Origin of the sequence: Streptococcus sp. 2_1_36FAA (assembly GCF_000161955.2) — a bacterium.
Classification (GTDB): domain Bacteria; phylum Bacillota; class Bacilli; order Lactobacillales; family Streptococcaceae; genus Streptococcus; species Streptococcus gordonii.
Genome location: NZ_KI391975.1, coordinates 283,769 through 339,959 on the forward strand (window position 1 = coordinate 283,769; position 56,191 = coordinate 339,959).

Annotated in this window: 62 protein-coding genes, 1 tRNA gene and 1 pseudogene (2 of these 64 cut by a window edge); 36 read left to right on the forward strand and 28 right to left on the reverse strand. The window is 38.0% G+C overall.

Features of this window, described 5'->3' with window-relative positions:
- The 3 genes from HMPREF0847_RS06690 to HMPREF0847_RS06700 all read left to right on the forward strand — a co-directional run.
- Window positions 1–680 carry the 3' portion of an ABC transporter permease gene (locus HMPREF0847_RS06690; RefSeq protein WP_008809687.1) on the forward strand. 106 nt of this gene lie to the left of the window's left edge, so only the last 680 of its 786 coding nucleotides appear in the window; the start codon falls outside the window, past its left edge; its stop codon occupies window positions 678–680.
- Window positions 681–730: 50 nt separating this feature from the next.
- Entirely contained in the window at window positions 731–1,189 is a 459-nt protein-coding gene (locus tag HMPREF0847_RS06695) for a GNAT family N-acetyltransferase (protein ID WP_002902392.1), read from the forward strand.
- Window positions 1,190–1,240: 51 nt separating this feature from the next.
- A tRNA-Thr gene (locus HMPREF0847_RS06700) sits at window positions 1,241–1,313 on the forward strand.
- Window positions 1,314–1,396: 83 nt separating this feature from the next.
- Here HMPREF0847_RS06700 and HMPREF0847_RS06705 read toward each other — a convergent pair.
- The 20 genes from HMPREF0847_RS06705 to HMPREF0847_RS06800 form a co-directional block, all read right to left on the reverse strand.
- Window positions 1,397–2,527 carry a site-specific integrase gene (locus HMPREF0847_RS06705; RefSeq protein ID WP_008809686.1) on the reverse strand — a complete coding sequence of 377 codons (1,131 nt, stop codon included), beginning with the start codon at window positions 2,525–2,527 and terminating at the stop codon, window positions 1,397–1,399.
- A 1-nt stretch (window position 2,528) separates the two neighbouring features.
- Window positions 2,529–2,714 carry a DUF3173 domain-containing protein gene (locus HMPREF0847_RS06710; RefSeq protein ID WP_002908784.1) on the reverse strand — a complete coding sequence of 62 codons (186 nt, stop codon included), beginning with the start codon at window positions 2,712–2,714 and terminating at the stop codon, window positions 2,529–2,531.
- 15 nt (window positions 2,715–2,729) lie between these two features.
- Entirely contained in the window at window positions 2,730–3,785 is a 1,056-nt protein-coding gene (locus HMPREF0847_RS06715; RefSeq protein ID WP_020992745.1) for a phage tail tip lysozyme, read from the reverse strand.
- Between the two features lie 8 nt (window positions 3,786–3,793).
- Window positions 3,794–4,018, reverse strand: a complete 225-nt coding sequence (locus tag HMPREF0847_RS06720) for a hypothetical protein (protein ID WP_008809684.1) — start codon at window positions 4,016–4,018, stop codon at window positions 3,794–3,796.
- Between the two features lie 2 nt (window positions 4,019–4,020).
- On the reverse strand, window positions 4,021–5,916 hold the full coding sequence (locus HMPREF0847_RS06725) for a hypothetical protein (RefSeq protein WP_008809683.1): 1,896 nt from the start codon (window positions 5,914–5,916) through the stop codon (window positions 4,021–4,023).
- Between the two features lie 12 nt (window positions 5,917–5,928).
- Complete coding sequence (locus HMPREF0847_RS06730; RefSeq protein WP_008809682.1) at window positions 5,929–8,451, reverse strand: ATP-binding protein; 2,523 nt, start codon at window positions 8,449–8,451, stop codon at window positions 5,929–5,931.
- An 11-nt stretch (window positions 8,452–8,462) separates the two neighbouring features.
- Window positions 8,463–8,879, reverse strand: a complete 417-nt coding sequence (locus HMPREF0847_RS06735; protein WP_008809681.1) for a conjugal transfer protein — start codon at window positions 8,877–8,879, stop codon at window positions 8,463–8,465.
- Window position 8,880: 1 nt separating this feature from the next.
- Window positions 8,881–9,108 (reverse strand): hypothetical protein, encoded by a 228-nt coding sequence (locus HMPREF0847_RS06740; protein WP_008809680.1) that lies wholly within the window; start codon window positions 9,106–9,108, stop codon window positions 8,881–8,883.
- Window positions 9,109–9,125: 17 nt separating this feature from the next.
- Window positions 9,126–10,118: a conjugal transfer protein gene (locus tag HMPREF0847_RS06745; protein WP_008809679.1), complete on the reverse strand. Its 993-nt coding sequence runs from the start codon at window positions 10,116–10,118 to the stop codon at window positions 9,126–9,128.
- Between the two features lie 9 nt (window positions 10,119–10,127).
- Window positions 10,128–10,679: a hypothetical protein gene (locus tag HMPREF0847_RS06750; protein ID WP_008809678.1), complete on the reverse strand. Its 552-nt coding sequence runs from the start codon at window positions 10,677–10,679 to the stop codon at window positions 10,128–10,130.
- 6 nt (window positions 10,680–10,685) lie between these two features.
- Window positions 10,686–11,138 (reverse strand): LPD11 domain-containing protein, encoded by a 453-nt coding sequence (locus tag HMPREF0847_RS06755; RefSeq protein WP_008809677.1) that lies wholly within the window; start codon window positions 11,136–11,138, stop codon window positions 10,686–10,688.
- 9 nt (window positions 11,139–11,147) lie between these two features.
- Window positions 11,148–11,534 (reverse strand): hypothetical protein, encoded by a 387-nt coding sequence (locus HMPREF0847_RS06760; RefSeq protein WP_008809676.1) that lies wholly within the window; start codon window positions 11,532–11,534, stop codon window positions 11,148–11,150.
- Window positions 11,512–12,744, reverse strand: coding sequence for a replication initiation factor domain-containing protein (locus HMPREF0847_RS06765; RefSeq protein ID WP_008809675.1), 1,233 nt, complete (start codon window positions 12,742–12,744; stop codon window positions 11,512–11,514). The genes HMPREF0847_RS06760 and HMPREF0847_RS06765 overlap by 23 nt, the downstream gene beginning before the upstream one ends.
- Before the next feature lie 211 nt (window positions 12,745–12,955).
- Window positions 12,956–14,596 (reverse strand): FtsK/SpoIIIE domain-containing protein, encoded by a 1,641-nt coding sequence (locus HMPREF0847_RS06770; protein ID WP_008809674.1) that lies wholly within the window; start codon window positions 14,594–14,596, stop codon window positions 12,956–12,958.
- Window positions 14,597–14,602: 6 nt separating this feature from the next.
- A complete protein-coding gene (locus tag HMPREF0847_RS06775) occupies window positions 14,603–15,013 on the reverse strand; it encodes a DUF961 family protein (RefSeq protein ID WP_008809673.1) in 411 nt (136 codons plus the stop codon).
- 35 nt (window positions 15,014–15,048) lie between these two features.
- Window positions 15,049–15,363: a hypothetical protein gene (locus tag HMPREF0847_RS06780; protein WP_008809672.1), complete on the reverse strand. Its 315-nt coding sequence runs from the start codon at window positions 15,361–15,363 to the stop codon at window positions 15,049–15,051.
- 121 nt (window positions 15,364–15,484) lie between these two features.
- Entirely contained in the window at window positions 15,485–15,712 is a 228-nt protein-coding gene (locus tag HMPREF0847_RS06785) for a hypothetical protein (protein WP_008809671.1), read from the reverse strand.
- A gap of 4 nt (window positions 15,713–15,716) precedes the next feature.
- The gene (locus HMPREF0847_RS06790; RefSeq protein WP_020992746.1) at window positions 15,717–15,947 is read right to left on the reverse strand and encodes a hypothetical protein; all 231 of its coding nucleotides are present in this window, start codon (window positions 15,945–15,947) and stop codon (window positions 15,717–15,719) included.
- Between the two features lie 84 nt (window positions 15,948–16,031).
- Window positions 16,032–16,310, reverse strand: coding sequence for a type II toxin-antitoxin system YafQ family toxin (locus HMPREF0847_RS06795; protein WP_008809670.1), 279 nt, complete (start codon window positions 16,308–16,310; stop codon window positions 16,032–16,034).
- Window positions 16,311–16,583: a type II toxin-antitoxin system RelB/DinJ family antitoxin gene (locus tag HMPREF0847_RS06800; protein ID WP_020992747.1), complete on the reverse strand. Its 273-nt coding sequence runs from the start codon at window positions 16,581–16,583 to the stop codon at window positions 16,311–16,313.
- Between the two features lie 158 nt (window positions 16,584–16,741).
- On the opposite strand from HMPREF0847_RS06800, the gene HMPREF0847_RS06805 reads away from it, so the two are divergent.
- The 3 genes from HMPREF0847_RS06805 (at window position 16,742) to HMPREF0847_RS06815 (ending at window position 19,468) form a co-directional block, all read left to right on the forward strand.
- Entirely contained in the window at window positions 16,742–17,476 is a 735-nt protein-coding gene (locus HMPREF0847_RS06805; RefSeq protein ID WP_008809668.1) for a hypothetical protein, read from the forward strand.
- Window positions 17,477–18,247: 771 nt separating this feature from the next.
- A complete protein-coding gene (locus HMPREF0847_RS06810) occupies window positions 18,248–18,610 on the forward strand; it encodes a helix-turn-helix domain-containing protein (RefSeq protein WP_008809667.1) in 363 nt (120 codons plus the stop codon).
- A 6-nt stretch (window positions 18,611–18,616) separates the two neighbouring features.
- Window positions 18,617–19,468, forward strand: a complete 852-nt coding sequence (locus HMPREF0847_RS06815) for an ImmA/IrrE family metallo-endopeptidase (RefSeq protein ID WP_008809666.1) — start codon at window positions 18,617–18,619, stop codon at window positions 19,466–19,468.
- Between the two features lie 26 nt (window positions 19,469–19,494).
- Here the strand turns inward: HMPREF0847_RS06815 and HMPREF0847_RS06820 are convergent, their stop codons facing one another.
- Entirely contained in the window at window positions 19,495–19,842 is a 348-nt protein-coding gene (locus tag HMPREF0847_RS06820) for a hypothetical protein (RefSeq protein WP_008809665.1), read from the reverse strand.
- A 430-nt stretch (window positions 19,843–20,272) separates the two neighbouring features.
- On the opposite strand from HMPREF0847_RS06820, the gene HMPREF0847_RS06825 reads away from it, so the two are divergent.
- The 3 genes from HMPREF0847_RS06825 to HMPREF0847_RS06835 are packed head-to-tail and all read left to right on the forward strand — an operon-like array spanning window position 20,273 to window position 22,449.
- Entirely contained in the window at window positions 20,273–20,905 is a 633-nt protein-coding gene (locus tag HMPREF0847_RS06825) for a GyrI-like domain-containing protein (protein ID WP_008809664.1), read from the forward strand.
- 10 nt (window positions 20,906–20,915) lie between these two features.
- Entirely contained in the window at window positions 20,916–21,440 is a 525-nt protein-coding gene (locus tag HMPREF0847_RS06830) for a PadR family transcriptional regulator (RefSeq protein WP_008809663.1), read from the forward strand.
- 31 nt (window positions 21,441–21,471) lie between these two features.
- Window positions 21,472–22,449, forward strand: coding sequence for a BtrH N-terminal domain-containing protein (locus tag HMPREF0847_RS06835; protein WP_008809662.1), 978 nt, complete (start codon window positions 21,472–21,474; stop codon window positions 22,447–22,449).
- 202 nt (window positions 22,450–22,651) lie between these two features.
- Here HMPREF0847_RS06835 and HMPREF0847_RS06840 read toward each other — a convergent pair whose 3' ends face one another.
- Complete coding sequence (locus HMPREF0847_RS06840) at window positions 22,652–24,034, reverse strand: aminotransferase-like domain-containing protein (RefSeq protein WP_008809661.1); 1,383 nt, start codon at window positions 24,032–24,034, stop codon at window positions 22,652–22,654.
- Window positions 24,035–24,122: 88 nt separating this feature from the next.
- On the opposite strand from HMPREF0847_RS06840, the gene HMPREF0847_RS06845 reads away from it, so the two are divergent.
- The 4 genes and pseudogenes from HMPREF0847_RS06845 to HMPREF0847_RS06860 all read left to right on the forward strand — a co-directional run.
- Window positions 24,123–25,481, forward strand: coding sequence for an MATE family efflux transporter (locus tag HMPREF0847_RS06845; protein WP_262349496.1), 1,359 nt, complete (start codon window positions 24,123–24,125; stop codon window positions 25,479–25,481).
- Window positions 25,482–25,483: 2 nt separating this feature from the next.
- Window positions 25,484–26,452 carry an alcohol dehydrogenase catalytic domain-containing protein gene (locus HMPREF0847_RS06850; RefSeq protein WP_008809659.1) on the forward strand — a complete coding sequence of 323 codons (969 nt, stop codon included), beginning with the start codon at window positions 25,484–25,486 and terminating at the stop codon, window positions 26,450–26,452.
- Between the two features lie 318 nt (window positions 26,453–26,770).
- A complete protein-coding gene (locus HMPREF0847_RS06855; RefSeq protein WP_008809658.1) occupies window positions 26,771–27,664 on the forward strand; it encodes an alpha/beta hydrolase in 894 nt (297 codons plus the stop codon).
- Window positions 27,665–27,748: 84 nt separating this feature from the next.
- A pseudogene (locus tag HMPREF0847_RS06860) lies at window positions 27,749–28,107 on the forward strand (transposase); the annotation flags it as partial.
- Here HMPREF0847_RS06860 and HMPREF0847_RS06865 read toward each other — a convergent pair.
- Both HMPREF0847_RS06865 and HMPREF0847_RS06870 read right to left on the reverse strand, forming a co-directional pair.
- Window positions 28,086–29,405: a sensor histidine kinase gene (locus HMPREF0847_RS06865; protein WP_008809656.1), complete on the reverse strand. Its 1,320-nt coding sequence runs from the start codon at window positions 29,403–29,405 to the stop codon at window positions 28,086–28,088. The pseudogene HMPREF0847_RS06860 and the gene HMPREF0847_RS06865 overlap by 22 nt on opposite strands.
- Window positions 29,406–30,095 (reverse strand): response regulator transcription factor, encoded by a 690-nt coding sequence (locus tag HMPREF0847_RS06870; protein ID WP_003703141.1) that lies wholly within the window; start codon window positions 30,093–30,095, stop codon window positions 29,406–29,408. It lies immediately after the preceding gene.
- A gap of 171 nt (window positions 30,096–30,266) precedes the next feature.
- Between HMPREF0847_RS06870 and HMPREF0847_RS06875 the strand changes: the two genes are divergently transcribed.
- From HMPREF0847_RS06875 to HMPREF0847_RS06885, 3 genes are read left to right on the forward strand one after another with little or no spacing between them, the layout of a single operon-like run.
- On the forward strand, window positions 30,267–31,175 hold the full coding sequence (locus HMPREF0847_RS06875) for an ABC transporter ATP-binding protein (protein WP_008809655.1): 909 nt from the start codon (window positions 30,267–30,269) through the stop codon (window positions 31,173–31,175).
- Window positions 31,175–31,915 (forward strand): ABC transporter permease, encoded by a 741-nt coding sequence (locus HMPREF0847_RS06880; protein ID WP_008809654.1) that lies wholly within the window; start codon window positions 31,175–31,177, stop codon window positions 31,913–31,915. The genes HMPREF0847_RS06875 and HMPREF0847_RS06880 overlap by 1 nt, the downstream gene beginning before the upstream one ends.
- Window positions 31,912–32,640: an ABC transporter permease gene (locus HMPREF0847_RS06885; RefSeq protein WP_008809653.1), complete on the forward strand. Its 729-nt coding sequence runs from the start codon at window positions 31,912–31,914 to the stop codon at window positions 32,638–32,640. The genes HMPREF0847_RS06880 and HMPREF0847_RS06885 overlap by 4 nt, the downstream gene beginning before the upstream one ends.
- A 325-nt stretch (window positions 32,641–32,965) precedes the next feature.
- On the opposite strand, the gene HMPREF0847_RS06890 is transcribed toward HMPREF0847_RS06885, so the two are convergent.
- Window positions 32,966–34,168, reverse strand: a complete 1,203-nt coding sequence (locus HMPREF0847_RS06890; RefSeq protein ID WP_037622484.1) for an IS110 family transposase — start codon at window positions 34,166–34,168, stop codon at window positions 32,966–32,968.
- A 756-nt stretch (window positions 34,169–34,924) separates the two neighbouring features.
- A complete protein-coding gene (locus tag HMPREF0847_RS06895) occupies window positions 34,925–35,188 on the reverse strand; it encodes a SemiSWEET family transporter (protein ID WP_002902394.1) in 264 nt (87 codons plus the stop codon).
- Window positions 35,189–35,461: 273 nt separating this feature from the next.
- Between HMPREF0847_RS06895 and HMPREF0847_RS06900 the strand changes: the two genes are divergently transcribed.
- The 11 genes from HMPREF0847_RS06900 to HMPREF0847_RS06950 all read left to right on the forward strand — a co-directional run bounded on the left by HMPREF0847_RS06900 (window position 35,462) and on the right by HMPREF0847_RS06950 (window position 44,247).
- Window positions 35,462–35,908, forward strand: coding sequence for a LytTR family DNA-binding domain-containing protein (locus HMPREF0847_RS06900; RefSeq protein WP_008809650.1), 447 nt, complete (start codon window positions 35,462–35,464; stop codon window positions 35,906–35,908).
- A gap of 5 nt (window positions 35,909–35,913) precedes the next feature.
- The gene (locus tag HMPREF0847_RS06905) at window positions 35,914–36,582 is read left to right on the forward strand and encodes a hypothetical protein (protein ID WP_008809649.1); all 669 of its coding nucleotides are present in this window, start codon (window positions 35,914–35,916) and stop codon (window positions 36,580–36,582) included.
- 125 nt (window positions 36,583–36,707) lie between these two features.
- Window positions 36,708–36,896 carry a 50S ribosomal protein L28 gene (gene rpmB / locus HMPREF0847_RS06910; protein ID WP_001140948.1) on the forward strand — a complete coding sequence of 63 codons (189 nt, stop codon included), beginning with the start codon at window positions 36,708–36,710 and terminating at the stop codon, window positions 36,894–36,896.
- Between the two features lie 174 nt (window positions 36,897–37,070).
- On the forward strand, window positions 37,071–37,436 hold the full coding sequence (locus tag HMPREF0847_RS06915; protein WP_008809648.1) for an Asp23/Gls24 family envelope stress response protein: 366 nt from the start codon (window positions 37,071–37,073) through the stop codon (window positions 37,434–37,436).
- A 2-nt stretch (window positions 37,437–37,438) separates the two neighbouring features.
- Entirely contained in the window at window positions 37,439–39,103 is a 1,665-nt protein-coding gene (locus HMPREF0847_RS06920; RefSeq protein WP_008809647.1) for a DAK2 domain-containing protein, read from the forward strand.
- A 248-nt stretch (window positions 39,104–39,351) separates the two neighbouring features.
- Window positions 39,352–40,227: an ABC transporter ATP-binding protein gene (locus HMPREF0847_RS06925; protein WP_008809646.1), complete on the forward strand. Its 876-nt coding sequence runs from the start codon at window positions 39,352–39,354 to the stop codon at window positions 40,225–40,227.
- Window positions 40,228–40,237: 10 nt separating this feature from the next.
- A complete protein-coding gene (locus HMPREF0847_RS06930; RefSeq protein WP_008809645.1) occupies window positions 40,238–40,972 on the forward strand; it encodes an ABC transporter permease in 735 nt (244 codons plus the stop codon).
- Between the two features lie 4 nt (window positions 40,973–40,976).
- Window positions 40,977–42,077 (forward strand): sensor histidine kinase, encoded by a 1,101-nt coding sequence (locus HMPREF0847_RS06935; protein ID WP_008809644.1) that lies wholly within the window; start codon window positions 40,977–40,979, stop codon window positions 42,075–42,077.
- A complete protein-coding gene (locus tag HMPREF0847_RS06940) occupies window positions 42,074–42,673 on the forward strand; it encodes a response regulator transcription factor (RefSeq protein WP_008809643.1) in 600 nt (199 codons plus the stop codon). The genes HMPREF0847_RS06935 and HMPREF0847_RS06940 overlap by 4 nt, the downstream gene beginning before the upstream one ends.
- 352 nt (window positions 42,674–43,025) lie before the next feature.
- Window positions 43,026–43,913, forward strand: coding sequence for an SPFH domain-containing protein (locus HMPREF0847_RS06945; RefSeq protein ID WP_008809642.1), 888 nt, complete (start codon window positions 43,026–43,028; stop codon window positions 43,911–43,913).
- A 115-nt stretch (window positions 43,914–44,028) separates the two neighbouring features.
- Entirely contained in the window at window positions 44,029–44,247 is a 219-nt protein-coding gene (locus tag HMPREF0847_RS06950) for a capsule biosynthesis transcriptional regulator (RefSeq protein ID WP_008809641.1), read from the forward strand.
- A 281-nt stretch (window positions 44,248–44,528) separates the two neighbouring features.
- Here the strand turns inward: HMPREF0847_RS06950 and HMPREF0847_RS06955 are convergent, their stop codons facing one another.
- Window positions 44,529–45,269 (reverse strand): amino acid ABC transporter ATP-binding protein, encoded by a 741-nt coding sequence (locus HMPREF0847_RS06955; protein WP_008809640.1) that lies wholly within the window; start codon window positions 45,267–45,269, stop codon window positions 44,529–44,531.
- Entirely contained in the window at window positions 45,266–46,831 is a 1,566-nt protein-coding gene (locus HMPREF0847_RS06960; RefSeq protein WP_008809639.1) for an ABC transporter substrate-binding protein/permease, read from the reverse strand. Before HMPREF0847_RS06960 ends, HMPREF0847_RS06955 begins: the two co-directional genes overlap by 4 nt.
- 212 nt (window positions 46,832–47,043) lie before the next feature.
- Here HMPREF0847_RS06960 and HMPREF0847_RS06965 point away from each other — a divergent pair, with 212 nt between their 5' ends.
- The 9 genes from HMPREF0847_RS06965 to sufB all read left to right on the forward strand — a co-directional run.
- Window positions 47,044–49,035 (forward strand): DUF2207 domain-containing protein, encoded by a 1,992-nt coding sequence (locus tag HMPREF0847_RS06965; RefSeq protein WP_020992752.1) that lies wholly within the window; start codon window positions 47,044–47,046, stop codon window positions 49,033–49,035.
- Window positions 49,036–49,123: 88 nt separating this feature from the next.
- Window positions 49,124–49,972: an undecaprenyl-diphosphate phosphatase gene (locus tag HMPREF0847_RS06970; RefSeq protein ID WP_008809637.1), complete on the forward strand. Its 849-nt coding sequence runs from the start codon at window positions 49,124–49,126 to the stop codon at window positions 49,970–49,972.
- A gap of 121 nt (window positions 49,973–50,093) precedes the next feature.
- Entirely contained in the window at window positions 50,094–50,822 is a 729-nt protein-coding gene (gene mecA, locus HMPREF0847_RS06975; protein WP_008809636.1) for an adaptor protein MecA, read from the forward strand.
- The gene (locus tag HMPREF0847_RS06980; protein ID WP_008809635.1) at window positions 50,816–51,982 is read left to right on the forward strand and encodes a glycosyltransferase family 4 protein; all 1,167 of its coding nucleotides are present in this window, start codon (window positions 50,816–50,818) and stop codon (window positions 51,980–51,982) included. The genes mecA and HMPREF0847_RS06980 overlap by 7 nt, the downstream gene beginning before the upstream one ends.
- Before the next feature lie 86 nt (window positions 51,983–52,068).
- Window positions 52,069–52,839 carry a Fe-S cluster assembly ATPase SufC gene (sufC, locus tag HMPREF0847_RS06985; RefSeq protein WP_008809634.1) on the forward strand — a complete coding sequence of 257 codons (771 nt, stop codon included), beginning with the start codon at window positions 52,069–52,071 and terminating at the stop codon, window positions 52,837–52,839.
- Between the two features lie 41 nt (window positions 52,840–52,880).
- Window positions 52,881–54,143, forward strand: a complete 1,263-nt coding sequence (gene sufD / locus HMPREF0847_RS06990; RefSeq protein ID WP_020992753.1) for a Fe-S cluster assembly protein SufD — start codon at window positions 52,881–52,883, stop codon at window positions 54,141–54,143.
- Window positions 54,144–54,182: 39 nt separating this feature from the next.
- The gene (locus HMPREF0847_RS06995) at window positions 54,183–55,415 is read left to right on the forward strand and encodes a cysteine desulfurase (protein ID WP_008809632.1); all 1,233 of its coding nucleotides are present in this window, start codon (window positions 54,183–54,185) and stop codon (window positions 55,413–55,415) included.
- Complete coding sequence (gene sufU, locus HMPREF0847_RS07000) at window positions 55,402–55,839, forward strand: Fe-S cluster assembly sulfur transfer protein SufU (RefSeq protein ID WP_008809631.1); 438 nt, start codon at window positions 55,402–55,404, stop codon at window positions 55,837–55,839. The genes HMPREF0847_RS06995 and sufU overlap by 14 nt, the downstream gene beginning before the upstream one ends.
- Window positions 55,840–55,856: 17 nt before the next feature.
- Window positions 55,857–56,191, forward strand: partial view of a Fe-S cluster assembly protein SufB gene (gene sufB / locus HMPREF0847_RS07005; protein ID WP_008809630.1) — the start only. Its footprint extends 1,078 nt past the window's final position; the window shows 335 of its 1,413 coding nt (coding positions 1–335); its start codon is at window positions 55,857–55,859; the stop codon falls past the right edge of the window.

Genomic DNA, 56,191 nt, shown 5'->3' on the forward strand with positions numbered 1-56,191 from the left:
CCCAAGGCTTGAATCTTTTGTTTCTCAATGTCATCTTTCAACACATTCCCTCGCTAGAAGGCTGGACTTTTCAAGAGATTGCCTTTATCTATGGATTTTCCTTGATTCCCAAGGGACTGGACCATCTCTTTTTTGACAATCTCTGGGCACTGGGGCAACGATTGGTGAGAAAGGGAGAGTTTGACAAGTATCTGACTCGTCCTATCAATCCTCTCTTTCACATCCTAGTCGAGACTTTTCAGATTGATGCCTTGGGTGAGCTCTTGGTCGGAGGTATTTTGCTAGCGACAACGGTATCTAGTATTGCTTGGACTCTTCCAAAATTCCTGATTTTTCTAGTCTGTATTCCTTTTGCGACCTTGATTTATACTTCCTTGAAAATCGCGACTGCCAGTATCGCTTTTTGGACCAAGCAGTCAGGTGCTATGATTTACATTTTCTATATGTTTAATGACTTTGCCAAGTACCCGATTTCTATTTACAATTCACTTCTTCGTTGGTTGATTAGCTTTATCGTGCCTTTTGCCTTTACAGCCTACTATCCTGCCAGCTATTTCTTGCAGAACAAGAATGGACTCTTTAATATCGGTGGTTTGATTTTGATTTCCCTTGTTTTCTTTTTCATTTCGCTCAAACTCTGGGATAGGGGATTGGATGCCTACGAAAGTGCGGGTTCGTAAGATGGAAAATATGTTTAGTCCTAAAGCTTAAAACATGAAAGGATTTAAAGATGGTAGCGATTGAAGAAGTGAAGGAAGAAAAACAAAAGATGATAGCAGTCAGTGAAGTTTTAAAGGATCTACCAGAATGGTTTGGAATACCTGAAAGTACACAAGCTTACATTGAAGGAGCTAGGGATTTACAAGTTTGGGTTGCTTATCAGGAGAGTAAATTGGCTGGCTTTGTAAGCTTATCTTATTCTAGTGAAGATTGTGCAGAGATTGACTGCTTAGCTGTTAAGAAATTCTATCATAGAGCGGGAATTGGTAGTCAACTTCTAGAAGTTTTAGAAAAATCTGCTCGTCAAAAAGCATCCTATCTGCAAGTAAAAACGGTAGCACCAGGTTATTATCCTACCTATGACAGAACTAACGCTTTTTATCAGGCTCAGGGCTTTAAAAAGTTAGAAATTTTTCCTGAACTTTGGGATAAAAGCAACCCTTGTTTGATTTGGGTTAAGAAATTGTGAAATTCTAACTTGACAAAAAAACTCAAGATGCTAAAATAAAGGGGAAAAGACGCCGATTTAGCTCAGTTGGTAGAGCAACGCACTCGTAACGCGTAGGTCACAGGTTCGATCCCTGCAATCGGCATCAAACTATACAAGAAAAAGCCTATTGTGACGGGCTTTTTTTGATGTTGAATCACTTTTTGTACCAAATTTTGTACCAAATAATTATAAAAGTTTTCGGATGGTTTCAAATTCATCGTTAATCTTCTCTTGTAATGTATGACCATATACTTCCACTAACATAGAAATATCTTTATGTCCTAATATTTTAGCAATCACACCTAAATCTATTTGATTATGCCATAGATAACTACCGTAAGTATGACGTGCCCCTTTGGTAGTAATGATAGGTGAGATATTTAGTCTCATTAAAACATTCTTTAATTCTTTATTAACAGTAGCATTATTTGGAATATCTTGGACATATCCATAATGTTGAAAAATAAAGTTGTTCTGATTAATGATTTCAAGTTCTTTATTCAATCCTATTTGCGATCTTTTTAGATTCACCAGCATATCTATTTCTTCGTCAGAAATAGGAATAGTTCGTATTGATGTTTTATTCTTTGGTGGAACAAATTTATGAGTAGACGTGTTGTACCGTCTGTATGTCTTGATTACTTTTTCTTCAAAATTTACATCTTCCCAAGTTAAAGCAATGAGTTCACCGAAGCGCATTCCAGTTTTGAAGAGTAAATAAATAACATAAGGTACAACAGATCTTCTATAATCCACCTTTTGTTTTAAATGTTTTAGGATATCGTTTAGGTCTTTTTCGCTATGAATATATTTTTCTTCAACAGGTTGAGACTCTTTTGACGAAAATAGTTCAGTAAAAAAAGTAAAATCATCAATAAAAACTTTATCAGCTTGAGCCGTTTTAATACATTCCTTAATACTTGTATGTAGCCTTGATAATGTATCCCTGGTTACTGTTTTACCATACTCGTTCATTATTCGCTGATATTTACTAGGCTTTATTTGAGATACAGGTGTATTTCCAAATAATTTTTTAATAACCTTCTTTCTAATGATGTACTTGTTTTTTGTGGTTTGACTTCGTTTACTAGGAATTATTTTTAGATTAAGCCACTCTTGATATAGTTGATGTAACGTCATTTTGCTATCAAGACTGTATCCACGATTCAACTTTCTTAACAATTTTTCTGCTTCTATTTGAGCTTTTTTCTTTGTTTCAAAACCACTTTTATAAGCAATTGTCTTACTTGTTTCATCCCTTATAGTATAGGTCCAAAGATTCTTTTTACCTCGTTTTAAATATCTAATACTTGCCATACTACAACTCCACTCCCAACACTTCTGAGACTGCACTTTTAGGCACAACCATCAAACGTTTTCGATCGTAAAAACTATAACCTTTGTTAACCATCAATTTCCTTGCTTGGTGGATAATCTGCATAGCTGTGTATTGCTTATACCCCATTTCAATCAAATCTTTTTGTGATATCGTATTATTTATCATTGTGAATTCTCCTTTCTAGTGTCCTATTATATAGGTAAATTGTTTTGCTGTTTGTGCGTCAAAGGTTCGGTAACTAATCACTCCAAGTCCTTTCACATTACATTCTGAGATCAGAATAGACCCGTCTGATTTGACCTGCTCCACAAAGGCAACATGACCATAAGTAGGGTCTGCGTTTGCTTGCCCGGGAGAGAAGGATAGGGCGCTATGTTCGGTTGGTGTATTTGTGGTTTGATAGCCTGCTTTATTTTTCCAGTCTCCACCATTTCCCATATAGGGGTCAAAGGTTACTCCAAGCTCCTTCCCTCTGTTATAGACAAACCATGTGCATTGTCCCCAAGGGTAAGTTGCAGAAGTATAAGCTGATGATTCTATTTTCTTTGTTAAGCTGTAGCCTGCTGGTATATCTGCCGAAGTGACCCCTCCGCCGTCTCGTGTTTGAGTGATGGTCTCACCTTTTAAGCTATCTTTGAAAATGTCATGCCATTTTTTCGCATTTTTCTTTAGTTCACTTGTTTTTGTTTGACCGTCTGATAAAGCAACACCTTCATAGTGTTCTGACCAGTAAAGAGCGGCTTGTTCTGGGTCAGTGGCTTTTTGCATTTCTGTTTTTACTTTACTATAAGCTCCATTTAGCTCGGCTGATAGTAAACCTAGTTCTACATCAGAATCTAGTTTCCTTTGTTTCGCTTGTGCCCAACGGTTGCCGTTGATGGTTGACGACCAGCCTGACCATTGAAAATAACCTGCGACCCCACCGCTTGTATTTACTGCTTCAGGGTCAAAGCCACTTTCTCGCTCCGCCACAGCTAAGCTTCCAGAAGCTCCTGCGATAGTAAATTGTTCTTGGGAGAGTTCATAATTGAGAATTTTAATCACATCAGAAGCCCGTGCTTCAGAAATATTGGCTTTTTGAGCCACCTCTTGAGCTGTTAGCGTTGTCTGTAACCCTGTTTGGTTATTAGTACCTCCTCCCCCAGTTCCTGCAATTGCCCCCATCACAATCACAACTAAAAGCAAGGGGAAAAGAAACATACTTAAACCGCTAAAAAGTAATAGTTTTTTCTTCATAGCTTCTCCTAAGTTTTGACATAAGCCGACAATAAGACTGTCCCAAATTTCCATTGCGCCGATAAGACAAGGGGATTTTCTTTTACCATTGTCAACAGCTTTTCTTTCTCTGTTTCCTTCACAGAAAATAAAAGAAGAAAGTCGACTGAGCGCTCTCTCCTTTCATAGGCTTGAATGATGGCATTGTCAATCAGTCGGTTTGCTCCTTTTTGGGAATAAATTCTTGCATTCATTTTTAATTGTTTCCTCTCAATCTGGCCAGTTCGTCCACAATTTGATTGCGGCGATTGATATTGGTTTTCAATTTATCATCTTTTGGCAAGGTCTTACGATAATTCCTGATAAAAGCATTTGAGCCTTGCGCTTGGTACAATGCTTCATCATCTTTGTAAGGTTCTAACTCTTTTTCCAGTTTATTGATTTTATGTTTTTGTCTCCAAGATAAGCGATTTTGACGGCGTTCCTCAAATTCTTCTTGGTTTGTATCCATCAGAGGAGGAGAATCAAGGTTAAAGAGGTTCTTCTTTCTTGGTTCTTCCGTAATCGCTGATTCTTGGAATGAAGTATCAGAAGTTCCGTTGTAGTCACTTATTTCTTCAAGAGGTTGACCATCTGGATTTGCTTCTTCTGTATTGCTAGGAGGAACGGGAGTTTCAGGAATATCTGATGTGGGTTGATTTTTTGAAAAGAAATCTTTTACATGCTTGCCAGAGTTCATGAATAGCCCTGCTCCAAATCCTGTGCCTGCAAGGATAAAGTTTCCTGATTTCTGAGCTCTTTCAAAAATATTGCTAGCTGATGTTGGAAGTTGCTGAATAGTTTCTTGTCCATTTGATACGGTTTGACGAATATTGGTATCCATATCATCAAATGTGATACGAGCTCTTGACCCAAGCAATAACTCAATCAGTTCTCCTTTGTATTTCCAAAGAAGCCAGTAAATTACTGCCTTGGCAAAAACAGAGACCATTAGCTTAAAGAGAGCACTGAAAGTAGATAGAGAAGAAAAGCTCCCAATGACTTTATCAAAGCCAGTACCAATCAAGCCTTCAATGATTTTTTCAAGGTATAAAATAGATAGCGTTAATAAGCCAGTAATAACAGGAAAGGCAAGTCCGCCGAACATGACTTTAAAAACACCAAAAAGAATATCCTGCATTTTGGGGAGAAAAGAGACCAAAAGAGCAATCGGAAAGAGTAAAATCATAATCAGTACAAGAGATTGTGCAATGACATTTAAGAGTTGAATTAAAACAATTGGAATGGCAATGACAATTGCTTCAATGATTTTAAAGAAAACATAGAAAATTTTTACAAAAAGGTAATCAGCAACTGCTGAAACCCAACGGTCATGTTCTTTATCATTATCAGCGTCATTCCCAAGTTTGTCTAAGTAGTCTTTTCTCTCCCCATTGGAAACGGCTTTAAACTTTTCTGATTTATCCGTAGTTCCTAATACTTTTGAATCCTCAAAGGTTTCTTCTTTTCCTGTTTGTCGGTCTTTGTATTTACCGTTTTCTTGCCCCGTATTGACAAAAAGGTAAGCCACGTAAGAAGTTTCTGCTATATAACTATCTGCCATGGAAGAACCGATTTTCAGTTGTTGCTTATCACCATAGGCTACAGAAATACTAGAAATTTTACTAATCGCTGTATTCGCAACATTATTGACGGTATTTAGAATATAAAGCCCACCAGAAGTTTCAGAAACTGTTCCAAACCAACCAAAACCAAGAACGATTACTAAAAGAACATGAAGCAAGCGTTGAGGGAAGTTTCCTTTAGAAAAAAGGAATTGATAAAACAGGTAAAAAGCAAGGCAAAGGAAGATGAGGAAAACAAGCGAATTTTGAGCAAAGCCAGAAGTAGCTCCTGTAAAACCTTGCCAAATGGATTGAGCCCCATTAAAAACGTATTGTTTGTAGGTATCATAGAGATTGATATTTTCTAAAATACGAATAAATACAGAGAAAAAACCAACTACTAAATTAAGAAGAAAGAAAAGGCAATTAACGAATAGTTCCGTAAGCATTGCCCATACTCCGCTCATATTAGGGAAGTTCGTTGGCTCAATATAAGACTTTAAAGAAAAAATATCTATGCCTTTTAGTTTTTCAAATGCTTCTTGCACATACTCACCTCCTTATGCTGCATATTTGTTTTCAAGATTAGAAGAAACAGTGGCTTTCATTGGTTTTAAGAGTGGGTCAATGCTTTCAAAAATGTTATAAACAGAAATCATATTGAGATTTCCGTACACATCTTTATAGAGACATTGCCCAGAAATCATATTTTTGAGCCACTCCAAGTTTTCTTCGTTGGCATTCAGCCCGACATGTTCTAAAATATCGGGTAGTTCATTATCTTCCCTGAAAGCAAAGAGCGTTCCAAAGCCAGTGGTATCGTCATCTCCTTCAGCGTCATGTACTGATTGGGTAATGAGGCAGAGGATATTGTTATAAAAACGTCCGACACGACGCATGGACTGGATAACTGCTCGTCCTTCAGCCGATTTCATCAATACCCATGCTTCATCGAAGAATTCTATTGTGTCTTCATTGCGGTTCAGTTCACCAAAACGACTACAGAAAGCACCCAAAGCAAACATGAGAGCTGTAGAATTGATTTCCTTGTCTTCTAAGGTCACTTCTTGTTGATTCTTCTTATTATCAGGTAAAGATAGGTCTGCGACTTCTAAAACCGTTACCCGTTTATCATAAGAGAGACCTTCCACATCACCATAAGAAAAAGCAAGCTCTAAAATAGAATTTTTCACTACGGAATGAAGATATTTCCCAACAGAACGAATTTCTTTTTCTTCATCTTCTAAGAGTAAGTCAATGACGTGTTTTAGCCCTACCGTCTCACCTTTTTGGCGTCTTTCTACAATCGTATCAATGGCTTCTTTAATCGCCGTCATTTGGTCCATAGTGACCTTGATATTCTTATTAGAAAAGATAAGATAGTTGAGCATATTTTTTGAGACAGAAACAGCGTCATCTTTATCTAGCATGACAATTGGGTCAAGTGCTCCGTGATTGGATTTGACCTTACTATCTAGGGTGACAAAATTCATCTCCTTGATATGCTGGGCAAGAAGTGGGAATTGTTCTTGAAATGCTGATTGATGGATAATTTCTTCAAAATGTTTACGAATAGAGCGTTTTGGGTCGACATACAAACATTTGACATCTTGAAGGGATGTAAGAATAAAAATCAATTCTGCAAGAAAGGATTTCCCTTCCCCAGTCGCTCCTGTAATGAGGATATGCGGATTCTTGGTCAATTTTCCTGCAATCCCCTCTTTGTTTCCGACTGTCGCATTAAAGAGCACCATATTTTTAGAAGATTCCTGCGCTTTTTCGATACTTTCCCAGCGACCTATCCAGTTATCCACTCGACCGATATGCCAGCCAACGTGATTTCCTGATGAAGTATTGGTAAAAGGCATGAGTTCCGCAAAGCCTCTTGGTGTGACATAGTGTGTCCAAGTTCGGGTTTTGTTTTCAAGCGGTTGACCATAGAGCAAAGATTGGAACAGATAAGGTGTATCATGGCTCGCTTCGCTGACTTCCACGTGCATATCTTCAAAATAGCTTAGAACAACTTGGCGTCTGCGTCGTAGTTGGGATAAACTGGAGGCTGTCACAATCAGATAGGCTCCATACTCAATGACTTCTTCTTTTCCGCCTACCTTTTTCATCAAATCTTTGAGAGACATAGCCCCGAGGATAATATCATCTTGTTGGGCAGTATCTGTACTTTCTGCCTCATTCATGATATTTCGATAGCGAATGTTGGAACGCCCCATCCGACCTTTGAGGGAGTTCTTTTCCATAAACTCGGCTTTAATTCGTAATTCTACAGGAAAATTAAAGCGTTGGGTAAATTCTCCAAGGTGGAAGCCATTAAAAATAATGGGTATTTTAGCGATAGGAAGAATGGTTAAGAAAGAAGAACCATAAGGACTATCTAATTTGATAAAGCCTCCAGCCATTGGTTTGATAACCGTATCTGTTACATTCAATAAGGAACGATTGGCGGTTACCTCCTGCTTCAAGTGTGGAATATAGCGTAGATATTGCATGCGCTGATAATAAAAGAGTTCTTCATTGGTCAAGCGTTGAGCACGCAAGGAAGAAAGAAGTTGATAAATGGCGTCTTCATTCACTAAATAGTCTTGATACCAATTTTCAGAAATATCATATTGAAAGCCCAGACCGTTGGCGACCATTTCAGAGACTTCAGAAAAGCGCTCTAAAGCCATTCCTTGAACCGTTGTATCCTCACTGTCTTTTAGGACATTTACGCCGACTAACCAATCAAACTGATAGGGAATTTCCATTTCCTGTGTCAGCTTGTCGGTAGAATAGTTTAACATTTCTTCTCCAAGTTTTCGGCTATCAGGAGAGAGGGCGTCCGAAAAGTCTTTCATCTTTTCTTCTAGTAAATAGTCTTTGGGGATGAGAGATATTTCAAAGGATTTGTTTTTAACGAGTTTCTTAATTAGTTGAGCGATGGTTAGTTTGTGATCTTGTTTCTTTGTCCGATTGGTAATCGTAATATGGGTATTGGGAATACGATAGAAACCCATGACGGATTTATCTGTTTTTAGGGCTAAGTTTTCATGTGTTTTGAGAATAGGATAAACTAGTTTGATAGTCATATAACCTCCTTTTATAAATCTGTTTTTTCAAAGACAATTTCTTCCTCCTCATAGGTCTTCACTCTGTCTTCATGGTAAATAGCCTTGCGATTTAAACGAAAATCAATCAGGTATCGGATATAGTCAATTAAGAAAATGTGCATTTTCTTGCCTTGTGGTTCGTATTCGGTGTAGAATCTAGCCAGTTTGTAAGGAATATACCAGTATAGATAAAGGGAGATAGAATGGGTTAATTTAACTAAGGGAAGAAGAAAGGAGCTAAAAACAGTCAACATTAAAATGAATACAAGAATAAAGACAATAAAAAAGGAAAGTTGCATAGGGGTTGCAAAATACCAAATGCGTTTCCCTTTTTGTGTTTTTATCTCTTGAATCCAGTAGGGGGCATTTATCCCCCTAGCGTAATCATAAAGTTTTTCATCTTCCATATCAGAGCCCCGTTTCAATACCAAAGAGACGGAGGAACGAACCAAGGACGCTAAGTAATTGTCGTCCTCCTCCTGTGAGAGAAGCAATCACGGCATAGAAGACTAACGTAGTAAAGAGTTTACCCCAAGAGCTGTTTCTCCATGCTATGATGATAAGAATAATAGCGCCAAAAGTAATAAACCAGAAGCCATCACCTTGTAGCCATGCTTGTAAATTTGATGAACTCATATATTAAAATCTCCTTTTTATTTTTTTGTTTCTGCATAATTAGCAGGAATGGTGTGGCTTAGTTTCTCAACATAATAAGACTTCCCTTTTTCGGATATAGTGAAAGTAAAGTTTTCAGCATGCGTTGTGCCTGCTACTTCAAAAGTAGCTTGAACATAGGCAATGATATGCTTATCTGTTGAGGTATAATAAGAAAAATCCAAGGTTTTAAAGGTTGTCTCTTTTACAACCGTTAGCTGGTGAGCCACTAAGTCTAAGTTGTCTTGGTCAGTAGTATAGTTAGTGAAGAAGACATGGAGAAACTTGTCTAGTTTTTTCTTTGTCTTATCTGAAACATTATCTGACTGATTGAGTTTGAGTTGATTATCCTTGTTTATCTTGTCTGCTTGGTCGTCCGCAAGGCTAGAAAACCAAGGCAAGCCCGTTACATAATATCCCTTATCTGTTTTGGCATAGGGGATATTAAAAGCGGTGATTACTTCTTGTTCTTCCGTCTTATCGCCATTTTTAACGGTTTGTTTATAATGCACTTCATAGGTCGCAACATTATCTTGAATCGTCAGCAAACGTGACCAATCAAGTTGACTAGGATTTTTGACTTGCCCCTGTGCTTGAATATCTGGCTCTGTACCATAAAAACTATTTAGCTTCTTGGCTTGTTCAGCTTGACCGTCCGAATCACTAGGAATAGTGAAATAACAAGCTACAAAGTCATTTAGATAATATTGCAAGCGATTGTCTATTTCAGAAGTAGTAGCTTTACTAGTGGAACTGGACTTATTAGATGAGATTGTTTTTTCAAGGTTTGTCACCTTACTGGATAAAGTCATGGCTCGAATACCTCCTAGCAAACCAACAAACAAAATAAAAGCCAATCCTGACAGAACGGCAAGGTTGACTGTTTTCTTATTGACCGTAGCTAGCTTAGGTTTTCCTTTCTTTTTAGGGCGTTTAGAAAACTGTCCGAGATAGCTTTTTAATTGATGATAAATAGATTTTAGTTTATCCATATTTCCTCCTTACTGATTTGCCAGCTCAATCAATTTATTTGCTTTAGCATATAATTGCTTGTGAAGTTTATTGATTTCACCGTTGACATAATAGTAACCTGAAAGCTCTTTGCGGACAGGTTCCACAAAGCCGGCAGTCAAGTTTTGGGCTTCTTCTGTTTTTAAAAGTCCATTTAATTCACCAGCTTTTGTCCATGCTTCCTTGTCTTTGTGGGCTTTCATTAGCTCTCCCAGCTCAACTAAAACTGCTTTGATTTTCTTTTCAAGTGTTGCTTGTGTTGCCATTTGTATTTCCTCCATAAATTGATTGTTATTTTCTTGGAATAATTGGTGGAATAGCAGAATTAAGTCTGATTTCATTTTACAATCAAAATCTACTACCTCACCTTTTAGATTAAAATAAGCATATTCATAGGTTCGCTTATCTCCCTCATCAGAAATATTTCTAGCAAAAGTGCTATAGAAGTAGTCTTTTTCTTTCATCAAGCTAACAAAGACTTTCCAAATTTCGTTGCGATTAGGAAGATAAGTAAATCCTTCATACATTTTTTTGATAAGCATAAGTCTTTAGAGATACTTTCTTTGTTTCATCTTTTTTTCGTATTCGAGAATTTCTTCCCAAGTCAGCCATTCAGGTTTTTCTCCTTGGGGAAACTTTTTCCATATTTTTTTCATTTCTGCGATTTGGGCTTCGACATTATCTGCCCACAGCCTATTTTCATCCCCATTCCCATTTCCTAAATAATAATTACAGTCTTCTTGTAGTCTGCCTAACATCATATAGTCAAAATGAAAGGGGTTCTGTCTATTTTGATAACTCCGAAGGAAGTCTTTTAGTTCGTAGAATGTCAAATACCCGTCCAGTCCATAACCAAAAGTATCTACTCCGTCTACAAAGACTTCTTTTTCAAACGTTTCATCTACTCCAATTTTAGATAGAGACATAGGATTGAAAGGCGGTGGGAATTGTGCTTTTTGTCCCGTTACGGTATTGGTAATGGTAATCGTTGCTTGTGTCATGGTTCCTCCTTATAAAACAAATTGTGCATAGCCTGTCTGTACGAGTATTTCTGCTACCCACCTGACATTTTCACTCATCTTTTTAAGTGGCTTGGTGGTCAATTCATCAAAAAAAGGCTGTCTAGCCTCTTGTCTAGTCGCCTTTTTAATTGCATTTTTACGGTGGTCTTCGTCTTGAAAGTTTCTATCTCGGAATAAGTCAATGTATTTCAATTCAGAATCTTTCTTTGGTTCTCTATACAAGAGCCCCCAAAAGTCTATCAAATCTTTTACCAAGTCAACATCATAGAAAGACAAGTGAAGTTCCTCATAATCGATTGGAAAAGACTTAGTTTCAATGGGACGATTGAATTTGTCAGGGATATTGATAGGCTTATATCTGTCCAATGATGACATTAAAATCTACTCCGTTTCGTTCGCAAATTTCTTCAGCTAGTTTGGTATGATTGTTACTCAAATAAGCTTCCGAAATGATTTCAGAAAGTTCATCTGTTTGATAAACCATATCTACTATTTTCAGCAGTTTTAAAGCACTGGAAACTTGCTTAGTGACCCAGTGCTTTGTCCTTGAATAGTCGATTTGACGGGGACGTGTGACAAATTTAAACCCTTCTTGTGTTCCTAGCAGGTTATCCCACTCGCTATCATAGTTACCCTGCCAATCTTTCACTTCAAAATAGTTATTTAAGATTCTAGCTCCGATTTTTGTTAAGTCCGTTTCCAGCGTGTACCATTCTTCCAAAATATCAAATGCTTTGGTATCATGAAGTTCAATTTCATAACGGTTTTTGAAATTATAAGCTTCATGGATATAGTCAACAGACACATCTTTTAGGAGCGCCTGTTCGTAGTCTTTTTGATAAAAGCGAATCATGAGACTAGATTGACGGCTGCCAAAGTTTAGGGTTAAGCCTTGATTGACAAAGCGATTTTCTACTTTTTTCAAGCCCTCAATAGCAGTAAAGGTACGAAGTTTTCGCATGATAATTTTATTGTCAAAAATACGTGCCTTTATATCAAACAAATCAAGGTTGCCAGTTTTTTTATAGAGTTCATCAAGAGCAATATCAAAGCGAGGAAAGGCTAGAAAATCTTCTAGGGTTCTATCTTTTCGTTCTTGTTCCGCAAAGAGAAAGACATCATGAAGGAAAGAAAACCAATCCCGCCCTTGTTGCAGGAGTAGTAATTCAAGCTCTCTACAACCCGTCCCTGTTAAATCAATGAGCGTTCCAGCTTCCGCTTTTTTCTCGGAATCGGAATAAAGAACACGGATAGAGCCATAGGTTACCATATTTGAATAACTGTAGAGACTTTTTTCTTCATGAAAGAAGTCAGCGGGCTTTAACTGCAAAACCTGTATAATGACCGCTTTAAAATCTAGAGTTTTAAACCGAATTTTGAGCCAGTCCACGGTACTTTCTAGTTTTGTTTCAGATTGACGATTTAAGAAGTGAAAAAGAGAGTTTTCAAATTCCTTTGTCATTTTTCGCTGTCCCTGCTCGATGTTGCGGTAATTGTAGTAGCTATATCCGATAGTATCCGCCATTTTCCGCTGGGTAAAACCTAACTCCAGCCTAATACGCTTTAAATCCGTATTGCTTATCAATCTGTTTAACCTCCTTTTGTGTTCATTCTAGCGGTGTCTAGGAACGGGCAAGCTAACAGTCTTTTTAGGGCTTGTGTTAGTTTTAACCCCCCTATTAGTATCGGGTGGTTAAGCCCTTTTGGGGCGTGCCTACGGCACACCCCAAAGCGCCAAACTTGTCAGCTCGGTCGGGCAGGTCGGACGGGCTACGCCCTGACCTTGACCTTCGTGCCTACGTTGGCTCGGTAGATGTAAAATGCTCTAAGACGACCTGTTTATAAGATAAGCCTGATTGTTCCTTTTCCGTTAGTAGTTCCTCCAATAGGCTAATATCCGCCCTATCTAGCATAATGCGATTCTCTGCCCTTGTAAATGTATAGTCCTGTTCTTCTATATATTTGACAAGATTTCGTAGCGTTGAAACGGATATTTCAGCGTCTTCCGCAAATGTATTGAGAGATAGTAGTTTATCCTCTGTTTCTTCCGTTTCAACTGTGTTAGGTAGATGATTAGCAGGTTGGTTGATTGCCAAAGGGTCTTCAAGAGGAGGCAACTTTTTAAACTCATCAAAGAAAGAAAAACCGTCATCAAGTGGTACAAGAGGAGAATAAAATTCTCTAGCGATTTCTCCGCCGTTGGCGATATAGCCACGACCAGAAATTTCTTCTCCGTCAATCTCATCTATTTTCTTGAAAAGTTTATTTGCATTAGCGTCCCCGAACATCATCTTATAGCCAACGTCTTCTAAGTGACCGACTGAAATTCGCTTCATGAATTGGTCACGCAAAGAGGTTTTTAGATATTCCCCGTCAGGTCTTTGCATAGCAGAAATCATATAAACCCCTGATTGACGACCTTTTAGAATTAACTCGGTTAGATACTCAATAAAGGCACTAGCAGAAGCATAGTCTCGCTCTAGTTTAGCAGCTAAAGCAGCTAGTTCATCAATGATGATAAAGCGAGGCTTCAAACCATAGGCAAAATATTTTTTCCCTGCTTGATAATCAGACTGACTTGTCATGTAATCAAAGCGCCTATCCATCTCCTGCTCCGCTTCTTTGAGGCAATTCAGCATATCTTCTTTCTCCCAGAAAACACGTCCTTTAAATACAGGGATATTTTTTAAGCCGACAAAATCCGAACGTTTGGGGTCAAGGATTTCAACATAACCAATTTGAGCTAAAATCCAGACTAAAACCATAATAAGAATGGTTTTACCTCCACCAGTCCCACCACCGATTAGCAAGTGTGGGTGTTTATCAAAATCCCAATAGACACCTTTCATAAGGCGGATTCCCTTATCTGTCATCTTCACATCAAAGATAGACAAGCGCCCTGAAAATTGGTCAATCGCAATGGTATAAGAGACGTAGCCGTTGGTAAATTGCTTATTCATAAAATCCCCGTCAAACATAATTTCTAGAGATTTTTCAAGGGATATAAAGCGTTCTTGAAATCGGCTTCCTTGAAGCTGAAAGGTCACGGTGACACTAAAGCGGTCACGTTTGAGATACACTTTAGGCAAGCTTGTTCGTTCAATAAATCCTTTTTCTGTTTTGATTTTCTTGACCAGCACTAAGTTATTTTCTATCAAAAAGTGGGAAATAATTCGCAAGCTATCTAATCGACTAAAAAAGAGTAACTTCTGGTAACAAATCGCTTGAAGAAGAAGCAGAAGGAGTATGACTATTAAAAGACTTACTCCTAAGCCAATTCCATAAGGAAGGGGAGATTGTTGAAGCTGAACCTGATGAGTGTAAATAAAAAAGCCAAAACCAATTAGGAATGGCAGTAAAAAAATAAAGAAGGTTGTTCTTCTAATCTTTTCATGATATTTTTTGACACGAACACCACGATAGGTGAACAGCTTCATGGCTTATCACCCTTCCTTTTTAGCTTCAGGTTTATTGGGCAGGGACACATCTTTGGCACGGATTTTTACCCCGCTTGATACGATACGATTACCGTTAATGATTTCTGTATTTGTCCAGAAACGAGCAGTTGGAGCAACTAGAACCACTTCATCATTGTAGTTCTTTTCAGCGGTCATTTGGGCTACCTTTGCTTCAGGCGGAACAGTCACTGTAATATCCCCATTCACGGCAGAAGAATAGAGCTTGACGTCCACTTCTTCCACAAGGTCTGTTTCCCGACGTTTTTCTTCACCTGTTGCTTCATCCACATAGTCTTCCCATTTTTTGTGAAGAATCGTTTCTAGAAAGTTCAGTGTTCCTAGTGTTTTTTCAGTATCAAATGTTTCAATTACATCAGTCGCATATTTTACAGTCATATTTATTCTCCTTTATTTAGCTATTTTCTAGGTTTTTATTTTGTTTTAATAATCCGCATTTCTTCAGCTACAAAGACATTTTCACGTTTTCGTTTTCCTCCAAAGCGGAAGTTGCGGCGTTCAATTGCAATCCCACGAGGGAAGACAATTTTTTGACGACCTTCAGGGACATCTGACATTTTAAAGCCTTCTACAATCAAGAAAGCGGATGGCTCTTTACGGCTTGAAATTTCAAAGACACGATAAGAGACAGGGTTATAGTCATTGGCACGAATTTCTTCCATACCTGATACAAAGACCTCGTTTCCAAGGACAGTATTTTGGTCAACATAAACTTTTGTAATTTCCATTGATTTTTACCTCATTCATTTATTTTTCAGACCTTTTCATGACTTGTCTAGGTCAATTTTAAGTAATAATTGGTTCAAGTTTTAGTGATTTGGTGCTCTTACTCTAGTCATTTCTATCTCCTCATATTCCTAGATAGGCTTTTTTGACTTTGCATTGAAAAGCATTCTTACAGTCCAGAAGCTTTTTAGCAAATCGGTCATGGGTATCATGGCGCAAAAAAAGACTGTCCATTTCACCTAGGCAGTCTTGGTAGCAGGCTTCACGACGTGAAGAATCATAACTATAAATTTTAAGAGAGAAAAGAAATTTTTCATAAATCTGTTGAAACCGTTCTTCAAAGTAACTCATCTATTTAACCTCCATTCATCATGTAATAGTGTTGTACTTTAAATTTGTAGTGATTTTTCCATTGTACTAGGGGATAAAGTGGCAATTCTAGCTTTCGGTAATGTTCAAATAAGGTATCTATCCTTTCTAAAATCTGATAAAGTAAGAGTTTTTGGTGGTATTCATCAGGATATATTTTTAAAGAAAAAACGAAGCTTTCATAGATTCGTTGAAAACTTCGTTCATAATAGTTCATATCAGTCCTCCTTTTTAAGATTTTAACTGTTTCATCAGCTTAAAAGAGTAGAAAACAAAAAAGACAGCTCACAAAGAACTGTCTTTACATCTTAAACAAATCTGCATGACTGCCTGTATCGGCTAAAGTAAGGGTTAGAATATCGTCTTCAATCAGATAAATCAAGAGCCAATCGGGTTTGATATGGCATTCCCTAAAGCCGACGAAGTTCCCCTTCAATTCATGGTCACGGTATTTTTCTTCGAGTGTCTGCCCTAGGCGAAGTTTTTCAATGACTTCATCTAGCAGGGCTATATCTAAGCCTCGTTTTTTTATTCGTTTATAGCTCTTTTTGAAAGCAGAGGTAAACTTGACTTGATACATTTAGGCTTCCAGAGCTTTCTTTAAATCTTCCATATTGTCATAGGAGGCTACAGAACTATCACGAGAAATCCGTTTCGCTTCAGCAATAGCTTCGAGTGTTTTTGCATTGTAGTTTGGTACTTCCACCGCAAAAGGAATCCCTCCACGTAAGACACATTGGCGAAGAAAAATGTTGACTGCGCTGGACATATCCATGCCCAAATCATTAAATAATGAAGTTGCTTGCGCTTTTACGGTCTCATCAATCCGAATTTGAGTTGGTACAGTTGCCATCAGCGTCACCACCTTTCATTATTTATTGTAATACGTTTAGTTTACATTGTCAATCGTTTGTATTTGTTTTGGATGTTTTCTACTCTTTTAAGCAGGAATCATCTGTTTAAAAGAGTAGAAAAAGTGATATAATAAAATAAAAATTCAGGAGGTTTTCTATGCCTATTGATTTTTCAACCATGCTACCTTATGATATTGACTACATTGATTTAATGAAGCACTTTGAAACATTTCCAATATTTGATAATCGAAATCTTCAAAAAAATCACCTTAATAAATGGAAAACAGTATTAAAAAGTGCTGATTCCAAAATTCGTAAAATCTTCAAGAATCCTAAGAAATTAAAAGATATTCTAGATATTGTTATGACAGAAGAATCCTTTCAACAAGTTACTCATTTTGGTAAGAATACAGTAATTCTTAATTTTACTATTGCACCTCTTGTCAAACTAGCTGAACAAAATAAGCAAAATGCCATAGAAATCCCATTAACTTATTTTGAAAAATCTAGGGAATTTGTTACTTGGACACCTATTTCACAAACAGATAATAGAAGTCTTAAAGTCCTACCTATTTTATTAACCCATTTTTACAATGCCAGAACATTTGGTTTTCTTCTTATTGACGGGAATCATCGAGTATCACAAGCTATTAAAAATCATGATAAAACAATTGAGGCCCTAATTTTTGACCCAAGATACATGCTAAATGATAATATTTTTAGAAGTGAATTCGACAAATTATTCTTCATCTTTCAAAATGAACTCTACTACCTATCTCATTGTAAAAAGCAACATCAAATGAAAGACAAAGAACTTTTATCACGCTCTTATCTAACAAATTTTGAATTTAACTTTTTAGATGTAATGCCTGACCTAAAGATTTGGATTTGAACTAATAAATCCTTTCCCTTGACCAACTTTACCCATGACCAGAATGTGGGGATTGGTATAAGGTTTTTGACAATTTTCTTTATCTACTTTAGGTTTATAAAAAACTATCTTTTTCAACATATACCTCACTTTCTATAAACAAAAAAGCGAACTAACATTAGCTCGCATACAGTTATTCACCTTTTTCTATTCTTCTAAACAGGAAATCCCTGTTTAGGGTGTGCTCATATCGTCGCACACTCATATTTTGTCACTATTCTATAGTTGTACTTGTACAATCTCTGTAGTATGTACATCTCACTTCACTATAGATTAGCTTACCGCCTATGCTTACCTCAGCAGAACTAGTCTTACCTGTCAGCATTTCCGACGCTACCAGCGCCAGCAGTTCCCCTTTGTTATTCGGTCAAGAGGGGCAAAAAGCCGAGTGCGTGAGATAACTCCAAAGGATTTTTGTGTTTATCTACTCCAACCTCCTTGACTTTTTGCGATAAAACCGTTACAATAATAGTTGCTAAACAATATTGTGTGTTGGTCGACTAAGTTTTCGTGAGGTTGTCTGACGCACTTTTTTATTCAATTTTCAAAGGACAAATTCAACTATTTTGCTAAATTGCCTTGTCTATTCTTTATCGAAGGTAATTTCACTTTTAGGTCAAGTCTAGCAAAATTATTATATAGTCAACTGACTATATTTATATTATATAGTCTTGTGACTATATTGTCAAGAGTTTTTTGTAAAAAAAGAAATTTCTTTAAAGAGGTACAAAAATGTTCCCTGAACGCTTAAAAGCTCTGCGTTTAGAAGCCAATCTGACACAAAACGATATAGCTAAAAGTTTAAATATATCGCAACCTTCATATGCCCAATGGGAAAATGGACGAAGAAAACCATCTTCAGAAACATTAGAAAAGTTTGCGCAGTTTTATAATGTTTCGACAGATTATCTTTTAGGTAAATCTGACTACAAAAATTCAGATGAAATTGACTTATCAACGTTTGAAGTTCTGTATCGGAAAACTTCTAAAAATTTATCTGATGAAGAGAAAAAAATACTAGAAGAAGATTTGAGAGAATTTCTGTTAGAGAGAGAAAAAGCCATTAAGGCTATGAATAAAGAAAAGAAAGACTGATGTTTCGTGCAAAGAATTTACTTTAATGTTTGGAATCGTGTCAAACAAACACTTTATCCATTCATGAAATTAAATAAAGTACATCCTCTTTATTATACCTTTCAGGATTACTTCAATTATGAAGTCAACAAGAAAAATATACTGGTTATTCCTCACCATATCCGAATAGATATAGCAGGTTTTAATATCAATGATGATGTTTTAACGATTTCCTATCAAGATAGCGATTCTATCAATCGTCAAAATTTCACAAAATGTCATGAATTAGGACACATCTTATTAAATCACAGTGGGCGAGTATTCACTGATTTTCATGATGATTCTTTACAAGAAAGAGAAGCCAATTTTTACTCAGCTTTTCTCTTAATGCCTGATATTGTGCTTCTAACTAAGATTTTTTATCAGCAAATGGCTTTTCAAGAGGTAGAAACAGCATTACAAGTTTCTGGACAAGCTCTTAAAACTCGTTTGACGGACTTCTTAAATTTTGAATTAGACATCAATAGATTATCTGCAAGACAAATTGTAGAAGATTATTTAACTAGAAAAAATAAACATATTATCGGTTATTTCAATCAAGTGAAAGACTATATCATCTCTGATTACAATGGATTTGAACCTAGTGCAGTAGAAAAATTTAAATATTTAATGAATCAGTCAAATTTTATTTCAGACATTGACTTACCAGAATTAGCAGATAATCAATTGATTTCTTTGGTAAAACAATGCTATCCCAAATTCAAAGTTTGGGGAATATATGAGAAAGGGAAGTCAATTAGCTATGCTTGGAATCCAAAGCAAATGACAGAAGCAGAAGCTAAACGACATGCAAAGCTCCTTTTAATAACAAAAAAATGACTTAGAGAAAATTTTCTAAGTCATTTTTATTTATCATATCCATATTTCTTCAGAGCTTTTTTATAGGCCTCACTACCTTTTTTATAATAATCTCGTTTAACACCTGTTAGATTAGCTGTAAATATACCATCTTTATAAGTATAATCATTGGTTGTTCCCGATGATGTTTTATAATTTTTCTTATCCGTATCTAAAGTAATGCTATATCCACCATCGCTATTAACAGTTCCCTTGTTATTGTCAATGGTTAGAACTAGGTCATTGCGAACATCATCAATCCAATAATACTCTCCATTTAAACTATCTTGTTTGGAGCAAGAAATCAAAAATAGAGCAGCCATACCTAAAAACAACAAAGTAAATAGTTTTTTCATTGTGAGAAACCTCCTTTCGTAATATTATACTAGAAGAATGTTACAAACATATTCTACATTTGCGAAAATTATTAGTAAAACATAAGATATTGCATACAGTTTGGCAGGTAGAAAAGCCTATTTTGACAATAATTTAAAACAAAGTGATGAATTTGAGAAGGCTCTAGGTCTAGTAGTATTAGCAGTTAAATATCTTGACCCACAGACCAAATCAACGCAGGTATCATAGTTCAGACTGATGCTTGAAAAGAACGAGGGGGAATTGGAAGATTGTAAAATAAGTGGTCTTTATAGTGTCAGTGTGACAACTTTTTAGTGGGCACATTGATTACTAATTTTCACTTTTCTTGACAAAACTATATTCTAGTGTTAGAATATAGTTGATTAATATTCTAACACTAGAATAAAATTAACAAAAGGAGAAAATATCATGGCATTTGATTTCAAAAAAGAGTTGAAGGAACTTTATCCGACAAAGACTAATCCAATGATTGTCAAGGTTCCTAAAATGAACTTTTTGGCAGTTCGGGGACAAGGTGATCCTAATGAAGAAGGTGGCGAATATAAGCAAGCTATCAGTTTACTTTATCCGCTGGCCTATGCCATTAAAATGAGCAAGAAGACAGATTACCAGATGGACGGTTATTTCGATTTTGTTGTCCCACCTTTGGAAGGATTCTGGTGGCAAGAGGGAGTCACAGGTGCTGACTACAATCGTAAGAGTGATTTTCATTTTATCGCCATTCTTCGCTTACCTGATTTTGTCAGTAAGGAAGATTTTGACTGGGCAGTCGCGCAAACGACCGTCAAGAAGAAAATAGATTTTTCTAAGGTTGAATATTTTACCTATGATGAGGGGTTGTGTGTTCAATGTCTGCATATCGGTTCCTACAATGACGAGCCTGCAACAGTTGAACGCATGCATGCTTACATGGAGGAAGAGGGATATCAACTGGATATTACCGATGAACGTATGCACCATGAAATCTATATTGGTGATGTCCGTAAAGTGGCGCCAGATAAGCTAAAAACAATTATTCGTCATCCCATCAAAAAGAAGTAGGGAGTAAAAAATGAGCATTAAGACATCTTTAACAGAAGAGTTGATTCTAGGACTATTGGCAGAGCAGCCTAGACATGGTTATCAAATTGAAAAGCTAATTGAAGACAGGGAGATGAGGCGGTGGACCGAGGTTGGTTTCTCTTCGATTTACTATGTCCTTGATAAACTGGAGAAAAAAGAGCTTGCTAAAAGTGCACCAGCAAAAGGAAAGGAGAAAAAAGAGTATGCCATTACAGACTTAGGACTAACAGTTTTGGCAGAAAAAACCAAACAGCGTTTGCTAGAGCGCCAACCAGCCAATTCACATTTCATGACTGCCTTGGCTAATAGTCAAAATATGTCACCAAAGGATTTGTTACAAGCTTTCAAGGCACGTAAGAAAGTTTTAGAAGAGGACTTGCAGGTCTTGAAATTACAAGAAGTAAGGGAAGGTTTTGCACCGCGCTCTGCCCAGCAATTATTCAGTTTAGGCATGACCATGCTCCAAGCAGAATTAAATTGGTTAGAATCTGAAATAGAGGATTTGCAACTATAATGAAATTTGAAAATTTTTCAGAGGATAGTATATGAAGTTAGATATAAAACCGTTCATAGGACAGCATTGTGAATCTACCGCAACAGGAACTCTCTTGAACCAACTTGGTATTGAATTAAGTGAGCCGATGTTATTTGGTTTAGGAGAAGGTCTGGGATTTGTTCTATGGAATATGAAAACCATGAATATGCCATTCATAGGTGGGAGAATTAAACCTGATTTACTGACACAAAATATAGCAAAAAATTTAGGATTAAAACTTGAGGTAAAAGAAACTTCTTCAAAGGATAAAGCATGGAAATCTGTCAAAGGATTATTAGATAGAGGTAAGGCGGTTGGTCTAAAATTAGATTGCTACCACTTGGAATATTTTACTAATCCAATCCATTTTGCAGGGCACTATGTTGCTATAATTGGATATGATGACAAAGATGCTTTTTTAGTAGATACTGCCCAACAAGGAGGTGAAGTGATAACTTCTCTAAAAAGTTTAGAGCAGGCACGGAGTGAAAAAGGTTCTATGTCGTCTAAGAATTTGTTTTATACAATTGAAAAGGGAAAAGAACTAATACCCTTAAAGGAAGCTATCATGAAAGCAATTCATAGCAATGCAGTAACCTACTTAAATCCAGCAATAAAGAACTTAGCATATAAAGGTATTTATAAAACAAGTGATGAAATCCTCAAATGGTTTAATAATTCAAAGAGTATTGAAGAAGATTTTAAGATGACTGCCATGTTAATGGAAAGGGCAGGAACAGGTGGTGCAATATTTAGAAATTTATATCGCGATTTTCTAGAAGAGGCATATACTATAACAAATAATTACAATATTAAAACAGCTTATTTGGATTTTATAGAGATTGCCAAGAATTGGGAGACGATTATTGCTATATTCAAAAAAATATCTGATACTAAAGACAGATATTATATTTTAGAAGCTTCAGAAATGATGAAGAAAATCTCGGTACAGGAAAAGGAAGCTATGTATATATTAGCAAATTTCTAGTAATACAAGATAATTATTTATGTTATTTTCTTCATGATAGCGCAGTGATCTCATGCTGATATTTGTTAAATCTGAGACTTCCCCAATTTTCATAAGTCTTCCTCCTGTTGTTTCGTCTATTTTACAGCTTGACATCATGTGAAGGTCAATAAAAAATTTCTCTTTTTAAAGAAAACTTAAGGAGCATTTTGGGATTCTTATACTATGCAAGAGGCAGCAGCTTTTTTAGTAACTTAAGGCCTTGTTCTAACTCTTCTGTTGTATCTGGTGAACAGGTGGCTACACGAAGAAATGATTGTTCTGTTGCTCCTCCTACCAGAAAGCGTTCTGCACATAAAATTTCCACACCGTTTTTCTTGGCCAATTCTTCAAAGTCATACCCATTTATGTGCTCAGGCAAAGGCAGCCATTGAAATAAAACGTAAGGATTGGCAGCAGCTGATTTTGGAAAATACTGACGGTACAAAGCATTGCGTTCTTGAGCTAATGCTTTTTTTCTTTCAATAACCTCATCGGCTTTACCGCTGACAATTAGCTCGCTGACGATATTAGCATTAAGCAAGGGGATATGAGTGTTAAGAGTGTCAGCAGTTTTTGTAAATTGAGGCTGCAAATGATTAGGAACAACCATATACGCCACACGCAGACCGGAAAATAGAGACTTAGACAGTCCATGAATGTAAATCGTATGTTGGGGAATGAGCTGAACAAAAGGTGGTGTATCTTTAGCATTTATAAAAGCATAGGTATCATCTTCTATCAGCAGCAGCTGTTTTTTGACAATAAGCTCTGCTAACTGTTTTCGGCGCTTCATGGACAGGCTGACAGCGGTTGGATTATTAGAGGTCGGAACCAAATAAAGGGCCTTGAGTTTCTGCTGTTTGAGTGTTTTTACTAAATCTTGAATGAGTATTCCTTCTTTGTCACTTTTTAAAGGCACCAGCTCAATCTGGAATTGATTAGCAAGAGCTATAAAATTTGTATAGGTAAAAGTGTCTACTCCAATTTTATCGCCAGCTTTAAAGAGAGTCAAAAATGCGATGACTAAAGCGTTCTGGGTGCCATCAGCCAGCAAGATATTGTCAACAGAAGTTTGAACTTGAAATTTTTGCAGCCAGTTTTGAGCAGTAATTTTTTGCTTTTGCTCCTGTTCCGTTTGACCGGCATCAAATTCAAACAGCTGATCAACTGATTGGCTCTGCATCAATTTTCTAGATACATCGGATACGATATGATTCAGTTGATAATAGGAGCATAAGACACTGAGACGGATACAAGTCTCGTCCTTTTTAAAGGCTGATAAAGGAAGAGGAGGCTGAGATGAGACAAAAGTCCCCTTGCCAATTACGGCATGAATGAGCCCCTTTTGCATGCAAATTTTAAATGCTCTTGTGACAGTGCTTAAATTAATGTCCAAAAAATCTGCCAATTCTCGCTGTGGCGGAAGCTGAGTTCCAAAAGGTAAGCGTCCTGCCCTGATGTCTTGTTCCAAGAGTTGGGCTAAATGAAAATACAGGGGTGTTTTTAGTAAATTTCTGTCAGGCTTCCAAGTCATAGGGTAATTTTCAAACGAATTAATAGACATAGGCTCTCCTTAAATTGTCTGTCATACAATCTTATCGGTCCTCGTCAAAGAGTTTTCCTTTATAATAATTGTATGGATTGTATGCTTTATTATATCATTTTTAAAGGAGTTTAAAATGACTGACCTAACAAAGGGAAGTGAATTAAAAGGGCTTTTTGTTTTTGCTCTCCCTATTTTCTTAGGAAACTTATTTGAGCAGCTTTATAATGTTACAGATACTGCTATCGTTGGTAATTTTTTAGGGGCTGAAAAACTTGCAGCTGTCGGTTCTAGTACTCAAATAGTGGCGCTGACAGTCTCAGTATCTACAGGGATGTCTATTGGTGCAAGTGTTATTATTTCCCAACTTTATGGCGCTAAAAGAAATCAAAATATGAAAGAGGTCGTTGACACAAACCTTATTTTTATCTGCTTGTTTTCTTTCTTTTTAATGATCTTTGGCCTACTTTACTCTCCTGTTTTTTTAGAGCACTTAAATGTTCCAGCTGGTTTGTTATCCGATGCAAATGCTTATTTACAGACTATTTTGTTAGGTTTGCCCTTCCTTTTTGCTTATAATACTCTAGCCAATGTTTTAAGAGGTTTGGGGGATTCTAAAACACCGACTTTTATTTTGATTAGTTCAGTTTTTCTAAATGTTTTGTTAGACGTTATTTTTATAAAAATTTTTACTTACGGTGTTATCGGCGCTGCTCTAGCGACTGTACTTGCACAGGGATTTTCCTTTGTGGTCTGTTTGTGCTATATGTATAGGTATTATCCTAAATTAGCTCCTAATCTTCGTCATTTAAGGTGGAAAGTCAATATTTTAAAAACTTCTTTGGCTATCGGGCTTCCTGCCATGTTACAGCAAATTTTTATCAGTTTAGGTTTTTTGGTTATCCAATTTTTAGTTAATGGTTTTGGAGCAAATGCGATTGCTGCTTATACTGCCGCTTCCAAAGTGGATGCTTTTGTAGAAATGCCTGCTATTAATTTAGGTCAGGCTCTTATGAATTTTACAGCTCAAAATAAAGGAGCAGGTGAACAAAAGCGGATTGCAAAAGGTGGTAAGAGCGCTTTAATAATAAGTTTGGGGCTTTCGATTGCTATTTCTGCACTTATTTACAGTTTTGCTCCTCATTTTATTGCTATTTTTAATCATCAGAAGGCAATTGTTCAGATTGGAAAAGGCTATTTACGAATTGTATCTATTTTTTACTTTGTTTTTGGCGCTATGCAGGTGTTGAATGGTCTATTACTGGGATATGGGAAATCCCTATTGCCATTAATTGCTTCTGTCACTACCTTTTGTCTGTTGCAGGTTCCGTTAGCTGTCTGCTTATCCCATACAGAACTAGGTTTTAACGGTATCTGGTTAGCAGCCCCTTTTGGATGGTTTGCAGGCTTCTTAATGAGATTAATTTATTTTATTAGTATCTCAAAATATGTTGAGAGAAAGGAGTAGAAATGAAAGCAGTTTACGTTTATGAGCAGGGAGACCCTTCAGTCATCCAAATTGGTGATTTGCCTGTCCCAGAGGTGATACCTAAAACAGTTCTCATCAAAGTTTTGGCAGTTTCGGTCAATTATGTTGATACCTTTATTCGCTCGGGACTCTATCAGACCCAGTTGCCTCAACCTTATATTCTCGGTCGGGATGCTGTTGGCGAGGTGGTCAGCGTTGGTGATGACGTTAGCCAATTTGCCGATGGTGATTTAGTCTGGACCAATAGTATGGGTTATGATGGCAGGCAGGGAGTTACTAGTGAGTATGCTTTAATCCCGGCAGAAAGGCTTTTCTCAGTTCCTGAAGGAGCCGATCCAGTAAGACTCATTGGAGCTGTTCACTCTGCTGCGACTGCGGCCATCGTTTTGCAGGATGTTATGCAGCTGGCAAGAGGTCAAACCTTATTAATTGAAGGGGCAGCAGGCCATGTAGGCAGCAAACTGCTTTGTCTTGCCCATGAAGCAGGTGCAAAGGTTGTTACTACCTCGAATTGTAAGGACTTTTCAAAATTGCGGGAAAGTGGGAGTTCTGCCTGCTTTGATTACCATGATGACAGGCTTTTTCAGAAGCTGACAGAGCAATTTTCAACAGGTTTTGATCATATTATTGACACTTCTGGGGAGATAGCTTTACAGACTAATATTGATTTACTGGCTTTAAAGGGTGTCATAACCCTCATAACAGCTCCTCGGATGAGTGCCTTTGATGCCCAGCAACTCTATATGAACTGTCAGCAAATCAAAGGTTTTGTTATCAGTCAGGCCAGTTTAAGTCAGTTGCAAATGGCAGGAAGACTTTTGAATAAAGCCTTTAAGGACAACTTGCTTTTAGAAGATGATATTGTTATTAAATCATTTGACGAGGCAGCAGAGGCCCACCGATTACTGGATAATAAAAAAGAAAAGCGAAAAATTGTCTTAGTACCGTAGCAACTGAGGATATCAAAAGCTCGGGAAAAAGAAATCATATTATGATGTGCCACCTATCCCAATAGCTCAGTGGGTGGGAGTAAGACTTGTTGGCTATGCCAAGACCCCTTTCCCTTGCACAGTTTATTAGGTGCTTTAGCATCACTTGCCTAAAATTCTAGTCGCTTTTTACGCCCTTTGTATCTTGTGATTGAACACGGGCTAAAAACCTAGTAAAAAAGACAGAGCTCCTTGAGTCTTTGCAGACTCTCCGTCACTCTCCTATTTTTATTTGGTTTTCTTTACGCCCTTTTGTATCTTAGTTAAAGGAGAATTCTCATGAAAATTAACACATATGAACTTTGGTCAGGAGCTGATAAAAGCTCGGTTACTTATACAGCCTACTTAGTGGAGGAAACGCCAGATATTAAGAATCATAATCCACGCCCAGCTGCGATTATCTGCGGTGGGGGCGGTTTCTTTAAAATAACAGACCGGGAGAAGGAACCAGTAGCGCTTTATTTTCTTAATAAAGGCTTTCAAGCTATCACGCTTGATTATACAGTTGGCAAAGATAGTAGCTACCCGACTCCCCTTTATGATCTAGCGAAAATGCTGTTAGTAACAAGAGAAAAAGCGCAGCAATGGAATATTGATCCAGATAAAATTATTCTTATTGGCTTTTCTGCAGGTGCTACTCACTGCGCTTCCTTGGCTAATCGCTGGAATGAGTCTATTTTGCAAGACTATTTTAACTATCCAAAGGAAAAAATAAGACCAACTTTAGTAATTTTATCTTATCCCTTATTAGACTTCAGCTATCAATATGATAGTGTTGTGGCGGATCCAGATAATCAGCGGCCAACAAAATTATCTCCCATGCCCAAGCTAGACTTTTTAACTGGGGCTCTGAAAACGGTCGTGGGCAAAGAGCTAATCAGAGAAAATCTGCAAGAACACAGCCCGATAGAACATATTTCCGCAGATACCGTTCCCACTTTCATTTGGGGTATGCAAAATGACGACTGCATCTATAACAATGCTCTCTTGGACTATGCAAAAAAACTAAAAGATAATGCTGTTTTATATGAATTGCACATGTTTGCGATGGGAGAACACGGTTTATCTGTCATTAATCAAAATACACAGACAGAATTTTCAGACTATAAAGAGTTAGCAATTTGGAAAAAATTGTGTATAAACTTTATCAATCAGGTATTAGACTTAAATTAAAGAATATCAAAAAACGAGACTTTGCATACATCAAAGTCTCGTTTTCTAATGCCCTAAAAGGATAAAGCGGATAAGCCAGAGCAGGCTGATAAACTTATAAAACTCGCTAAACAATCTTTTTGTGCGGTCAAGAATTGCTTCGTCTTTCTGAACGCAGACAAGTTATCTTAAACGACATGGTAGCTCTAGCTCAGCCTTTACCAGAGTATGACATCTTACGCTCGATTCCTGGCATCGCAGAAACCACAGCGACATCTATCATTGGCGAATTGGGAGATATTCGTCGCTTTCAGTCTACCAATCAAATCAACGCTTTTATTGGCATTGACCTGAGACACTATGAATCTGGGAACTTTCTCGCCAAGGAACACATCACTAAACGAGGGAATCCCTATGCCAGAAAAATCTCGTTCAAGTGCATTCACAACATCGCTTCAGCTACTAAAGGTAAAGAAATGGTGACTTTTAAGCCTGGATGATTGTCCAAAAAAACAATTTCACCTTGATGTAATTTAACAATTTGTTTGGTGATAACTGTTCCCATACCATGTGATTCATAATTAGTTGATTTTTGATTTAGCTCAGTAATTTTTTGAGCTGTAATATCTCCTTGATCCGCAATGACGATGAGCACTTTATTATCAGATAATTGATAAGTCAGATCAATCTGGTTAGAGCCGCTGTGCATAATACTATTAAGCAAGAGATTTCTAAAAGCTCTTGCTAATAAAGTTACCTCTCCTTTTACCAACACTGTCTCGGCAGGCAAATCAAAATGAAGTGTAATTGTTTCATAATTATTCAATATATCGGCAATTACTGTTCGTAGGACAGCAACCAAATCAAGATTGGAAAATTCGGAGTGACGCTTTTGGTTATCCAATAAGTAGCTCATATTGAGATTAGAAATCATTTCTTTCATAGTTTGAATCTGATTTTCAATTTCCTCTGTCTGCTTTCCTTTGCCATATTGCTGCTCTAACTGACTGTTATAACCTGATATGAGCATAAGAGGATTGCGTAAATCATGACTGACCCCTCTAATCCATTGCTCTTTCATCGTGTTGCTTTCTTCCAAAATATGAGATGTTTCATTGAGAGCCGTCTTAATTTCAGAGAAATTTCCCTTTTCTTTAAGAACGATATTTTGACCTTGAGATAAAGAAGTGACAGCAGTAATAATCGGCTCCATCTCCTTTTTAATACGCAACTTTGATCGGCTCAAAAGAATAAAAATAAGTAAAAGAATAATACCCAAGAAAACAAGTCCCAAACTGAGAAAATTCCTAATAAATTGCGTATTAGCATAGAAATTAAATTTTGCTAAGGAATGCTTTTTAGGATAGCCCAAAACTAAAATTTGCTGACCACGTACATAGGAGAAAACAGGGTAATCTTCTAAATACCAACGTGAAAATTTAACCATATCAGCATTCGTATAATGCCTTTTGAGTCCTTTAGGTAAATGATAAGATTGGACAATATTGCCATCTTGATTCAGTACCATAGCCCAAGTATTTTGTTTATCCATTTCAATTTTGCTGCTTTTATCAAAATTGAAATTATTCTCTTGACTCGATTGAGCGATTTTAGTGTAAAGTAGTTCCGGTTTTTCCTTTCCATAGAAACTAAAATAGGCTGAGAAAACCAAACCATAAACAAAAACAAGTCCTATGATTAAAGCCAAGATTAATAGAACATACCTGGTTAATAACTTAGTAAAAAATTTAACGGTATCCATTTAATTCACCTTTAGTTTGTAACCCAAACCTTTAACCGTTATTAAGCTTTCTGGTTTAGAAGGATTGGCTTCAATCTTTTGTCGAATCTTACGAATATGAGCCATTAGGGTATTATCATAGCCTTGGTATTGTAATCCCCAGACCTTTTCTAAGAGTTGGTCAAAAGTGACAATGCGATTCTTGTTATCATATAAGACCTTAAGAATACTGTATTCCTTAGCTGTCAGCTGAATCTCTAGTTTTCCTTTGGTAATCAAGGCTTGGCTAAAATATACCTGGCAAGCAGGTAAAACAAGGGTATCTTCCTTTTCGGGATAGGCTCTTTTTAGGATGGAAAGAATACGCAACTCCAAATCTCTTGGACGGAAAGGCTTGATAATATAGTCATCTGCCCCTAACTCAAAGCCCTGATATTGTTTTTCTATATCGGAGATTGCTGACAAAAACAAAACAGGAACCATTGAAGTCTTACGGATGCCCTTTAAAACTTCAAATCCTGATCCTTCAGGCAGCATAATGTCTAAAATAACTAAATCAAAAGATTTTTCTTCAAATTGCTCCAAAGCTTCTTTTTGTGATTGTACACTTGTTAGATTGCTAAACCCAGCAATGCTCAATGATTCTTGCACTATTTCTAAAATTTCTGGGTTATCGTCTAAAATTAAGATCTTCTTTTCTTTATAATTCATACTATTACCTCAACAAGACTAGTATAACACATTGCTTCCTTGGTCAAGGACTTTAAAGTAAAAATTAAGGAAGAATTAAGGTAATGAACAGGTTAAAATAAAGGAGGTTCATTATAATGAAAATAGCGAAAGGATATAACATCACTCTAAGATTTTTAAAGGAGAAAACAAATGAACAATTATATCGTTGAAACCAACCAATTAAGTAAGGATTTTTCAGGTGAAGTAGCCGTTAATCAGCTCTCTATTCATATTAGAAAAAATGAAATTTATGGTTTTTTGGGACCAAATGGTGCTGGTAAGAGTACTGCTATGAAAATGCTTTTAGGATTGTTGCAACCAAGCCACGGTTCCATTAAGCTCTTTGGAAAAACCTTTAATAGCAATCAAATATCACTCCTCTCAAATGTAGGTTCCCTCATTGAAGAGCCCTCTTACTATGCTAATCTGACCGGTTATGAAAATCTTGAAATTATCCAAAAATTGCTTAAATTACCAAAAAGAAATATTGATGAAGTCTTAAAGATTGTCAGACTTTTCGATCAAAAAGACAAGCTAGTTAAAAACTATTCACTAGGCATGAAACAACGTTTAGGAATTGCGTTAGCTATTGTTAAATTTCCTAAATTACTGATTTTGGATGAGCCAACTAATGGTTTAGACCCTGCCGGTATTCAAGAAATTCGTGAGCTTATCAAGTCTTTACCACAAAAATACGATATGACTATCATCGTTTCTAGCCATATTCTTTCAGAAATTGAACAGATGGCTACAACTGTTGGCATTATCAATCATGGTCAATTACTTTTTGAAGGCCACCTATCTGACCTTGAAGAAGATGAAAAATATCTGTTTGAGACCAGTGATGATGTAACTGCTAAAAGAATACTAATGTTCAATGGTTTTAATTTGGATGATGACCCAAAATTGATTATCAACGATAACAATAAAGTTAATATAGCTACTGCTATTCGACTCTTAGTTGAAAATAATGTTGATATTTATCAAGTTCGTATGATTCGTCGATCGCTGGAAGATGTTTTCCTTGATATGACAGGACGGGAAGGAAGTGTTTTGTAATGCTAAATTTACAATTAGAATTTATCAAACTAAAAAGACGGTCTTTCTTGCTATCCTTGATTGCTATTGTAGCAGTGGGCTTGATTTGGAGTAGCGTTGTTATCAAATATGAATTACCTAAAACACATGAGGCCTATAATGCCATTTATACCATGACTTACTTGAATGATTTTATTTTGCCACTTTTCATTGCAGTTTTAGCGTCTAGACTACTGGAATTGGAACATCTAGGCAAAACTTTTAAACTCTTGCAAACCAGTAACGAAAGTCCTTGGCAACTTTTTAAAGCTAAATTGACTGTGATGGCTATTTTTGCCTTTGTTGTCAGTTTGATTCAAACGCTTTTTCTGAAATTTATTATTCAAGGCATGCAGGTCAGTGTGACACCTGTTTCATTGAGTCTCTTTTTGTTCACAACTTTTTTGGTTTGTCTCTTTCTGTCTTGTTTACATCTTTGCTTAGCTTTTATCTATCCAAAGCCAAGTGTGACAGTAGTAACAGGCTTAATTGGTTCCTTCCTGTCATTTATAGGTATCGGTGCGTTACCAGTTCCTATTCGTATTTTCATTCCTTGGCAATATTTCTCTATGATGGGAATCGCTAAACGGGTGGCTGGAACTAACACTTATCTTTTTCAATACGATAATGCTTATCCCTTTAAATTAGTCGTATTATTGCTTATCATTTTTTTAAGCATCTTTGCCAGTAAAAAACTCATTGGAAAGGCGGATCTATTATGATTATTTTTGAATTTAAAAAAATCAAAAAAAGTGCTATTCCGATAACGCTAATCTTCTTTAACCTTGTTGGGTCCTTATTGGGAGCAATGATTTACGCTCTCAATCGAAAGGTGCTCCTAGATGGTACACAAGCTCACGTCCTTTGGGGACAAACAGTTTTCTATTCCTCGCAGATATTTACTCCTATTCTGATCGGGATTATCTGTTCCATCAGTTGTCAATTCGAGGAAAATAATAAAAACTGGCAGCGCTTATTAAGTATTCCAGTTAAAGCCAATCGTATCGTTTTATCAAAAATCACCAGCTTGTCACTAGTCATGGCTATTAGTCAACTGATAGCTCTCCTCTTTTATATTATCAGCGCTTTGGTTTTGAAGGTACCTTTTGCAAATTATCTACTGGACTTTTTGCTTTGGTCTATCACAGGTTGGCTAGCAACCATTACTATTGTCACCATTCAAATTTTTCTTAGTATTCGCTTAAAAAATTTCGCAGTGCCTATTCTTATATCAGCTATTTTGGCTATAGCAGGGCTTATGACCCTCTTTATTGGACAAGGTCTTTTTAGAATTTTCCCTTATGCTCAGATTGCTGTTGGTGATCGAGCTCGTTCCTTAGTCCCTTTTACCTTATCTGAATTTATCCTTTTCTTAGTTGTCAATGGTGCTTATATTTTTGTCTTCTATACCTTAGCAGTTAGACAGCTTAAAAAGGGATTTATTTAATCTCATTTATAGTGAAAAACATGAAAAAAGCAAAGAACTATCGTAATTGTTATACAATTAATGATCAGCAAATAAAAAGTGTAGAGATTTAATAAGGATATATCATAAACCAGTTTCGTATGAGACTGGTTTACTTTTTTAGGCTCTTTTCTACCATTTGTCAAGTCTATCAAGGCTTTAAGTAAAAAAAGAGATAAGACAGTATCTATTCTGAGGTTACTGTCTTATTTTTAACACTTTTTAATCTATAAATGGGCATGCTAAAAAAACACCTCATCTGGTATTTTTTGAAACAAGGGGTTACAATAATACGGCATAGACAGCCTTATCGATTTTGGGTCAAAGAGTAATCGTAAAGTTTGTTATGCGTTATGAAGTAATACATTGTTCGAATGAGACGATGTATAGAGGCAATCGTATGTGGCTTAGTTGAAGCTATTGTCGATTGTCTTTTTCGTTTCTCATAAAAGTCAGCGATATGGCAGGGATTGGTATGACTAGCTGAAGCTATGTTGTGAATGCACTTGAATAAGATTTTTTTGGCATAGGGATTACCTTGTTTAGTGATGTGTTCCTTGGCGAGAAAGTTCCCAGATTCATAGTGTCTCAGGTCAATGCCAATAAAAGCGTTGATTTGATTGGTAGACTGAAAGCGACGAATATCTCCCAATTCGCCAATGATAGATGTCGCTGTGGTTTCTGCGATGCCAGGAATTGACCGTAAGATGTCATACTCTGGTAAAGGCTGAGCTAGAGCTACCATGTCGTTTAAGACAACTTGTCTGCGTTCAGAAAGACGAAGCAATTCTTGAGCATAGTAACGAACCTCTTCAAGCATTGGAGAGGTTTTCTTGACCGCACAAAAAGATTGTTTAGCGAGTTTTATAAGTTTATCAGTCAGGTAAGCAATACGCTTTTCAGAGATGCGTTTGGAGGTAGATTGACGGATAATCTCACACAAGTTACTTTGAGATAGGCTTAATACAAACTCTTTGCACGGAAAAGCCATCACTAAGTTCCAATATTGCTCTTCAGTAGGTGTGGATAATAGATTTTCCAATTCAGGAAATGTGACTTGTAGGACCTTGTGTAGACGGTTTTTAGTTCGAACAAGATCTTCTGTCATATTTTGATAGAAACGGCTTAAATCACGCAGGTGTTGATAAACTTCTTCCTGCACGTAAGTTGGTTTACGATTGTGCACAAGCTGAGATTTAGCCAACTTTTCAGCGTCAATTTTATCTGTTTTACGAACTCGCAGACTGTCCAATTGCTTCTTAGCTTCCAGTGGATTTAGCCGTGTGTAAGCGTAACTATATTCCTCAAGAAAGGCTTGAAGACGTCGAGAATAGACGCCTGTAGCCTCAAATATAATCTTAGGGTTATGAACAGTTTTCAAGTCCCCCAACAGGCGATTGAATCCAATGGCATCATTGAGTATGGTGTAGCCATGAACCTTCTCACCGTTGACTAAAATGGCCACCTCAGAACTTGTTTTACTGACATCAATTCCAAATACTGCACGCATGACATTACCTCTTTTGTCTTGAATAATTCCATGTTTTAATGATTTTATTTTCAATACGCGACGTTTAGCGTCCCACATACTTTGATCAAACTCCACCTAAAACAAGGTGTCTTGCCAGTTTGTCAAACGACGTCTAGCGCCATAGAGCACTACGACTTTACAAGACACCACTACTTTAACATAAAGAAAAAGTAGTGAGTACTCTCTCGCGTCGGAGATTTCTTCACTACTAATCTTAGTATGTTTCATACCGTTGTCTTGACTATCCTCCTTAGATGATATGGATGGTTGAATTCCTTTTCATGAGTTTTGACAAAGAATTTTTGGAAAATCTAGATATTGTTTTAATCTCTATTTATTTTTCTAAAACGGGGAAATCTGATATAATAAGCTTTGTAGGTGTATTATTTTAATACTTACAGAACTAAACTATTCCCCTATTTAAAAAATATTGATTCAAATTTTATGAAATTAATCAGTAGATATCATTCTGAAAAGCCTTGATATTACGCTGTTTTTAATCCAATTAAAACTCATACTTTCCAAACCAGGTTTTACGAAAAGTTTTATTTGTACCAAATTTGTACCAAATTGAATTTTAGTCTATTTGTATATGAAATCTAATTTAGTTAAATTAGCTTTAAATTCGGCATATTATTGTTGAGTTTAGTTCGTCCAAACAACTAGAATGCTTGCAATCGGCAGAAAGAAAACCAGCAACTTTTTCATGGGTTGCTGGTTTTGTTTATATAATTCTTATAAAGAAGTAAGAAAAGTTAGACCGCCTAATATCACTCCTGCCGCATTGGGAATGATAAGGATCCAGTCTTTTTTAGGTTCTTTGGTCCAACCATAGATTACCCAAATTAAACAAGAAACTGCTGCGAATAGTGGTTGGAATGGTTGAGCTTTTTCTCCTTGCAAGTTAGCGATAATTTGTGGAATATATGCAATAAAGACAAGAATCCCAATAAAAGCTCCAATAGATCCGACAAAGCGATTAATTTTTTGTTTAGACATATAGTACCTCCTGAGGAACTATTATATCAGAAGGAAAAAAGTTTTCAAATCCGTTTGATCATAAAATAAGACAGATATTCAATAAATGTAAGTCGTGCTTTTATGTTAAACGAATTTAGTATAGAGCCTTGGCTGAAAAATCAAGTTTGCTTAACAGTTTTTTGAGGAGAGTAAGTAACCACTTAGTTGTCAAAAATAACCACTTACTGAAAATACCTTGTTTCTTTTTTGAAAATTGCTATAATGAAGTCAGAAGCAAGGAAAGGAGTGGCTATGAAGATTAGGATTGAGCTTGATACAGATATGGCAGAAACTGAAGTCGTTATCCGAACGGCTCAATATGGTGAAGAGGTGGCTCGGATTCAAGCAGCACTTGAACAAGCCAACCGTCAACCGGTAGCTTTCTATAAGGATACAAGTGAATATTTTGTTGATTTGAAGAATATTTTATTTTTTGAGACGGATGCTACCAAAATTTATGCTCATAGCAGGGATGATGCTTATGAAGTCAAACTGAAGCTATACGAATTAGAAGAGAGACTTCCGGTATATTTCTGTCGCATTTCAAAGTCTACTATTGCCAATACCAAGGCTATTTACGCTTTGGATAAATCATTTTCGGGAACCAGCACTATTCAATTTTATGACACACATAAACAAGTGCACGTTTCCCGACACTATTATCAAATTTTAAAAGAAAAGTTAAACGAAACGAGGTAAATATTATGAAAAAAACATTGATTGGAATTCTCTTCCTTGGACTAGCAGCATTGGTTTTATTCCAAGGGCAGTTTGGATTTCCTTATTTGAATATTAATATTTGGACTCTTGCAGTGATTGCCGGCTTTGCTTATTTTTCAATTGAGAACTTTTTGAAGCGAAATATGGCTGCTGGCTTTATATTTGGGTACATTGCTTTAGTCATTGCAAATAGTCATTACCACTTCTTGCAAATTTCTAGTGGTACCTTGTTTGCTGCTAGTGTTTTAGCTTGTATTGGTTTAAGCTTAATTCTAAAACCTAAGACGATTTGGCCCTCTAGCCGTTTTTGGAAGGAAAAAGCCTTGTCTACTAAAGAAGGCGAAATAGCATTTGGAACTGGGACACGCTATATTCATTCAGAGAATTTCACATATGAAAAAATAGATTGTTCTTTTGGCAGTGCTTCTGTATATTTTGATAATGCGACTATTTTGGGAGAGTCCGCAACCTTCGAGGTAGACTTATCTTTTGGTAACGTGGCTCTGTATGTTCCAAGTAAGTGGCGAGTAGAAATTGAAGTAGATAATGCCTTTGGTTCTGTTACTAATCCTCGCAATGTCAACGAGAAAGAAAAGACTTTGTATGTCAGAGGTGACGTTGCTTTCGGCTCATTAAAGATTATATATATTTAAGAAAACGGATTAATTTCGAAAGTTTGGAGAATGTACTTGTCAAACGTCAAGTTTTTTGGTAATATAGGAAGGTATGTGGTGCTAGCACATCCGTAATATTAGATCTAATAGGAGGAAACACGATAATGGCTAAAGTATGTTACTTTACTGGTCGTAAGACTGTATCAGGAAACAACCGCTCTCACGCGATGAACCAAACAAAACGCGCTGTTAAACCAAATCTTCAAAAAGTTACTGTTTTGATCGACGGTAAACCTAAAAAAGTTTGGGCCTCAGCTCGTGCCCTTAAATCAGGTAAAGTTGAACGCGTTTAATTAATAAGGTAAAGGAGCCTATCAGGCTCTTTTTCTTTGGAATTGTAAAAGAGAAAAGTTTGGATGTATTTTGCTATGTTAATTGTTGATTTTCTAAGTTATTCCCGCCCTTCTCTTTTACAGCCTGTCTAAAATATGGTAAAATAAACTATAAAAACTATCGAGGTACATGTCATGACTGTAAAAATCAATACAAAAGATGGCCAAATCGAGCTGACTGATGACGTCATTGCAACAATTGTTGGCGGAGCAGCGACTGAGATTTTTGGTGTAGTAGGTATGGCTAGCAAAAATGCAATTAAAGACAACTTCCAAGCTCTTTTAGGTAAAGAGAATTACTCAAAAGGTGTTGTTGTAAGAACCACAGAAGAAGGAAGCATTGCAGTTGATGTTTTTGCAGTACTTAGTTACGGAACAAAGATTAGTGAAGTTTCAAAAAACATTCAGGAGCGCGTGAAATTTAGCTTAGAAAATCAACTAGGCATCACAGCACAAACGGTGAATGTCTATATTCAAAATATCAAGGTCGTAGGAGAATAATCGTGACAAATATTACAACTAGTTTATTTCAAGAAATGGTGCAGGCAGCATCAACTCGTCTGAATAAACAAGCCGAATATGTGAATTCTTTAAATGTCTTTCCTGTTCCAGATGGTGACACAGGGACCAATATGGGAATGACTATTGAAAATGGTGCAAAGGAAGTTTCTAGCAAGTCAGCTTCTACAGTGGGTGAAGTAGCTAGTATTTTTGCCAAAGGCCTCTTGATGGGTGCTCGTGGTAACTCTGGGGTTATTACTTCTCAACTCTTCCGTGGTTTTTCACAAAGTGTGAAAGAAAAAGAGGAATTAGACGGACATGATTTGGCGCATGCTTTTCAGTCAGGTGTAGAAGTTGCATACAAGGCTGTCATGAAGCCAGTTGAAGGAACTATTTTGACAGTTTCTCGTGGTGCAGCAATCGGAGCCAAGAAAAAAGCAGAAGAATCAGATGATGCTGTTGAGGTTATGAAGGCAGCGCTTGAAGGTGCTAAAACTGCTTTGGCTAAAACACCAGATATGTTACCAGTTTTAAAAGAAGTTGGTGTCGTGGATTCAGGTGGTCAAGGCTTGGTCTTCATTTATGAAGGTTTCTTATCTGCTTTGACAGGTGAGTACATTGCCTCTGAAGACTTCCAGGCAACTCCTGCTACTATGAGTGAAATGATCAATGCAGAGCACCACAAGTCTGTTGCAGGTCATGTTGCGACCGAAGACATTAAGTTTGGCTATTGTACAGAAATTATGGTTGCTTTGAAGCAAGGGCCAACTTATGTGAAAGACTTTGACTATGATGAATTCCGCAACTACCTAAACGAGCTTGGGGATTCTTTGTTGGTCGTTAATGATGATGAAATTGTAAAAGTCCATGTTCATACAGAAGATCCGGGCCTTGTCATGCAAGAAGGACTTAAGTATGGTAGCCTAGTCAAGGTGAAAGTGGATAACATGCGGAACCAGCATGAAGCTCAAGTTGAAAAAGAAGAAAATGCATCAAAACCAGCTCAAGAAAAAGAATATGCTATCATTGCCGTTGTGGCGGGAGATGGGTTGGCAGAAATCTTTAAAGCTCAAGGTGTTGACTACATTATATCTGGCGGTCAAACGATGAACCCGTCGACAGAAGATTTCATTAAGGCTGTTGAGCAGGTCAATGCTCGCAATATCATTATCTTGCCAAATAATAAGAATATCTTCATGGCTGCCCAATCAGCAGCAGAAGTCTTGGAGCAACCAGCGGCTGTCATCGAAACGCGTACAATTCCGCAAGGTCTGACAAGCTTGCTTGCCTTTGACGAAAGTAAATCAATTGAAGAAAACCATGATCGGATGACAGCTTCTCTGTCAGATGTTATTAGTGGTAGTGTGACGACTGCTGTCCGTGATACAACGATTGATGGACTTGAGATTCATGAAAATGACAATCTAGGAATGGTTGATGGAAAAATTGTCGTATCTAATCCAGATATGTTTGCGACCTTGACTCAAACCTTTGAAAAGATGCTAGATGAGGACAGTGAAATTGTTACAATCTACATTGGTGAAGAAGGGGATGAAGACTTGGCCAATAACCTAGCTCAAGATTTAATGGAAAAATATGAAGATGTAGAAGTTGAAATCCATCAAGGAAATCAACCGGTTTATCCATACCTCTTTAGTGTAGAATAATCTTTCTTGCTAATTTATACTTAAAAAAGAAGATCGGAAAATTTCCGGTCTTTTTTGTTATGACATTTGTCATGTCAGACGGTGACAAAATCAACTAGTAGGAAAAATTTCTTTCCCTTATAATATAGTTAACAACATGATAAAAGGTTGCTGTAAGAATTCAAAAAGCATTTGGTCTTTCTTCTTCCGGTTTTGGAAAAATAAAGGAAAGATGCACATGCGCTTTATCGAATCAAAGGAGGAGCAAAATGGAACTGATTGAAGTAAAGAAGCTTTCAAAAAGCATTCATGGTAAGGAGATTTTAAAGGATATTTCGTTTGAGATCTCTCAAGGTGACTGTGTGGCCTTGATTGGTCCCAACGGAGCAGGGAAAACGACTCTCATGGATTGTTTGCTGGGCGATAAGTTTCTGACAGCAGGTGAGGCAAGGATTCAGGGACTCAAACCAACTGATAGCCAACTAAAGCAGTCGGTAGCGATTTTACCACAGGAAAATACAGTGGTGGAGGATTTGAAGGTCAAGGAACTCTTGACGTTCTTCCAAGCCATTTATCCAAATAGTTTATCCAATCAAGAAATTGATGACTTGCTGCAATTTACAGACAAGCAAAAGAATCAGTTGGCCAGCAAGCTGTCTGGTGGCCAAAAACGTCTCTTCTCTTTTGTTCTGAGTCTGATTGGCCGTCCTAAGATTCTGTTCTTGGACGAACCAACTTCAGCTATGGATACATCCACTCGTCAGCATTTCTGGGAAATTGTTGATCAGCTCAAGCAACAGGGAGTGACCATTGTTTATTCTTCTCACTATATCGAAGAAGTCGAGCATACAGCAGACCGGATCTTAGTGTTGCACAAGGGTGAGCTGATTCGGGATACGACGCCTTATGCCATGCGCAGTGAGGAGCAGGAAAAACACTTTACCTTGCCGCTGGCTTATCAGTCTGTGCTGGAAAAGCTGGATAATGTGACTGATTTAGAAATCAAGCAAAAGGCTTTATCTTTTGCTACTAGAGATGCTGGACAGGTCTGGCAGGTTCTTCAGGAACACGGCTGTACAATCGAAGAGATTGAAGTACGTAACCGTACCCTCTTGGATAGTATTTTTGAAACGACACAAGAATAGGAGAATAATCATGAAAAATATGGCAAGTCTTATGAAGATTGAGTTGATTTTGATGAAACGGCAGGCAGCTTATTATCTCTTGTCTATTGGTCTGCCCAGCGTCTTTTACCTGATTTTCTCAGGAATGATGTCTGGAAGTGATACGCCTGAACCTGTGCTTCGAGGCTACCTCTTCTCTATGACTCTTTTTAGTATCATGTCTAGTGCCTTCTTTAGCATTCCAAGCACTTTACAGTCTGATAAAAATAATAACTGGCAAAAAATGATTCAGCACTCTCCAATTTCTATGGTAAAATACTATATATCAAAACTTTGCAGTACGCTGTTGACTTTTATGCTTTCTATCATTGTAGTTTTCTCAATTGGGCATTTTGTTCGCGGAGTTAATCTACCAATGGTGGACTGGCTTCTTATTGCCTTGATCCTTCTGGTAGGAAGTGTGGTCTTTATTGCCATGGGTGTATTGGTCAGTCTCTTGCCAAGTGCTCAGCTCATGTCTGTAGTGGGCAATATCGTTTATATGGCTTTAGCGGTTTTGGGCGGTTTGTGGTTCCCTCTGACTATGTTTCCTAAATGGCTCCAGCCAATCGGTAAGTTGACACCAAGTTATCAACTGATGCAGGTTGTGTCTTCTTATTTAGAACACCATCAGTTCAATGGCAAGGCAGCTTTGATTGTTCTGATTTATACAGTTTTGGTTAGCATTCTTGTGTTACAACTCAAAAAGCGAATTGAGGTAAAATAAAAGCATGTGGGAAAAAATTAAACAAGTCCACTATATGTTTCATATTGCGCTGGTTTTTATCATCTTTCCGGTGGCGGGAGCGATTAGCGGGGAATACCCGCTTTTCCTCTTGCTGTGGACAGCTATTTTTGTTGCTGCTTACTATGCGGTCTTGTTGAGCAACCATCGCCTTATCCAGTTTTTTTCTTGGTGGCTCTTAGTTGCTTACATATATTATGGTTCTGTCTGGCTAAATACAGGTTTTACCTGGTATATTTTTTATCTATCTAATCTGCTTATCTACGAACTGGATGATATTTCTTTTAAATCCTGGCGCTTTCTGACCTTTATCGCCTTGCAGCCCATTATTGTGATGACTAATTACTTGATGGGTCATGTTGGTCCAGCGGAGTTGCTTTTCTTTGTTGTAACCTTTCTCTTTTCGGATGGTTTGACCTTTGGTCTCCATCGGATTCAGATGACGGAGCGAATCAAGGAAGAAAAGGTCAAGCAAAATGCCCAACTGAATCTTTTCCTGGCAGAAAATGAGCGCAATCGGATTGGTCGAGACTTACATGATAGTCTAGGGCATACCTTTGCCATGCTCAGTGTTAAGGCGGAGCTAGCTCAGCAGTTTTTGCAGATGAAAGCCTATGACAAGGCAGAAAAAGAACTGCAGGAAGTACAAGAGATTAGTAAGAAGTCTATGGCTGATGTTCGACGGATTATAAATAATCTAAAGGAGCGAACTCTGGATGAAGAATTAGTAACCATTCGAGCTATGCTTGAGATGAGCGGTATTCAGGTAGAAATAGATAACCAGCTCAATGTCGCCAGTATCCCACCGAGTCAGCAGTCAACGATTAGTATGATCTTACTGGAGGCGGCGACCAATATCATTAAGCATGCCCAAGCTAAAAAGAGCTGGTTTTCTTTAGTGAAGAAAGACGACAAAATTGTTTTAGATATTCAGGATGATGGCTGTGGTTTTCAAAAGCTAACTGGTCAAGAGTTACATAGTATTCGAGAACGATTAGTTACGATGTCAGGAAGGCTCGAGATCCTTAGCGGTAAGAACCCGACACAAGTTCGAATAGAATTACCATACGGAGGGAAGGAAGCATGAAACTTTTGTTAGCAGAAGATCAAAGTATGCTGAGGGATGCTCTAGCTCAGCTTTTACAGCTACAGCCAGATGTTGAAGAAGTCTATCAAGCAGAGGATGGGCAGAAGGCTATTGACTGCCTCAAATCAGAAACTCTTGATGTAGCGATTTTGGATGTGGAAATGCCAAACAAAACTGGACTAGATGTTCTCGAATGGGTCAAGGAAAATCGACCAAATATCAAAGTCATCATCGTCACAACCTTTAAGCGACCGGGCTACTTTGAGCGAGCTGTTAAGGCAGATGTGGATGCTTACGTGCTCAAAGAGCGTAGTATTGCGGATTTGATGAAGACTATTCACACTGTTCTAGATGGACAGAAGGAATATTCGCCGGAATTGATGGAGGTGTTAATGACTAGTAGGAACCCTCTCTCCCAGCAGGAGAGGCTAGTCCTACAAGCTGCAGCGACTGGCCTGTCCAATAAAGAAATTGCTGAAAAACTCTTCCTCTCAAATGGAACGGTTCGTAACTACATGTCAGCTATTTTGACCAAACTTGATGCTGAGAATCGAACCGAAGCAGTCCGAATCGGGCAAGAGAAAGGTTGGTTATAAGAACTCGGTTAAAAAAGAAGGTGTCAGATGAATAGCCTTTTGAAATTGAACCCTGTTATATACATACACACATATATATATATAAGTAAATAGGTTAAATCCTCTAATCCTGTAAGTTCAGAGAATAGCTGACAGGATTTTTTGTTGAAGAAAAAAGTCTTTTCTCTTTAGTTATAAAAAGGAAGAGAGCTTCCAAATAAGTTTGAAATATTTTTCTTTTTTGTTGATTTTTCTTTGCTCTCGTTTTTGCCTTATGCTATAATACATTCTATAAAAACATGATTTAAAAGGTAGAGTTTAAGCCGTTTCAGGACAGTTTAAATCCCTTTGGATCAAAAAGGAGAAGCACATTATGGGAATTGTTATTCTATTAGTTGTCATCTTTTTAGCTATTTTATTGCTAATAAGTTCCATTTATGTTGTTAGACAACAATCCGTTGCCATTATTGAACGCTTTGGTCGCTACCAAAAGACAAGTTCAAGTGGTATGAACTTCCGTATTCCTTTTGGAATTGATAAAATTGCAGCGCGTGTTCAATTACGTTTGTTACAAAGTGATATCGTCGTTGAAACAAAAACGCAAGATAATGTATTTGTTACGATGAATGTTGCGACACAGTATCGAGTAAATGAAAATAATGTTACAGATGCCTATTACAAGCTGATGCGTCCTGAGTCACAAATTAAGTCATATATTGAAGACGCTTTGCGTTCTTCTGTTCCTAAATTGACCCTCGATGAGCTCTTTGAAAAGAAAGATGAAATCGCACTTGAAGTTCAAAAACAAGTGGCTGAAGAAATGTCTACTTATGGATACATCATCGTTAAAACATTGATTACAAAAGTTGAACCAGATGCAGAAGTTAAGCAGTCCATGAATGAAATCAATGCTGCTCAAAGAAAGCGTGTCGCTGCTCAAGAATTGGCTGAAGCAGACAAGATCAAAATCGTTACTGCTGCTGAGGCTGAAGCTGAAAAAGATCGTCTACACGGGGTTGGTATAGCTGAGCAACGGAAGGCTATTGTTGATGGTTTGGCAGATTCTATTAAAGAGTTGAAGGGTGCTAATGTAGAGTTGACGGAAGAACAGATTATGTCTATTTTGTTGACCAACCAATACCTTGATACACTGAATAATTTTGCAGATAAACAGGGAAATAATACAATCTTCCTGCCAGCAAATCCTGATGGAGTTGAGAGTATTAGGACTCAAATTTTATCTGCCTTAAAAGCTAAGTAAAAGTTCTCAGAATATTCTGAAATATTTAATTTCCGTTTACTATCTTGTTCTTATTGACAAATCAACTAAAAAGCTTTAGAATTAAATATCGATAATAATTAGATAGGAGAACGAAATGGCAAAAACAAGTTTTGAAAAAGTAGAAGCAGTCGTAGGCTGGGTTCGTGAAAAAAAATTAACAGGTTACCGTATCAGTAAAGAGACAACAGCCCGCGAAATGTCTATTATTGCCCTAGCTCAAGGTCGTGCTCAAGTTAAAAATATCTCATTTGAAACAGCTCTTAGTTTGATTGACTTTTATGATAAAAACCACGATAAGTATGAAGATAAATAAGGAGTAGGTTTGTCCTACTCCTTTGTTTATTTACACAATAACAAACATTTTTCTTCAACTGTTTTTAAGGTTACGTGTTCGTTTGTAGATAAAAGTTTGGAGAAATTATCCAATAAGTCTAAAAATGAATGGCTTTGTCTTTAAATTAGATATTCAAAATGCAAGTTATTTGAAAGTTAAATAGTTTGATTTAAAAATGAATAAAAACACAGAATGAATATTCGCCATTCTGTGTTTTTTAGTTGGTCAGTCAGTTAGTACTCAACAAGTATTTGTTAAGATTATTTAAGATAGCGTTGAAGGAATTCTTTTGTACGTTCTTCCTTTGGCTGTGTAAAGATAATTTCAGGCTTACCTTCTTCAGCAATGACTCCTTTGTCCATAAAGATAACTCGATGCGAGACATCTCGAGCAAATTCCATTTCATGGGTAACTACGATCATGGTTAGGCCTTCTTGAGCCAATTCTTTCATAATCTTTAAGACTTCTCCAACCATTTCAGGGTCCAAGGCAGAGGTCGGTTCATCAAAGAGAATCGCATCTGGATTCATGGATAAGGCGCGAGCGATAGCGACACGCTGCTTTTGACCACCTGACAATTGTTTGGGTTTAGCTTGCCAGTATTGTTCACCCATGCCTACTTTTTCGAGATTTTCTTTAGCAATCTTCTCTGCTTCAGATCGTTCGCGTTTGAGGACAGTTGTTTGGGCAACGATTGTATTTTCTAAGACATTTAGATTTTCAAATAGATTGAAAGATTGGAAAACCATTCCTAATTTTTCACGATAGTGCGTTAAATCATAATTTGGTTCAAGGACATTTTGACCTTTGTAAATGATTTCTCCAGCGCTAGGTATTTCAAGTAGGTTGATAGAGCGAAGGAAGGTTGATTTCCCGCTTCCGGAGCTTCCAATAATGGAAATAACTTCCCCTTTGCGTACGGTGAGTGAAATGTCTTTTAGGACTTGATTTTCACCGTAGGATTTTTTCAAGTGTTTGATTTCTAAAATTGTTTCTGTCATGGTTTCAATTCTCCCGTCTGCATTTGATTGGCTCCGGTGGTGTAGCTATCAGTATCAAAACGATGCTCAACGTAACGAAGGATTCGGGTTATAGTAAATGTCAGAACAAAGTATATAACGGCGATGATGGTGAAGGTTTGGAAATACTTGTAGGTTTGAGTCGCTATGGTATTTCCAGAGAAGTAGAGCTCTACTACAGAAATAACATTCAGTACGGAAGTGTCTTTAATATTGATGACAAATTCATTCCCTGTAGCCGGGAGAATGTTGCGAATGACCTGTGGTAGGACGATTTTTCTCATGGTTTGTCCGTGAGTCATGCCAAGAGCAGTAGCGGCTTCAAATTGACCTTTATCAACAGCGAAAATTCCTCCACGTACGATCTCGCTCATGTATGCACCAGTATTGATGGAAACAATAAAGATAGCGGCGATTGTTCTGTCGATTGAAATGCCAAAGGCTTGGGCAGAACCGTAGTAGATGACCATGGATTGAACAATCATTGGTGTACCACGGAAGATTTCGATGTAGACGTTTAGGAACCAGCCAAATAGTTTTTGTAAAATTGCAAGAGCTTTATTTTTTGATGTTGGGGCCGTACGGAAAACTCCAATTAGAAGTCCAATCAATAAACCTGTGATGGTTCCTGTGATAGAGATGAGTAAAGTTAAGCCCGCGCCTCTAAGAAATTGAGGCCAATTTTCTTGCCAAATCTTTGTGACTTCTTTTAAAAAGTTTTGTTTTTCTTTGGCAGGTGTTTTTTCTACAGGCTGTTTCTTGATCATCTCATCCATTAACTTCACTTGGTCTTGAGAGCTAATTTTAGAGATCGCTTCATTGACTTTTGCCATTCGTTGATCATCTTTTTGCATCCCAATTGCGATGGAAGCATCTTCTTTTCCAACCTCGAAGCCTTTTTTGAATTGAATCATCTTAAAGGATGAATTGGCTGCTTCTGCTGTCAAAGCTTCTGGACGTTCAGAGATGTAGCCATCTATCACTCCAGATTCGAGGGCTTGGCGCATTTGAGCAAAATCCCCCATTGCAGTTTCTTGTTTAGCTCCCTTGAGTTGCGAAATCAGATTGTAGAGGTAAACTCCTTGTTGGGAGGTGATTTTAGCTCCCTTAAAATCATCCAGTGTTTTGGCTTGGGCATACGCTCCATTTTTTTGGACAAGAACAACTGGTTCGCTGGTATAGTAACTGTTAGAGAAGGCAATTTCTTTCTTTCTCTCTTCAGTTGGGCTCATACCTGCAATAATCATATCGATCTTTCCGGAGGTCAAAGCGGGAATTAATCCATTCCAAGATGTTTTAACAATGAGGGGCTTTTTCCCAAGTTCTTTTGCGATTTTTTTTGCCACTTGAACATCGTAGCCATTGGCATATTGGTTGGTGCCATCTATTTTGACAGCGCCGTTTGAATCATCGTCTTGGGTCCAGTTAAAGGGGGCATAGGCAGCCTCCATTCCAATTCGAAGGTATTCATCCGCCTGAACAATCTGGCTGGCGCCAAAAGTCAGCAGAATCAAAGATAAGATGCTAAAAAATATCTTTTTCATGGGTTCTCCTATCTATCATGTTAAAAAGTAAGTTCTTTCTATTGTACAAGAAAATGTCCTTCTTTTCAATCTTAGAAAGTCTCTATAAGAAAAAAATGATATAATGAGATGAAAATGAAGCCGAGGAATTGATGCTAATTGAATAGTAGGATAGCTGACCTCCTAGCTTCTTTTCGATAATAATTCCTGAATGTGCATGAGGATAAGTGGAATTGGCAGTATATAAAGATGCTTCCGAGGGAAGTGCTAGTGATGATGTTGAAGGAATAGAATGGAGAATATACGTGAAAAAAAGATTACTATTCATTATATCCATCTTGTTTTTGGTGACTTTACTGATACCTTTTAGGGGTAAGGCGGCTGAAATTGACAGTCGAATTGAACAATACAATGGGAGATTGGAAGTCCATCAAGACAATACAGCAACTTTTATCGAAGAAGTGACCTATGTCTATGATGATCCCTACAACGGTCAATACATTACCCTAGGGCAGGCGGGAAAGGTGCCCTCGAATTTTGAAATAGAATCTAACCCTGTGGTAGAAATTGAGACGAATGGCAAAACTAAGGAACCGCAAAGTATTGAGGAAGTACCGATTGAAGACGGGAAAAAGCTCAAGATATATAATTCTGGAAATAGTGGGGACCGAGTTAAAATCAAAATTACTTGGCAATTAAAAAACCTTCTTTTTCTGTATCCGGATGTAGCTGAGTTAAATTGGATTCCAATTTCTGACTGGGAGGTTGGGATGGATCATGTCTCATTTGTGGTCACCTCTCAGCCGGATTCTAGTGCTCGCTTGGTTGCTCATACTGGTTTTTTCAAAAAAGATCCAGAAGTAAAGAGAATTGAAAATGGTTTTGAAGTAACTTTGGATTCTTTAGGAGCTAAACACCATTTTGAACTTCATGGTATCTGGGATCGGTCGCTTTTTAGTCAATCATTAACCAATGACGGTGGTATTACAAATCGACGGGCTGGTTTTGAAAAACAGGAGCAGGATATTGTTCGCAAAACAGCCTTTTATCAGAATTTGATTTATAGGATACTTCCAGTGGCTATTGTGGTCATTTTTGTAGTTTCTATATACTATTTAATCCGGTATTTTAAGACGACTCGTCAAAAAACAAGCTTTTCGGATCAGGCTCGACTTTATGAAGTTCCACAAGATCTTCCACCCATGCTAGTAGCTCTAAATATCTATGATGTAGATATCGAAAAGGTAGGGCCTGTACAAGGCAAAAAGGGGCGTCTATTATTTTCTAACTTAATTCAGGCGACCTTACTTGATCTGGTAGATAGAGGAAATCTCAAATATGTGACAGAGGGACAATCTCATCGCTTAGAGATTGTGCATTATGAAGGGATGGCAGGTTTTGAGTTGACTTTTGTGGAGATGGTATTCGGTGATGAGAGCTCCGTTGAACCAGACACGATGTTTTCTGCCTATCAGATTGACAAAAAAATTCTCAAAGGAGTTAAGGATAAGGACGACGAGGCTGAGGTTCGTAAGGAAGGGAGCGATAAAAGATATCGTTTTATCAAAGATTTACGCAAATTATCAAATGATATAAAAGAAGAAGAACAAAGACTGGGCTTGCATCCGCATTTTCGTAGTCTAAACAAGGAAGAAGAAAAAATGAGGAATCGTGGTTGCTTGCTCTATCTCTTGGTTTTTCTGCTACTAATGTTTTCTTTAATTGGATTTGGTTTCCTATTTAGGGAGTTCTTTTGGCAATATTCTTTGGGATTTTTGCTGGTCTTGATTATTGGAATTCCTTTGAATGCTTTTGTGACCAAACGTAGCGATAATCTCCTGAATGAGGATTACATTGATGAAGTGGTGGAGTGGCGGAGTTTTGCCAATATGCTTCGCGATATTGCTAAATTTGATAAAACAGAAGTTGAGGGTGTGATCCTTTGGAATCGTCTGTTGGTCTACGCTACTCTTTTTGGTTATGCAAAACGAGTCAGCAAGGTGATGAAAGTCCAAGATATTCATCTAGAAAATGAAGAGCTAGAAAGATTTGTTTTGACGGATCAAAGTCTTCATTTTGCGGGTGGTGTTGACCTGCTAAATTCCTATGTTCAAACCGCCAGTTCAGCAAGTACTTTCTCCATATCAAGTGGAAGTGATTCAGGCGGTTTTGATGGTGGTGGCTTCTCTGGTGGAGGAGGCGGAGGGGGCGGAGGCTCCTTCTAGAAATTCCCCAGTGACACAGTTTTTAATTGAATTTTTTATCGATGTTTTTTATAATTTTTAAAGTATAAAAGTAAATTTAGGAGAAAAGATGTTCTTCATTGAGATTATAAAGTCCGTTATTTTTGGAATTATCGAAGGGATTACAGAATGGTTGCCCATTTCTAGTACTGGACACCTGATTCTGGTTCAAGAGTTTATTCATTACCAAAAGCAAAATGCTGCTTTTATGGAAATGTTCAACGTGGTTATCCAGCTGGGGGCTATCTTAGCTGTTGTCTTCATTTATTTTGATAAGCTCAATCCTTTTAAACCGGATAAAACCCCCCGCCAAGTTCAGAAAACATGGCAACTCTGGGCTAAAGTAGTAGTGGCTTCCTTGCCAGCAGTTATAATAGGAATTCCACTTGATAACTGGTTTGAAAAGAATTTCCATAATTTTGTTTCTGTAGCAATTATGCTGATTATTTATGGGATTGCCTTCATTCTTATAGAACGACGTAATCAGGAAGTAGAGCCAACTGTGACGAATATAGAGAAGCTTCCTTACAAAACAGCTCTCTACATAGGTTTCTTCCAAGTTTTGTCCCTCTTTCCAGGGACTAGTCGGTCAGGAGCAACTATTGTTGGTGGTCTTTTAAATGGAACTAGTCGTTCTGTTGTGACAGAATTTACCTTTTTCTTAGGAATCCCAGTTATGTTTGGGGCTAGTGGTATTAAGGTTCTGAAGTTTATCCTAAAAGGAAATAGTCTTGATTTGGGTCAATTGACTCTCTTGCTGGTGGCTATGATTGTGGCCTTTGGGGTAAGTATGTATGTCATTCGATTCTTGACAGATTATGTTAAAAAACATGATTTTACCGTGTTTGGTAAATATCGGATTGGCCTAGGCACTTTATTGCTTGTTTATTGGGTTTTTAAGGCCCTATTTGCAAAATAAACTGAAAGAGTTGGGATACCAGCTCTTTTCTTTTGAAATCAAGAAGAAGACTGACTTTAACCTTTGAAAAACATAGGGGAATTTAGTATAATGGAAGGACTAGTATGTACGAGGTAGAACAATGGAAGTGAAGCAAATTAGTGAATCAACAATTAAGATCACCATCAAATTAGAAGATCTAGAAGAACACGGCATGGAGATGGCAGATTTTCTTGTTCCTCAGGAAAAGACGGAGGAATTTTTCTATACCATTTTAGATGAACTTGAAATGCCAGAAAGTTTTCTAGATAGTGGAATGTTGAGTTTTCGGGTGACTCCAAAGCCAGACAAATTAGATGTTTTTGTCACAAAATCTAAAGTAGATAAAAATTTGAATTTTGAAGATTTGGCTGACTTGCCTGATATGGACGAACTGTCTCAAATGACTCCGGATGAATTTCTAAAGACGCTTGAAAAAAATATCTTTGAAAAAAGCCGTGAAGATATAGATGCTGTTCAAATGCTGGAAAAAGCAGAAGAGGAAGATGCATCTGAGCCAGAGGAAGGGCAAGAACAAGATCGCTATATTTATTATATCTTGCGTTTTTCTGACTTGAAAAATCTGATCGCTTTCACCAAGACTATCCACTATCCAGTTGATACATCAGAGCTATACAAGATGGATCAGCACTATTATTTGACTATTCTAGTGGATATTGAAGGTCGTCCGAGTCGTTATCCTGCCTGGCTTCTGGCAGCAATGCGTGAACATGCTGAGGACACAGACACGACGAGAGCCCTTCTTCAAGAGCATGGTCACTTGTTGATTGTAACAGATGCTGTGCAACATCTTCAAAAGGTAAACTGCTGATGGTTACATTTCCTTTGAAATTTATTATGGTCTTGCTGGGCACCTTTTTTATCGGTATCTTGTTGACGCCTTTGGTTCGTATTTTGGCCTTTAAAATTGATGCAGTTGACTATCCTAATGCCCGACGAATTAATAAAAAGCCTATGCCTAGTGCAGGTGGCCTAGCGGTCGTTATAGCTTTTTCTATCACAAGTTTAATCATGATGCCAACCATTGTGCAGGTGACTTTTCGTGGAGAAACTTATTTCGATTATATTTGGCCAGTTGTCCTAGGAGGTGGAGTGGTAGCCTTAACAGGTCTGATTGACGATGTAAAAGAGTTATCTCCTTTGCCTAAGTTGCTTGGAATTGTTGTTGCTGCTTCTTTGATTTGGCTCTTGACGGATTTTCGCTTAAATGACTTTAAAATTCCTTTCGGTGGTCCTCATCTCTTTTTCCCTCCTTGGTTATCCTTTATTTTAACCTTGATTTGGATTGTATCTATTACAAATGCGGTGAATCTTATGGATGGGTTAGATGGTTTGGTTAGCGGTGTATCAATAATCTCCTTGCTGACAATGGGAGTTGTATCTTATTTCTTCCTGCCTGACCATAACTTATTCTTAACCCTGACAATTTTTGTCTTAGTAGCTTCGATTGCAGGCTTCTTCCCTTATAATTACCATCCAGCAATTATATATGGTGGAGATACTGGAGCCCTTTTTATTGGGTTTATGATTTCGGTTCTGTCTTTGCAAGGTTTGAAAAATGCAACGGCTGTTGCTGTGGTGACGCCTATGATTATTTTAGGTGTGCCGATTGCGGATACTTTCTTGGCGATTGTCCGCCGGACTTTATCTGGTCAAAAATTCTATCAGCCTGACCGCAATCACTTGCATCACCGTTTGCTTTCTTTAGGCTTGACTCATAGAGGAACGGTTTTGGTGATTTATGGGATTTCGTTGATTTTTGCTACAATCTCTCTATTACTCAATATTTCAAGTCGAGTTGGTGGAGTACTTCTAGTTATTGGTTTGCTTTTTGGAGTAGAGTTGTTAGCAGAATTGATTGAAATTTTAGGACCAAACCGTACACCGCTTTTAAAGATTATGCGGTATATTGGAAACTCTTCTTATAGAGAAGAAGTGCGTCGACGTTGGAAGAATAAAGAACATAAATAAGAACAATTCTAATCAAAATAAAAGCCTTTTGGGCTTTTTTTTGCTATACTAATGAGTGGAATACGATAAAGAAAGGAAAGGACGCAATGTCTGTATTAGAAATCAAAGATCTTCATGTTGAAATTGAAGGAAAAGAAATTCTCAAGGGGGTTAACCTTACCTTGAAAACAGGAGAAGTGGCTGCTATTATGGGACCAAATGGTACAGGTAAATCCACTCTTTCTGCTGCTATTATGGGGAATCCCAATTACGAAGTTACCCAAGGAGAAATCCTCTTTGACGGAGTTAACATTTTAGAATTGGAAGTAGACGAGCGTGCTCGTATGGGGCTCTTTCTTGCAATGCAGTACCCTAGTGAAATTCCAGGTATTACTAATGCCGAGTTTCTCCGTGCAGCTATGAATGCTGGCAAAGAAGACGAAGAAAAAATCTCTGTTCGCGACTTTATCATGAAGTTGGATGAAAAGATGGAACTGCTCAACATGAAAGAAGAAATGGCTGAGCGCTACCTTAATGAAGGATTCTCTGGTGGAGAAAAGAAACGCAATGAAATCCTACAGTTACTTATGTTAGAGCCAACTTTTGCGCTCTTGGATGAGATTGACTCTGGTCTGGATATTGATGCTCTTAAGGTTGTGTCTAAAGGGGTTAATGCCATGCGCGGTGAAGGATTTGGTGCTATGATTATTACCCACTACCAACGTTTGCTTAACTACATTACTCCAGATAAAGTTCATGTTATGATGGAAGGTAAGGTTGTTCTTTCTGGCGGTCCTGAATTGGCAGTACGCTTGGAAAAAGAAGGTTATGCTAAGTTGGCTGAAGAATTGGGCTTCAACTACAAGGAAGAAGTTTAGTCAAACACTCTTTTGACTTTGATAAAAGATAGGAGAATGACATGACTAAAGAATTAATTCAAGAATTTTCACAGTTGCACGCTGAGCCGGAATGGTTGGCTAGTCTCCGTCAGAAGGCTTTTGTCAAGATTGATCAACTGGATTTGCCCATTATTGAGCGGGTTAAATTCCATCGTTGGAATCTGGGCGACGGACGGATTTCTGACAGCGAGCCTTTGACCAGTGTGCCAGATTTCACGTCTCTTGGGGACAATCTCAAGTTTATCCAAATGGGGACTCAAACAGTCCTTGAGCAATTGCCAGCTGACTTGGCAGAGCAAGGGGTTGTTTTTACAGATTTTCACACGGCCTTAGAAGAGATTCCAGAGCTGGTAGAGAAGCATTTTATGTCTGCGGTTAAGTATGACGAGGATAAATTGGCTGCTTACCATACGGCTTATTTCAACAGCGGCGCAGTTCTTTATGTACCTGACAATGTTGAGATTGACCAGCCGATTGAAGGAATTTTTTATCAGGACAGCGAAAGCGATGTTCCTTTTAACAAGCATATTTTGATTATCGCAGGCAAGCATTCTAAGGTTAACTACTTGGAACGCTTGGAGACTTATGGTGAAGGAGCTGTTCCAGCGACAGCTAATATCACAGTAGAAGTCATTGCTCAGGCTGGAGCTCAGATTAAGTTTTCAGCGATTGACCGCTTGGGCCAAAACGTCACAGCCTATATCAGCCGCCGTGGTAAGCTGGACAACGACGCTATGATTGACTGGGCTATCGGTGTTATGAACGAAGGCAATGTCGTAGCGGACTTTGATAGTGACCTCTATGGCAAGGGTAGTCATGCGGATATGAAGGTGGTGGCTCTCTCAAGTGGTAAGCAGGTTCAAGGGATTGATACCCGCGTAACTAACTATGGCTGCAACTCTATCGGAAATATCCTGCAGCACGGGGTTATCCTGGAAAAAGGGACTTTGACCTTCAATGGTATCGGCCATATTATCAAAGGCGCTAAGGGAGCAGACGCCCAGCAGGAAAGCCGGGTTCTCATGCTGTCTGACCAAGCACGATCAGATGCTAATCCAATTCTCTTGATTGATGAGAATGATGTGACGGCTGGTCACGCAGCTTCTATCGGCCAGGTGGATCCAGAAGATATGTACTATCTCATGAGTCGGGGTCTTGATAAGGCAACGGCAGAGCGCTTGGTCGTACGTGGTTTCTTAGGCTCAGTGATTGTGGAAATCCCTGTTAAGGAAGTTCGTGATGAAATGATTGAAAATATCGATATTATTCTCGCAAAAAGATAAAAAGCTGGGCCTTGGCCCGTGTAGTAGATAGGAGTCTTTATGTCTGGATTTAATGCAGAAGCAATCAAGCAAGATTTTCCCATTTTGGACCAAATTGTCAATGATGAGCCTTTGGTTTATTTGGACAATGCGGCGACAACCCAGAAACCCACGCGGGTGCTAGCAGCTATCGAAGACTATTATCTTAGAGACAATGCCAACGTCCACCGCGGTGTGCATACGCTAGCCGAGCGGGCGACGGCAGCTTATGAAGCGGCCAGGGAAAGAGTTCGTTCTTTTATCAATGCAGCTTCTAGCAGAGAAGTCCTCTTTACAAGAGGAACCACGACGGGGCTTAACTGGGTGGCTCAGTTTGCGGCTGAAAGGCTGCAGCCTGGTGATGAAGTGATGATTTCTATCATGGAGCACCATTCCAATGTCATTCCCTGGCAGGAAGCTTGTAGGAAGACCGGAGCCAAGTTGGTCTATGTCTATCTCAAGGATGGTGCGCTGGATATGGATGATTTCCGTGCCAAGCTCAATGAGCGGACAAAGTTTGTCTCTCTGGCTCATGCTTCTAACGTCCTTGGGGTTATCAATCCCATCAAGGAGATTGCCCAGTTGGTTCATCAGCAAGGAGCGCTTTTGGTGGTAGATGGGGCTCAATCCATTCCGCACATGAAGATTGATGTGCAGGATTTGGATGCGGACTTTTTCGCCTTTTCAGGGCATAAGATGGCAGGTCCGACGGGTATCGGCGTTCTCTATGGCAAGGAAGAATTGCTAGAGCAGATGTCGCCAGTTGAGTTCGGCGGCGAAATGATTGATTTCGTCTATGAGCAAGAAGCAACATGGAAGGAGCTTCCTTGGAAGTTTGAGGCCGGCACTCCAAATATGGCAGGAGCAATCGGTCTTGCGGCGGCTATTGATTATTTGGAAGACTTGGGTATGGATGCCATTGCCCAGCATGAGCAGGACCTGATTGCCTACGTATTTCCTAAGCTGCAGGCAGTGGAAGGTTTGACCATTTATGGTTCTCAAGATTTGGCCCAGCGCTCAGGCGTGATTGCCTTTAACCTGGATGGTCTCCATCCGCATGATGTCGCAACGGCTCTGGACTATGAGGGAGTGGCTGTTCGGGCGGGTCACCATTGTGCCCAGCCCCTACTCACCTATCTGCAGGTGCCAGCGACTGTGCGGGCCAGCTTTTATATCTACAATACCTATGCAGATTGTGACAAGCTGGTAGATGCTTTAGAAAAGACAAAGGAGTTTTTCAATGGCGCTTTCTAAGTTAGACAGTCTTTACAAGGCGGTTGTGACGGACCACTCGGCTCACCCCCATCATCATGGTAAGCTGGAAGATGCAGAGCAGGTAGTCCTCAATAATCCAACCTGTGGTGATGTTATCAGCTTGTCTGTGAAGTTTAATGCTGAAAATCAGATTGAAGATATTGCCTTTGTGAATTCTGGCTGTACCATCTCAACGGCTTCGGCCAGCATGATGACGGATGCGGTGCTGGGCAAGACAAAAGAGCAGGCGCTGGAATTAGCAGAGGTTTTCTCGCATATGGTTCAGGGCCAGGAAGACAGTCGCCAGAAAGAATTGGGTGATGGAGCCTTTTTAGCTGGTGTTGCCAAATTCCCGCAGCGGATTAAGTGTGCGACCTTGGGTTGGAATGCCCTCAAGCGAGCAATTGAAGAAGATAAAAAGTAAGAATGTGAAAGGAAAATATGTCAGAAGAAAGAGTAGAACCAAAACCGATTGATCTTGGTGAGTACAAGTTTGGTTTCCATGATGATGTCGAACCTGTCCTCTCAACAGGAAAAGGGCTGAATGAAGCGGTCATTCGTGAGCTTTCTGCAGCCAAGGATGAACCAGAATGGATGCTGGATTTCCGCCTCAAATCCTACGAGGCTTTCAAGAAGATGCCGATGCAGACTTGGGGTCCGGATTTGTCAGAAATTAATTTTGATGACTTGATTTATTACCAAAAGGCATCTGATAAGCCAGCTAGAAGCTGGGATGAAGTGCCTGAGAAGATCAAGGAAACCTTTGAGAAGATTGG

Excerpts from the sequence above, each read along its gene's own strand:
- HMPREF0847_RS06695 (WP_002902392.1), top strand. The coding sequence starts at position 731 with ATGGTAGCGATTGAAGAAGTGAAGGAAGAAAAACAAAAGATGATAGCA.
- HMPREF0847_RS06705 (WP_008809686.1), bottom strand. The coding sequence starts at position 2,527 with ATGGCAAGTATTAGATATTTAAAACGAGGTAAAAAGAATCTTTGGACC.
- HMPREF0847_RS06710 (WP_002908784.1), bottom strand. The coding sequence starts at position 2,714 with ATGATAAATAATACGATATCACAAAAAGATTTGATTGAAATGGGGTAT.
- HMPREF0847_RS06715 (WP_020992745.1), bottom strand. The coding sequence starts at position 3,785 with ATGAAGAAAAAACTATTACTTTTTAGCGGTTTAAGTATGTTTCTTTTC.
- HMPREF0847_RS06720 (WP_008809684.1), bottom strand. The coding sequence starts at position 4,018 with ATGAATGCAAGAATTTATTCCCAAAAAGGAGCAAACCGACTGATTGAC.
- HMPREF0847_RS06730 (WP_008809682.1), bottom strand. The coding sequence starts at position 8,451 with ATGACTATCAAACTAGTTTATCCTATTCTCAAAACACATGAAAACTTA.
- HMPREF0847_RS06735 (WP_008809681.1), bottom strand. The coding sequence starts at position 8,879 with ATGGAAGATGAAAAACTTTATGATTACGCTAGGGGGATAAATGCCCCC.
- HMPREF0847_RS06740 (WP_008809680.1), bottom strand. The coding sequence starts at position 9,108 with ATGAGTTCATCAAATTTACAAGCATGGCTACAAGGTGATGGCTTCTGG.
- HMPREF0847_RS06745 (WP_008809679.1), bottom strand. The coding sequence starts at position 10,118 with ATGGATAAACTAAAATCTATTTATCATCAATTAAAAAGCTATCTCGGA.
- HMPREF0847_RS06750 (WP_008809678.1), bottom strand. The coding sequence starts at position 10,679 with ATGCTTATCAAAAAAATGTATGAAGGATTTACTTATCTTCCTAATCGC.
- HMPREF0847_RS06755 (WP_008809677.1), bottom strand. The coding sequence starts at position 11,138 with ATGACACAAGCAACGATTACCATTACCAATACCGTAACGGGACAAAAA.
- HMPREF0847_RS06760 (WP_008809676.1), bottom strand. The coding sequence starts at position 11,534 with ATGTCATCATTGGACAGATATAAGCCTATCAATATCCCTGACAAATTC.
- HMPREF0847_RS06770 (WP_008809674.1), bottom strand. The coding sequence starts at position 14,596 with ATGAAGCTGTTCACCTATCGTGGTGTTCGTGTCAAAAAATATCATGAA.
- HMPREF0847_RS06775 (WP_008809673.1), bottom strand. The coding sequence starts at position 15,013 with ATGACTGTAAAATATGCGACTGATGTAATTGAAACATTTGATACTGAA.
- HMPREF0847_RS06780 (WP_008809672.1), bottom strand. The coding sequence starts at position 15,363 with ATGGAAATTACAAAAGTTTATGTTGACCAAAATACTGTCCTTGGAAAC.
- HMPREF0847_RS06785 (WP_008809671.1), bottom strand. The coding sequence starts at position 15,712 with ATGAGTTACTTTGAAGAACGGTTTCAACAGATTTATGAAAAATTTCTT.
- HMPREF0847_RS06790 (WP_020992746.1), bottom strand. The coding sequence starts at position 15,947 with ATGAACTATTATGAACGAAGTTTTCAACGAATCTATGAAAGCTTCGTT.
- HMPREF0847_RS06795 (WP_008809670.1), bottom strand. The coding sequence starts at position 16,310 with ATGTATCAAGTCAAGTTTACCTCTGCTTTCAAAAAGAGCTATAAACGA.
- HMPREF0847_RS06800 (WP_020992747.1), bottom strand. The coding sequence starts at position 16,583 with ATGGCAACTGTACCAACTCAAATTCGGATTGATGAGACCGTAAAAGCG.
- HMPREF0847_RS06805 (WP_008809668.1), top strand. The coding sequence starts at position 16,742 with ATGCCTATTGATTTTTCAACCATGCTACCTTATGATATTGACTACATT.
- HMPREF0847_RS06810 (WP_008809667.1), top strand. The coding sequence starts at position 18,248 with ATGTTCCCTGAACGCTTAAAAGCTCTGCGTTTAGAAGCCAATCTGACA.
- HMPREF0847_RS06820 (WP_008809665.1), bottom strand. The coding sequence starts at position 19,842 with ATGAAAAAACTATTTACTTTGTTGTTTTTAGGTATGGCTGCTCTATTT.
- HMPREF0847_RS06825 (WP_008809664.1), top strand. The coding sequence starts at position 20,273 with ATGGCATTTGATTTCAAAAAAGAGTTGAAGGAACTTTATCCGACAAAG.
- HMPREF0847_RS06830 (WP_008809663.1), top strand. The coding sequence starts at position 20,916 with ATGAGCATTAAGACATCTTTAACAGAAGAGTTGATTCTAGGACTATTG.
- HMPREF0847_RS06835 (WP_008809662.1), top strand. The coding sequence starts at position 21,472 with ATGAAGTTAGATATAAAACCGTTCATAGGACAGCATTGTGAATCTACC.
- HMPREF0847_RS06840 (WP_008809661.1), bottom strand. The coding sequence starts at position 24,034 with ATGTCTATTAATTCGTTTGAAAATTACCCTATGACTTGGAAGCCTGAC.
- HMPREF0847_RS06850 (WP_008809659.1), top strand. The coding sequence starts at position 25,484 with ATGAAAGCAGTTTACGTTTATGAGCAGGGAGACCCTTCAGTCATCCAA.
- HMPREF0847_RS06855 (WP_008809658.1), top strand. The coding sequence starts at position 26,771 with ATGAAAATTAACACATATGAACTTTGGTCAGGAGCTGATAAAAGCTCG.
- HMPREF0847_RS06865 (WP_008809656.1), bottom strand. The coding sequence starts at position 29,405 with ATGGATACCGTTAAATTTTTTACTAAGTTATTAACCAGGTATGTTCTA.
- HMPREF0847_RS06870 (WP_003703141.1), bottom strand. The coding sequence starts at position 30,095 with ATGAATTATAAAGAAAAGAAGATCTTAATTTTAGACGATAACCCAGAA.
- HMPREF0847_RS06875 (WP_008809655.1), top strand. The coding sequence starts at position 30,267 with ATGAACAATTATATCGTTGAAACCAACCAATTAAGTAAGGATTTTTCA.
- HMPREF0847_RS06880 (WP_008809654.1), top strand. The coding sequence starts at position 31,175 with ATGCTAAATTTACAATTAGAATTTATCAAACTAAAAAGACGGTCTTTC.
- HMPREF0847_RS06885 (WP_008809653.1), top strand. The coding sequence starts at position 31,912 with ATGATTATTTTTGAATTTAAAAAAATCAAAAAAAGTGCTATTCCGATA.
- HMPREF0847_RS06890 (WP_037622484.1), bottom strand. The coding sequence starts at position 34,168 with ATGCGTGCAGTATTTGGAATTGATGTCAGTAAAACAAGTTCTGAGGTG.
- HMPREF0847_RS06895 (WP_002902394.1), bottom strand. The coding sequence starts at position 35,188 with ATGTCTAAACAAAAAATTAATCGCTTTGTCGGATCTATTGGAGCTTTT.
- HMPREF0847_RS06900 (WP_008809650.1), top strand. The coding sequence starts at position 35,462 with ATGAAGATTAGGATTGAGCTTGATACAGATATGGCAGAAACTGAAGTC.
- HMPREF0847_RS06905 (WP_008809649.1), top strand. The coding sequence starts at position 35,914 with ATGAAAAAAACATTGATTGGAATTCTCTTCCTTGGACTAGCAGCATTG.
- rpmB (WP_001140948.1), top strand. The coding sequence starts at position 36,708 with ATGGCTAAAGTATGTTACTTTACTGGTCGTAAGACTGTATCAGGAAAC.
- HMPREF0847_RS06915 (WP_008809648.1), top strand. The coding sequence starts at position 37,071 with ATGACTGTAAAAATCAATACAAAAGATGGCCAAATCGAGCTGACTGAT.
- HMPREF0847_RS06925 (WP_008809646.1), top strand. The coding sequence starts at position 39,352 with ATGGAACTGATTGAAGTAAAGAAGCTTTCAAAAAGCATTCATGGTAAG.
- HMPREF0847_RS06930 (WP_008809645.1), top strand. The coding sequence starts at position 40,238 with ATGAAAAATATGGCAAGTCTTATGAAGATTGAGTTGATTTTGATGAAA.
- HMPREF0847_RS06935 (WP_008809644.1), top strand. The coding sequence starts at position 40,977 with ATGTGGGAAAAAATTAAACAAGTCCACTATATGTTTCATATTGCGCTG.
- HMPREF0847_RS06940 (WP_008809643.1), top strand. The coding sequence starts at position 42,074 with ATGAAACTTTTGTTAGCAGAAGATCAAAGTATGCTGAGGGATGCTCTA.
- HMPREF0847_RS06945 (WP_008809642.1), top strand. The coding sequence starts at position 43,026 with ATGGGAATTGTTATTCTATTAGTTGTCATCTTTTTAGCTATTTTATTG.
- HMPREF0847_RS06950 (WP_008809641.1), top strand. The coding sequence starts at position 44,029 with ATGGCAAAAACAAGTTTTGAAAAAGTAGAAGCAGTCGTAGGCTGGGTT.
- HMPREF0847_RS06955 (WP_008809640.1), bottom strand. The coding sequence starts at position 45,269 with ATGACAGAAACAATTTTAGAAATCAAACACTTGAAAAAATCCTACGGT.
- HMPREF0847_RS06960 (WP_008809639.1), bottom strand. The coding sequence starts at position 46,831 with ATGAAAAAGATATTTTTTAGCATCTTATCTTTGATTCTGCTGACTTTT.
- HMPREF0847_RS06970 (WP_008809637.1), top strand. The coding sequence starts at position 49,124 with ATGTTCTTCATTGAGATTATAAAGTCCGTTATTTTTGGAATTATCGAA.
- mecA (WP_008809636.1), top strand. The coding sequence starts at position 50,094 with ATGGAAGTGAAGCAAATTAGTGAATCAACAATTAAGATCACCATCAAA.
- sufC (WP_008809634.1), top strand. The coding sequence starts at position 52,069 with ATGTCTGTATTAGAAATCAAAGATCTTCATGTTGAAATTGAAGGAAAA.
- sufD (WP_020992753.1), top strand. The coding sequence starts at position 52,881 with ATGACTAAAGAATTAATTCAAGAATTTTCACAGTTGCACGCTGAGCCG.
- HMPREF0847_RS06995 (WP_008809632.1), top strand. The coding sequence starts at position 54,183 with ATGTCTGGATTTAATGCAGAAGCAATCAAGCAAGATTTTCCCATTTTG.
- sufU (WP_008809631.1), top strand. The coding sequence starts at position 55,402 with ATGGCGCTTTCTAAGTTAGACAGTCTTTACAAGGCGGTTGTGACGGAC.